The 57,671-nt window shown below is 60.4% G+C and carries 46 protein-coding genes (2 of these 46 cut by a window edge); 22 read left to right on the top strand and 24 right to left on the bottom strand.

Going from position 1 to position 57,671, the window contains the following annotated elements; genetic code table 11:
• Window positions 1–802, bottom strand: partial view of a CobW family GTP-binding protein gene (locus O3S81_RS10915; RefSeq protein ID WP_269343064.1) — the 5' portion only. Its footprint begins 305 nt before the window's first position; only the first 802 of its 1,107 coding nucleotides appear in the window; it begins with the start codon at window positions 800–802; its stop codon lies beyond the left edge, outside the window.
• A 340-nt stretch (window positions 803–1,142) separates the two neighbouring features.
• Here O3S81_RS10915 and ugpB point away from each other — a divergent pair, with 340 nt between their 5' ends.
• The 4 genes from ugpB to O3S81_RS10895 all read left to right on the top strand — a co-directional run bounded on the left by ugpB (window position 1,143) and on the right by O3S81_RS10895 (window position 5,322).
• On the top strand, window positions 1,143–2,453 hold the full coding sequence (gene ugpB / locus O3S81_RS10910; RefSeq protein ID WP_269343505.1) for a sn-glycerol-3-phosphate ABC transporter substrate-binding protein UgpB: 1,311 nt from the start codon (window positions 1,143–1,145) through the stop codon (window positions 2,451–2,453).
• A 68-nt stretch (window positions 2,454–2,521) separates the two neighbouring features.
• Window positions 2,522–3,403, top strand: a complete 882-nt coding sequence (ugpA, locus tag O3S81_RS10905; RefSeq protein ID WP_269343063.1) for a sn-glycerol-3-phosphate ABC transporter permease UgpA — start codon at window positions 2,522–2,524, stop codon at window positions 3,401–3,403.
• Window positions 3,404–3,412: 9 nt separating this feature from the next.
• Entirely contained in the window at window positions 3,413–4,261 is an 849-nt protein-coding gene (gene ugpE, locus O3S81_RS10900) for a sn-glycerol-3-phosphate ABC transporter permease UgpE (RefSeq protein WP_269343062.1), read from the top strand.
• On the top strand, window positions 4,261–5,322 hold the full coding sequence (locus O3S81_RS10895) for a sn-glycerol-3-phosphate import ATP-binding protein UgpC (protein ID WP_269343060.1): 1,062 nt from the start codon (window positions 4,261–4,263) through the stop codon (window positions 5,320–5,322). Before ugpE ends, O3S81_RS10895 begins: the two co-directional genes overlap by 1 nt.
• Window positions 5,323–5,385: 63 nt before the next feature.
• On the opposite strand, the gene O3S81_RS10890 is transcribed toward O3S81_RS10895, so the two are convergent.
• The 8 genes from O3S81_RS10890 to odc2 form a co-directional block, all read right to left on the bottom strand.
• Window positions 5,386–6,492, bottom strand: a complete 1,107-nt coding sequence (locus O3S81_RS10890) for an acyltransferase family protein (RefSeq protein ID WP_269343058.1) — start codon at window positions 6,490–6,492, stop codon at window positions 5,386–5,388.
• A 201-nt stretch (window positions 6,493–6,693) separates the two neighbouring features.
• On the bottom strand, window positions 6,694–7,137 hold the full coding sequence (locus O3S81_RS10885; RefSeq protein ID WP_269343056.1) for a glyoxalase superfamily protein: 444 nt from the start codon (window positions 7,135–7,137) through the stop codon (window positions 6,694–6,696).
• 208 nt (window positions 7,138–7,345) lie between these two features.
• Window positions 7,346–8,032, bottom strand: coding sequence for an OmpW/AlkL family protein (locus tag O3S81_RS10880; protein WP_269343054.1), 687 nt, complete (start codon window positions 8,030–8,032; stop codon window positions 7,346–7,348).
• A 273-nt stretch (window positions 8,033–8,305) separates the two neighbouring features.
• Window positions 8,306–9,601: an MFS transporter gene (locus O3S81_RS10875; protein WP_269343052.1), complete on the bottom strand. Its 1,296-nt coding sequence runs from the start codon at window positions 9,599–9,601 to the stop codon at window positions 8,306–8,308.
• A gap of 89 nt (window positions 9,602–9,690) precedes the next feature.
• Entirely contained in the window at window positions 9,691–10,092 is a 402-nt protein-coding gene (locus O3S81_RS10870) for a MarR family winged helix-turn-helix transcriptional regulator (protein WP_269343050.1), read from the bottom strand.
• A gap of 173 nt (window positions 10,093–10,265) precedes the next feature.
• Complete coding sequence (locus O3S81_RS10865) at window positions 10,266–10,484, bottom strand: DUF6500 family protein (protein WP_269343048.1); 219 nt, start codon at window positions 10,482–10,484, stop codon at window positions 10,266–10,268.
• Window positions 10,485–10,641: 157 nt separating this feature from the next.
• Window positions 10,642–11,211: a GNAT family N-acetyltransferase gene (locus O3S81_RS10860; protein ID WP_269343046.1), complete on the bottom strand. Its 570-nt coding sequence runs from the start codon at window positions 11,209–11,211 to the stop codon at window positions 10,642–10,644.
• A gap of 193 nt (window positions 11,212–11,404) precedes the next feature.
• Window positions 11,405–12,538: an ornithine/lysine decarboxylase gene (gene odc2, locus O3S81_RS10855; protein ID WP_269343044.1), complete on the bottom strand. Its 1,134-nt coding sequence runs from the start codon at window positions 12,536–12,538 to the stop codon at window positions 11,405–11,407.
• Between the two features lie 537 nt (window positions 12,539–13,075).
• Here odc2 and O3S81_RS10850 point away from each other — a divergent pair.
• Entirely contained in the window at window positions 13,076–13,969 is an 894-nt protein-coding gene (locus O3S81_RS10850) for a LysR family transcriptional regulator (protein ID WP_269343042.1), read from the top strand.
• A 176-nt stretch (window positions 13,970–14,145) separates the two neighbouring features.
• On the opposite strand, the gene O3S81_RS10845 is transcribed toward O3S81_RS10850, so the two are convergent.
• The 9 genes from O3S81_RS10845 to O3S81_RS10805 form a co-directional block, all read right to left on the bottom strand.
• Complete coding sequence (locus O3S81_RS10845) at window positions 14,146–15,099, bottom strand: substrate-binding domain-containing protein (RefSeq protein WP_269343041.1); 954 nt, start codon at window positions 15,097–15,099, stop codon at window positions 14,146–14,148.
• Between the two features lie 86 nt (window positions 15,100–15,185).
• Window positions 15,186–16,187, bottom strand: coding sequence for an ABC transporter permease (locus O3S81_RS10840; RefSeq protein ID WP_269343040.1), 1,002 nt, complete (start codon window positions 16,185–16,187; stop codon window positions 15,186–15,188).
• Window positions 16,188–16,238: 51 nt separating this feature from the next.
• Window positions 16,239–17,762: a sugar ABC transporter ATP-binding protein gene (locus tag O3S81_RS10835; protein ID WP_269343039.1), complete on the bottom strand. Its 1,524-nt coding sequence runs from the start codon at window positions 17,760–17,762 to the stop codon at window positions 16,239–16,241.
• Window positions 17,763–17,955: 193 nt separating this feature from the next.
• A complete protein-coding gene (locus O3S81_RS10830; RefSeq protein WP_269343038.1) occupies window positions 17,956–18,579 on the bottom strand; it encodes a TetR family transcriptional regulator in 624 nt (207 codons plus the stop codon).
• Between the two features lie 116 nt (window positions 18,580–18,695).
• Window positions 18,696–21,830 (bottom strand): efflux RND transporter permease subunit, encoded by a 3,135-nt coding sequence (locus tag O3S81_RS10825; protein WP_269343037.1) that lies wholly within the window; start codon window positions 21,828–21,830, stop codon window positions 18,696–18,698.
• Window positions 21,831–21,842: 12 nt separating this feature from the next.
• Entirely contained in the window at window positions 21,843–23,033 is a 1,191-nt protein-coding gene (locus tag O3S81_RS10820; protein ID WP_442864904.1) for an efflux RND transporter periplasmic adaptor subunit, read from the bottom strand.
• Between the two features lie 452 nt (window positions 23,034–23,485).
• A complete protein-coding gene (locus O3S81_RS10815; RefSeq protein WP_269343032.1) occupies window positions 23,486–24,991 on the bottom strand; it encodes a sensor domain-containing diguanylate cyclase in 1,506 nt (501 codons plus the stop codon).
• Between the two features lie 167 nt (window positions 24,992–25,158).
• Window positions 25,159–25,983 (bottom strand): bifunctional allantoicase/(S)-ureidoglycine aminohydrolase, encoded by an 825-nt coding sequence (locus tag O3S81_RS10810; RefSeq protein ID WP_269343031.1) that lies wholly within the window; start codon window positions 25,981–25,983, stop codon window positions 25,159–25,161.
• Between the two features lie 312 nt (window positions 25,984–26,295).
• On the bottom strand, window positions 26,296–27,363 hold the full coding sequence (locus O3S81_RS10805) for a class I SAM-dependent methyltransferase (protein ID WP_442864903.1): 1,068 nt from the start codon (window positions 27,361–27,363) through the stop codon (window positions 26,296–26,298).
• Between the two features lie 294 nt (window positions 27,364–27,657).
• Between O3S81_RS10805 and O3S81_RS10800 the strand changes: the two genes are divergently transcribed.
• Window positions 27,658–29,652, top strand: a complete 1,995-nt coding sequence (locus O3S81_RS10800) for a putative bifunctional diguanylate cyclase/phosphodiesterase (protein WP_269343029.1) — start codon at window positions 27,658–27,660, stop codon at window positions 29,650–29,652.
• Window positions 29,653–29,682: 30 nt separating this feature from the next.
• Here the strand turns inward: O3S81_RS10800 and O3S81_RS10795 are convergent, their stop codons facing one another.
• A complete protein-coding gene (locus O3S81_RS10795; protein WP_269343028.1) occupies window positions 29,683–30,759 on the bottom strand; it encodes an Ldh family oxidoreductase in 1,077 nt (358 codons plus the stop codon).
• A gap of 322 nt (window positions 30,760–31,081) precedes the next feature.
• Window positions 31,082–33,790 (bottom strand): DNA translocase FtsK, encoded by a 2,709-nt coding sequence (locus O3S81_RS10790; RefSeq protein ID WP_269343027.1) that lies wholly within the window; start codon window positions 33,788–33,790, stop codon window positions 31,082–31,084.
• A 516-nt stretch (window positions 33,791–34,306) separates the two neighbouring features.
• Here O3S81_RS10790 and O3S81_RS10785 point away from each other — a divergent pair.
• From O3S81_RS10785 to O3S81_RS10745, 9 genes are all read left to right on the top strand, one after another.
• Window positions 34,307–35,917, top strand: coding sequence for an ABC transporter substrate-binding protein (locus O3S81_RS10785; protein ID WP_269343026.1), 1,611 nt, complete (start codon window positions 34,307–34,309; stop codon window positions 35,915–35,917).
• Between the two features lie 9 nt (window positions 35,918–35,926).
• Entirely contained in the window at window positions 35,927–36,916 is a 990-nt protein-coding gene (locus tag O3S81_RS10780) for an ABC transporter permease (RefSeq protein ID WP_269343024.1), read from the top strand.
• Window positions 36,913–37,743 (top strand): ABC transporter permease, encoded by an 831-nt coding sequence (locus tag O3S81_RS10775; RefSeq protein ID WP_269343022.1) that lies wholly within the window; start codon window positions 36,913–36,915, stop codon window positions 37,741–37,743. Before O3S81_RS10780 ends, O3S81_RS10775 begins: the two co-directional genes overlap by 4 nt.
• Window positions 37,740–38,543 (top strand): ABC transporter ATP-binding protein, encoded by an 804-nt coding sequence (locus O3S81_RS10770; RefSeq protein ID WP_269343021.1) that lies wholly within the window; start codon window positions 37,740–37,742, stop codon window positions 38,541–38,543. Before O3S81_RS10775 ends, O3S81_RS10770 begins: the two co-directional genes overlap by 4 nt.
• On the top strand, window positions 38,540–39,325 hold the full coding sequence (locus O3S81_RS10765; protein WP_269343019.1) for an ABC transporter ATP-binding protein: 786 nt from the start codon (window positions 38,540–38,542) through the stop codon (window positions 39,323–39,325). The genes O3S81_RS10770 and O3S81_RS10765 overlap by 4 nt, the downstream gene beginning before the upstream one ends.
• A 3-nt stretch (window positions 39,326–39,328) precedes the next feature.
• Window positions 39,329–40,447 (top strand): pyridoxal-phosphate-dependent aminotransferase family protein, encoded by a 1,119-nt coding sequence (locus O3S81_RS10760; protein WP_269343017.1) that lies wholly within the window; start codon window positions 39,329–39,331, stop codon window positions 40,445–40,447.
• A 164-nt stretch (window positions 40,448–40,611) separates the two neighbouring features.
• Entirely contained in the window at window positions 40,612–40,800 is a 189-nt protein-coding gene (locus tag O3S81_RS10755; RefSeq protein ID WP_269343015.1) for a hypothetical protein, read from the top strand.
• Window positions 40,801–40,894: 94 nt separating this feature from the next.
• Window positions 40,895–41,401 carry a helix-turn-helix domain-containing protein gene (locus O3S81_RS10750; protein WP_269343012.1) on the top strand — a complete coding sequence of 169 codons (507 nt, stop codon included), beginning with the start codon at window positions 40,895–40,897 and terminating at the stop codon, window positions 41,399–41,401.
• Window positions 41,398–41,802 carry a VOC family protein gene (locus O3S81_RS10745; RefSeq protein WP_269343011.1) on the top strand — a complete coding sequence of 135 codons (405 nt, stop codon included), beginning with the start codon at window positions 41,398–41,400 and terminating at the stop codon, window positions 41,800–41,802. Before O3S81_RS10750 ends, O3S81_RS10745 begins: the two co-directional genes overlap by 4 nt.
• 383 nt (window positions 41,803–42,185) lie before the next feature.
• Here the strand turns inward: O3S81_RS10745 and O3S81_RS10735 are convergent, their stop codons facing one another.
• Entirely contained in the window at window positions 42,186–43,997 is a 1,812-nt protein-coding gene (locus tag O3S81_RS10735; protein ID WP_269343009.1) for an IlvD/Edd family dehydratase, read from the bottom strand.
• Window positions 43,998–44,521: 524 nt separating this feature from the next.
• Here O3S81_RS10735 and ytfQ point away from each other — a divergent pair.
• From ytfQ to O3S81_RS10710, 5 genes are all read left to right on the top strand, one after another.
• On the top strand, window positions 44,522–45,481 hold the full coding sequence (gene ytfQ / locus O3S81_RS10730) for a galactofuranose ABC transporter, galactofuranose-binding protein YtfQ (RefSeq protein WP_269343007.1): 960 nt from the start codon (window positions 44,522–44,524) through the stop codon (window positions 45,479–45,481).
• 178 nt (window positions 45,482–45,659) lie between these two features.
• Window positions 45,660–47,183, top strand: coding sequence for a sugar ABC transporter ATP-binding protein (locus O3S81_RS10725; RefSeq protein WP_269343005.1), 1,524 nt, complete (start codon window positions 45,660–45,662; stop codon window positions 47,181–47,183).
• Window positions 47,183–48,226: an ABC transporter permease gene (locus O3S81_RS10720; protein WP_269343003.1), complete on the top strand. Its 1,044-nt coding sequence runs from the start codon at window positions 47,183–47,185 to the stop codon at window positions 48,224–48,226. The genes O3S81_RS10725 and O3S81_RS10720 overlap by 1 nt, the downstream gene beginning before the upstream one ends.
• A complete protein-coding gene (gene yjfF / locus O3S81_RS10715; protein ID WP_269343002.1) occupies window positions 48,223–49,203 on the top strand; it encodes a galactofuranose ABC transporter, permease protein YjfF in 981 nt (326 codons plus the stop codon). The genes O3S81_RS10720 and yjfF overlap by 4 nt, the downstream gene beginning before the upstream one ends.
• 18 nt (window positions 49,204–49,221) lie before the next feature.
• Window positions 49,222–49,956 carry a FadR/GntR family transcriptional regulator gene (locus O3S81_RS10710; protein WP_269343001.1) on the top strand — a complete coding sequence of 245 codons (735 nt, stop codon included), beginning with the start codon at window positions 49,222–49,224 and terminating at the stop codon, window positions 49,954–49,956.
• Between the two features lie 202 nt (window positions 49,957–50,158).
• Here O3S81_RS10710 and O3S81_RS10705 read toward each other — a convergent pair whose 3' ends face one another.
• A complete protein-coding gene (locus tag O3S81_RS10705; protein ID WP_269342999.1) occupies window positions 50,159–51,376 on the bottom strand; it encodes an MFS transporter in 1,218 nt (405 codons plus the stop codon).
• A gap of 186 nt (window positions 51,377–51,562) precedes the next feature.
• Between O3S81_RS10705 and O3S81_RS10700 the strand changes: the two genes are divergently transcribed.
• Window positions 51,563–52,501, top strand: a complete 939-nt coding sequence (locus tag O3S81_RS10700) for an AraC family transcriptional regulator (protein ID WP_269342997.1) — start codon at window positions 51,563–51,565, stop codon at window positions 52,499–52,501.
• Between the two features lie 83 nt (window positions 52,502–52,584).
• Window positions 52,585–53,226: a class I SAM-dependent methyltransferase gene (locus tag O3S81_RS10695; RefSeq protein WP_269342995.1), complete on the top strand. Its 642-nt coding sequence runs from the start codon at window positions 52,585–52,587 to the stop codon at window positions 53,224–53,226.
• A 69-nt stretch (window positions 53,227–53,295) separates the two neighbouring features.
• Here the strand turns inward: O3S81_RS10695 and O3S81_RS10690 are convergent, their stop codons facing one another.
• On the bottom strand, window positions 53,296–56,574 hold the full coding sequence (locus O3S81_RS10690; RefSeq protein ID WP_269342994.1) for an error-prone DNA polymerase: 3,279 nt from the start codon (window positions 56,572–56,574) through the stop codon (window positions 53,296–53,298).
• Window positions 56,571–57,671, bottom strand: the 3' portion of a protein-coding gene (locus O3S81_RS10685) for a Y-family DNA polymerase (protein WP_269342992.1). Its footprint extends 417 nt past the window's final position; the window shows 1,101 of its 1,518 coding nt (coding positions 418–1,518); its start codon lies beyond the right edge, outside the window; its stop codon occupies window positions 56,571–56,573. The genes O3S81_RS10690 and O3S81_RS10685 overlap by 4 nt, the downstream gene beginning before the upstream one ends.

The following is a 57,671-nucleotide window of genomic DNA, read 5'->3' as shown; positions in this document are numbered from 1 at the left end:
CAAAGGCCTCCACCCCCGCGCCATGGCGGTTGATATCATGGTCATGGGCGGCATGGAGGTTCAGTCTGTCAGCCGCGAGCCAGCCCGGCACATCCTCCGCCTTGCCACGCAGCGAATAATTCTTCGCTGCAAATAACGACATAAGATCAAAATCGGCCGCATTGCCGTCATGCAGGCAGGCGGCGGGATTGAGATCGGCGAGGCTCTCATGGTCGATTGCCGTCGCATCGACGAGATCGGTTTTGGTGAGGACAATGTGATCGGCAAAGGCCAGCTGTTTCCATCCCTCGATGAAACTGTCGAGCATCGCCCGGCCAGAAGTGACGTCGAACGCCGTGACAACGCCCGAAAGATAAAAGTGCCGTGCAACGATATGATCGCGCAGGCCAAGCGCCGGCGTACCGCCGGCAATCAGGCTGTTGATGATCGGGGCGGGATCGGCAAGTCCCGTGGTCTCGATCACGACACGCGATATTTCCGGCATCACTCCTTCGAGAAAGGCCTGATGCAACTCGTACAGCGAAGTGCGGATATCGCTCGTGGCCGTGCAGCAGATGCAGCCCGTCGTGGTCTGGAAATAGCGCTCCGAACCGGTTCGGACCAGACCATGATCGATGGGCACCGAGCCAAATTCATTGACGATGACGGCCGCGTCCCCCATGGCCGGTTCGGCCAGAAGCTCGTTCAGCAGCGTGGTCTTGCCGGCGCCAAGAAAGCCGGTGAGCAAGGTGACCGGCACGGTGTGGGCGAGTGGCGCGACATCAGGATCAGCGTTGCGGTCAACTGCCTTTTTTCGCTTCATTCCGAACACGTCTGCACCTTGCGATTCATAAAATTCGCAGCATCATAGTATGTTATGTAATAACATATCAATAGCATTTAGACATTCCGCACATATCGGCGCTTGTCCGCAGCCCCAACCTCGCACCAACGAACACACGAAAAAACCGGGATGCCCTCAAAATGGAATAATAAAATCATTCCCTTCACTTTCGTTTTAATCGTTCCACGTTCTCTTGCATTTTCGTTAGAGTTCGCTTTTAATCAGCAATGCTAATACAGAAAAGATCGCCCGCAGCCGGATCGAGGAGGATAGGCTGCAATAAGGGCATGTATCTTTTACTGTTTTTAAAACGGGAGGAATCACCTTGAAAAAACTCAGCTACCGCCTTGCCGCGGCATCCGCGCTTTCGTTTTTTGTCACATCGAACGCATACGCCGTAACGGAAATCCAGTGGTGGCACGCCATGACCGGTGCCAACAACGAAGTCGTGGATTCACTCGCGAAGGAATTCAACGACAGCCAGAAAGACTACAAGGTCATGCCCGTCTTCAAGGGCACCTATCCCGAAACGCTGAATGCCGGCATTGCCGCTTTCCGCGCCAAGCAGGCACCGGCCATCATTCAGGTCTTCGATGCCGGCTCGGGTGTGATGATGGGTGCGGCCGGCGCCATCAAGCCGGTGGCGGACGTGCTGAAGGAAGGTGGCTACACCTTCAACAAGGATGAATATCTGGCCGGTATCGTCGCTTATTATTCCAAGCCCGACGGCACCATGCTGTCTTTCCCCTATAATTCGTCCTCGCCGATCCTTTATTACAACAAGGATGTCTTCCAGAAGGCCGGGCTTGACGCCGCAAACCCGCCGAAGACCTGGCCGGAAGTTTTCGAAGCTGCGAAGAAGATCAAGACCAGCGGTGCCGCACAATGCGGTTTCACCTCCACCTGGCTCACCTGGATCCAGACCGAAAACTTCGCCGCCTGGAACAACGTCTCCTACGGCAGCAATGAAAACGGGCTTGGTGGCACGGATGTGAAGCTTGCGGTCAATGCGCCGCTCTTCGTCGAACATTTCCAGGCGATTGCCGATCTCGCCAAGGACGGCACCTTCCGTTATGGCGGCCGTACCTCGGAAGCCAAGCAGCTCTTCATGTCCGGTGAATGCGGCATCTTGACCGAATCCTCCGGCGGCCTTGGCGATATCGTCAAGACCGGTATGAATTACGGCATCGGCCAGCTTCCCTATTATGAAGGCCACGGCCCGCAGAACACCATTCCCGGCGGCGCCAGCCTCTGGGTATTCGGCGGCAAGAGCGACGCCGAATATAAGGGCGTGGCGGAATTCTTCCATTTCCTCTCGCAGACCAAGATCCAGTCTCGTCTGCATCAGGTCTCCGGCTATATGCCGGTGACGATCGCGGCCTATGAGGAAACCAAGAAATCCGGTTTCTACGACAAGAACCCTGCCCGCGAAACGCCGCTTTTGCAGATGATGGGCAAGCCGCCGACAGAAAACTCCAAGGGCGTTCGTCTCGTGAACCTGCCGCAGGTGCGCGACATCATGAACGAGGAATTCGAGGCAATGCTGGCCGGCAAGCAGGATGCCAAGACGGCTCTGGACAAGATCGTCCAGCGCGGTGATGCGGCCATCAAGCAGGCTGCCGGCAACTAAGCGATCCCCTGCCCCGCCCGCATCCCTTTCAGGTGCGGGCGGCATTCCCATGTCATCAGGAGATCGCCGTGCAAAGCGTCGTATTCCCCAACAAGATCCTGCCCTATCTGCTGGTCGCGCCGCAGATCATCCTCACGGTGATCTTCTTTTTCTGGCCAGCAAGCCAGGCGCTTTACCAGTCGACCATGCGCGAGGATGCCTTCGGGCTGAACAGCAATTTTGTCGGGCTGGCCAATTTTTCCGCCGTTCTGTCGGATGAGAGTTATCTCAACTCGCTGCAGGTCACGGTCATCTTCAGCATTCTCACCGCGCTCGTCTCCATGGGGCTGGCGCTGCTTCTGGCGACCGCGGCCGACCGTGTGGTGCGCGGCAAGGGTTTTTACCGCACCATGATGATCATGCCCTATGCCGTCGCGCCCGCCGTGGCCGGCATGTTGTGGCTGTTCATGTTCAACCCGGCCATGGGCACCTTCTCCTACATCCTGCGCCGCAACGGCATCATGTGGGATCCGCTGCTTAACGGCAATCAGGCCATGCTGCTCGTCGTCGCAGCCGCCGCATGGAAGCAGATCAGTTACAATTTCCTGTTTTTTGTCGCAGGCTTGCAGGCAATTCCGAAATCACTGCTGGAAGCGGCCTCCATTGACGGCGCACGCGGTTCGCGGCGCTTCTGGACCATCGTTTTCCCGCTGCTTGCACCGACCACCTTCTTCCTCCTGGTCGTCAACACGGTCTATGCCTTCTTCGACACCTTCGGCATCATCCATGCCGTCACCGGCGGCGGCCCCGCCAAGGCCACCGAAACGCTGGTCTACAAGGTCTATAATGATGGCTTCGTGAACCTCAATCTCGGCTCTTCCGCCGCGCAATCCGTGATCCTGATGGTGATCGTCATCGCGCTCACCGCCTTCCAGTTCCGCTTCGTCGAGAAGCGCGTGCATTACGGCTGAGGATTTCCCATGATTGAAAACCGCCCCGTCGCACGCGTGGTTGCCCATCTGATGCTGGTGCTTGGCATCATCATCGTGGCCTTCCCGATCTATTATACCTTCATCGCGTCTTCCATGACGTCGAACGACATCATCCGCCCGCCCATGTCGCTTTTGCCCGGCGGCCATCTCGGCGAAAACTATAGCGAGGCCATGGCCGGCGGTGTCGAAAGGGTCGTGGGCGTCAGCCTCGAACGGCTGCTGTTCAACAGCTTCGTTGTCGCGCTCGCCATCGCCATCGGCAAAATCGTCATTTCGTTCCTGTCGGCCTTCGCCATCGTCTTTTTCCGCTTTCCCTTCCGCATGGGCTTCTTCTGGATGATCTTCATCACGCTCATGCTGCCGGTGGAAGTGCGTATCCTGCCGACCTACAAGGTCATCGTCGATCTCGGACTGATCGACACCTATGCGGGGCTCACGCTGCCGCTGATGGCATCTGCGACCGCGACCTTCCTGTTTCGGCAGTTCTTCCTGACCATTCCCGGTGAGTTGGTCGAGGCGGCGCGCATCGACAATGCCGGGCCGTTCCGCTTCATGCGGGATATCCTGCTGCCGCTGTCGAGAACAAATATCGCCGCTCTGTTCGTGATCCTGTTCATCTATGGCTGGACCCAGTATCTCTGGCCGCTGCTCGTCACCAACGATGCCAAGATGAACACTATCATCATCGGCCTGAAGCGCATGGTGGATTTCACCGATGCTTCGACGCCGTGGAATTATGTGATGGTGACGGCGATCCTCGCCATCATCCCCCCTGTTTTGGTTGTGGTGCTGATGCAGCGCTGGTTCGTCAAAGGTTTGGTGGAGACCGAGAAGTAATGGCAAAAATTGCGCTGAAAGACGTCCGCAAGGTTTATGGCGGCAATGTCGAAGCCATCAAGGGCGTATCGATGGACATCGCCGACGGCGAAATGATCGTGCTCGTTGGTCCCTCCGGCTGCGGAAAATCCACCCTGTTGCGCATGATCGCCGGGCTGGAAGGCATTTCGGGCGGCCAGATCGTCATTGGCGATCGTGTCGTCAACGATCTCGAACCCTCCGACCGTGACATCGCCATGGTGTTCCAGAACTATGCGCTTTATCCGCATATGACTGTGCGGCAGAACCTTGCCTATGGCCTGAAGAACCGCAACACGCCGAAGGAGGAGATCGAGCGGCGCATCACCGAGGCCGCCAAGGCGCTGGAGATCGAACAGTTCCTGGAGCGCAAGCCGCGCCAGCTTTCCGGCGGCCAGCGCCAGCGTGTGGCCATGGGCCGCGCCATCGTGCGCAAGCCGGCGGCCTTCCTCTTCGATGAACCGCTCTCCAACCTCGACGCCAAGCTGCGCGTGCAGATGCGCGTGGAAATCCGCCGCCTGCAACGCTCGCTCGCCACGACAAGCGTTTATGTAACCCATGACCAGATGGAGGCCATGACCTTGGCCGACCGGCTGGTGGTGCTGAATGCCGGCCGTATCGAGCAGATGGGCACGCCGATCGAGCTTTACGAAAAACCTGCCACCACCTTCGTTGCCACCTTCATCGGTTCGCCTTCGATGAACCTGCTGAACCACGGTGCGGCACCGGCTAATGGCTCGGCCGGCTGGTCGGTGCAGGGAACCACAGCCTTGCCGCAGGGCGTCGCCACGCTCGGCATCCGCCCGGAAGACATCACACTTGCCGATGAAGCCCCGGCCGACGCCGCATTCACCGGCACCGTGCAGGTGGATGCCGTGGAACTGGTGGGCGCGGAAAGTTATGTGCACGGCTCCTTCGCCGATGGCACCACCATCGTCTTCCGCGTTCACGGCCGCTCGCAGCTGCGCATCGGCGCGACGCTGAAGATCGCCGCGCAGGCAAAGGATTTCCACCTGTTCGATGCGGCGGGCAAACGGATTTAGGCGCTAGTAAGGGACCCATGACATCCCGGCACGGCCGCCTGTTGCGGTCGCGCCGGGCCAATTTCACGGAGATGACACGGCCGGAAAGGAAGACTGGCGGAAGGCGAGCTTTTTACCGAATGTTTGGAACGGCAGTTCGATGAAACGGTAGCTCAGATAGGCCATGATCACCGTCAGGACGCAGGTCAACACGATGGTGACATGGATGGGATAAGGAGCGAGTTGCCGGTAGGGCAGAATATATTCCACGATCGGTTGGGCCACCGGGCCAAGCAGATAGACAGAATAGCTTATCGCGCCCAACCAGACAAAACCCGGATGCGTGATACGGAAGCTGGTCGTGAACAGCGCAAAAAGCGCCATTCCCGCATAATAGGCAATCGTATAGCGATACCAGGTCTCACCGAAACCCATATCCACATTATAACTTAGAAGACTTATGACTGGCACGGTGACGACCACGAGAAGGGATGTGGCGAGGATAAGCTTTCGCAGCTTCGCCCCGGCCTGGTCGCTGGCCCCGTGACGCCACAACAGCCCCCAGAACATGACAGTCAGCCCAAGCGGTATCGCGACGGGCAATTTGATGCCCACGGCGTAGCGGGTTGCAGCCATCCCAACTGCGCACAACAGGAAAAACACCACGGCCCCCGCCGCTCCCTCCGGTTTATGCAGAAGCCTGACATAAAACAGCACGCCACTGATGACATAGAAGACGATCTCTATCTGCAGCGTCCAGTAAACGCCGAGAATATTCTGCTGCCCCAGAAATTGCTGCAGCATCGTCACATTGGCGATGATCTGCTTCAGCGTGAACACATCCCCCCGCACCAGCGGAATAATCGCCAGAGCCAGCATCATCGACACCCAATAAGCAGGATAGAGCCTGAAAAACCGTGAAATTGCGAAACCACGCAAGGGCGCATTGCCCGCTTTCAGTAAGGAGAATGGAATGACAAAGCCGGAAACCGCAAAGAACATGACGACGGCGATCTTTCCGAGGTCGACATATTCGGTGAAGACGTAAAACAGATAATACTCTGCCGAATTCGAGATAAATCTGCCTTTATACGCTACTTCCGCGATGTGAAAATAGATCACCGCCAAAGCCGCCATACCTCGAATGGAATCGACGTAAATCCAACGCCCGGGATTGCGATCCGCGCTCATCAATGCCTCATCCAAAATTATTTATAAAAATGTAATATTAGTACTTCTCAACGAACTATAATGTCGCCGGGGCGCAAATTGCAACCTGATACACCATTTTGTATTCCCAAATAGAAAACTGCATCCCGGAGCGAGGCCGGAATGCAGTGCGGTGGTTGCAACGGGATCTTAAAGCCCACAGTGAGGCGCGATCGCAGGTTTCTACCAGATCAGTTCCACCTGCGGCCGGCCATTGGAGGTTTTCTCCACCGTGCGTCCGGACGTGTCGACATTGCAGTGAACACGCTGGCGGAAGGCGGAGAAGCTTTCGAAAGTCACGACATCGACGGGATCATCGAGATGAAGCGTCAGCCGGTAGCGTTCTGGATCGCCGCCGAGTGCCTGAACGCCGAGCACGGAGGCCACGAAGGGCTGGCCGAGATAAAAACCTTCCACCCTTGAGCCCAAGAGATAGGGATTGAAGGCGGGTCGGTTGCCGGCAGCCGCGTGGAGGGTGTTCCAATCACGGAAGCCATATTGCGCGGCGATGAGTTCCAGCGCTTTCGAGTGGGTGATTGCCTGCCCCTGCTCCTCAAGAGCGGCGCGCAGCCGTTTTGCCTGTTCTTTCAGTCCCTCAAGCGCGGGAAGCGGTTTGGACACGTTCATAACGGTTCTCCAACATGCGCATGCCGAATTTTCCGAAGGGGGTCCGCGTTGCCATCGACGACATGCAAAACATGGGGATGACCGTTATTCAGGAAAGAGCTTCACCAGGGGCGATAACGCCTGCGGACGGCCGGGGCTCTTCTGCCCGTGACCGTCCTATAGTCCAGAAAGCGCCGCCAGTCAAAGGCGGCGCGTCACCAGGCCCTGATCAGAAGCGGTAGGTGATACCGGCGCCGATCAGCCACGGATCGAGCTTGGCCTTGCCGCTGATCGGCGTGCCGCCCAGTTCGGCGGTCCAGTCCGTCTTCAGGAAGATCTTCTTCACGTCGAAGTTCACGCCCCAATGCTCATCCAGCATATAGTCGAAACCGACCTGCACAGCCGCACCGAGCTTGTTCTTGACGTCCAGATTGCTGAAACCGGGCTTTTCCGACTGGTTGTAGAACAGCGAATAGTTCACGCCCGCGCCGATATAGGGCTTGAAGGCGCCGAAATCGGTGAAGTGATATTGCAGCGTCAGCGTCGGCGGCAGCAGCCAGGTCTTGCCCACCGGTGTGCCGGCCAGCACGCCCTCGCCATTGATCCTGGCATAGGTGGTACCGAGGATGAGTTCGGCGGCGAAGTTTTCGGTGAAGAAATAGCTGATGTCGAGTTCGGGGATCACGGTATCCGAATAGGACAGGCCAGCACCCGGCACGCCGTCGACGCTGCCGCTGTCATGGGTGATGACGCCGAGGCCGCGCACGCGCAGCATCCACGGGCTTGCCGCGGCAATCGCCTCTTCGGCGGTGGGCGCCGGTGCTGCCGGGGCCAGATCGGCGGCCAGCGTACCGCTCGCCATCATCATTGCCGCAACGCCAGCCAGCAGGGCGGTCTTCTTGTTCATCTTCGTCATTCCATCTCTCCTATAGCGCAGCGCGGCCGGGAGGCCCGGAACCGGCTGATGACGGCGGACCGGCGACTCTTCGCCTGCCAAACCGGATCGCAGCCACTATGGCGATGGACGGGGTGGGCCGATTGAGATGGATCAAATGGGAATGACGATCGCCTTTCAGACCGGCGAAGCAGGCGGCATAGTGACAATTGCGCCACAGACGCTGTCCCGCGAGGCCGCTTTCACACAGCCGAAAAGCAAAAAGGGCGCCGGTCTGGCGCCCTCCCTCTGTCCTCAGGCCGCCTGCGGCGTCAGGGTGGCGGAACCCGGCTTCCTCAGAAGCAATACCGAGACAGCGGCGAGCATGCACATCAGGCCGGCGATCTGCAGCGCGGGCATATAGGTATCAAAATCGCTCTTGAAGAAACCGGCGCCGAAGGCGGCGGTGGCCGCCCCGAGCTGATGGCCGGCGAAGACCCAGCCGAAAACGAGACCCGCCTTTTCGCGGCCGAAATTCTCGGCAGCCAGCTTCACCGTCGGCGGCACGGTCGCCACCCAGTCCAGCCCGTAGAACACGGCGAAGACCGAAAGCTCGACGAAACTGAACCCGGAGAAGGAGAGATAAAGCAGGGAGAGGCCGCGCAGACCGTAGAACCAGAACAGCAGGAAGCGGTTGTCGAAACGGTCCGAAAGCCAGCCGGCGAAGATCGTGCCGAAGAAATCGAAGATACCGATCACTGCCAGCGTGCCGGCCGCCGTGACCGCGGCCATGCCGAAATCACCGCAGATCGAAATCCAGTGAGTCTGGATAAGACCGTTGGTCGAAAGGCCGCAGACGAAAAATGTGCCGAACAGGACCCAGAAGACCGGGTTTCCAGACACGCTTTTGAGCGTCACCAGCGGTGAAACCAACGTGGCGAGAAGATTGTGGTCCTGCTTCGGCGGCTTTATCACCGCCGTCTCGCCATAGGCCGGCAGGCCGACATCGGCAGGGTGGTCGCGCATCAGAAGAAGCACGAGGATCATGGCGGTCGCAATCACCGCAACGGAGAGCGTCAGGGCTGTTCGCCAGCCATAGGCTTCGGTCAATGCCGCCAATAGCGGCAGAAACACCAGCTGACCGGTGGCGTTGCTGGCCGTCATCAGGCCGATCACGAGGCCCCGGCGTTTGGAAAACCAGCGTGCCGCCACCGTCGCACCCAACACCAGCGCCGTCATGCCGGTGCCAACACCGATCACCACGCCCCATAGAAGCAGTAATTGCCACACCTCAGTCATGAAAAAGGAAGCCACGATGCCGCCCATGATGAGGGCAAGCGCCGTCGACACCACCTGCCGGATGCCGAAATGGTTCATAAAGGCGGCGGCGAAAGGCCCGAGGAGGCCAAAAAGCACCAGACGCACCGCCATTGCGGAGGAAATATCGGCGATGTCCCAGCCGAATTCCTGATGCAGCGGCTGGATCATCACCCCCGCCGATCCCATCGCGCCGGCGGTGGCCAGCATGGTCAGAAAAGTGGTGGCGGCAACAAGCCAACCGTAATGCAGGTTTCTGCCGGCCATCCAGCTGGCAAGGCGTGTGGAGAGCATGTTCAAAATCCCTTTCCCATGGCCTTTGGCCGAGTCCTGCGGGTATATACCCGATTTTGCGGGCAGATACCCGCTTTATGATCAAAAAATTACAGGGCTGCGAGCAGTTCCTGCAATTGCGCGGTCTTTTCCGGACCCAGCCGGGCTTCGATTTCGTCCTGTACCCCATCCCAGAGCGGCGCGCCCGTTTTCAGGATCGCCTGCCCCTCCTCCGTCACCGTCAGCACCGCCTCCCGCTGGTCCTCGCCGTGGCCGATGGCTACCAGCCCCATACGGGCCAGCACCTTGGCATTACGGCCAACGGTGGAGCGATCCAGCTCCACCCGCGCGGCAAGGTCGGTCAGCGAAACAGGGGCCGTCCGGTTGATGTTCCGCAGCAGGCTGAACTGGCCGATATTGACGCCAAGCGGCGCCAGCGCCTCGTCATAATAGGACGAGACCTTGCGGGATGCTTTGCGCAACAGGATGCAGTGGCAGCTATCGTTTGGCATTTGTCTCGGGTATATACCCGCAAATTGCCGAAGGCAAGAAGCGTTCGGAAAATTCTCGACGGAAAGGCCATGGGCGTCACCCTAGACCGTAAACTCATAAGCCCGGGGCCAACGCCGCACTGGGGAGAGCGGAGCCAGAGTGAGGAAGTTTGCGGTCTATGAGGTCATAGCGCCTACTGCCCAGATCTAATCATCTCACGAATTTTAGTCGCCTTCTCGAAATGATCGAGTGCATGGGTTTTGATCCACCACTCGGCGGCTTCCATAAGAAGGTCGGGATCGTCGTTCCTGTTTGCAAAGAACGCATAGAATGACAGGCCAACGCCCTCACCCTTTTTTACGATTTTGTCGTCGCAGACTGAGATGGCCTTCGCCCTTAGGGTCGGTCTCATGGTGTGCCCTATGCTTCGCAAGTCGCCTTCGGGCGACCATACATTTCTCGCTACAGAAATGCTGATCTGCGAACAGATCGAACATGATAGCAATATCTGCTTTCGCGGAGGAGCAACCCCGGCCATTCAGCCGGGGCATGACATCAACGGATATCGCTCAGGCCGAAAGCCTGCGGCCATTCGCGACCAGAAGACCGGCGGCACCTTCCAGCCAGCCGGCTTTCAGTTCCAGCGCCAGGAAACGGCTGCGCTCGAACGGGCCGGGCATGATCAGGTGCTGGGCCTTGTCAGCGAAAAAGCCGAAGCGCTCGTAATAAAGCGCGTCACCCACCAGAAGAACGGCGCCATGGCCGCGCTTGGTCGCTTCGGCAATCGCCGCGCGCATCAGCGCCGAGCCGATGCCCTTGCCTTCATGGGCGGCGTCAACGGCGAGCGGGCCAAGCAGCAGCGCGTCAACCGCGCGGCCTTCGCGCGAAATGCCGGCTTCGACATTCCACAGGCGCACCGTGCCGATGACATGGCCGTCCTCATCGCGGGCGACGAGCGCCAGGCCTTCGGCCGGAACGCGGCCGACGCGCAGCTTTTCGGAAGACTTGCGGCGACGGCCGGCGCCCATGGCGCGGTCCAGCAGGTTCTCACGGGCGACAACATCGCCCGGATTTTCCTGATCGATATGAAATGTCTGCGGTGTGAAAAATGCACGTACCGAATTCAGAAGAGCGGCCATCTCTCGGCCCTCCGTCACACAACCGCCCACACGCGGCCCTTGATGAAAAATGGTGAAACCGTTCCGGCCCGCCGACACGCTTTCCTCGGCTGGAAGAGGTGCAGCAAGCAGGGATTTGCGCAACAGCACAATCGGCAGGGCCGGAACGGAAGCTTGGTCGAGACGCCGCCCTGTTCAGCGGGCGGCGTTCGAATCAGATGACGTAGGCCTTCAGCGGTTCGAAGCCATTGAAGGCAACTGCCGAATAGGTCGTCGTATAGGCGCCCGTGCCTTCGATCAGAACTTCGTCGCCGATGGTCAGAGAGACCGGCAGCGGATACATGTTCTTTTCATACAGCACGTCGGCGCTGTCGCAGGTCGGACCGGCCAGAACGCAGGGCTCCATCTCGTCCTGATCGCGCTCGGTGCGGATCGGGTAACGGATCGCCTCATCCATCGTCTCGGCGAGACCGCCGAACTTGCCGATGTCGAGGAACACCCAGCGGTGGTTGTCATTGTCGGACTTGCGCGAGACAAGAACGACTTCCGCCTTGATGACGCCTGCATTGCCGACCATGCCGCGGCCCGGCTCGATGATCGTCTTCGGAATCTGGTTGCCGAAGTGCTTGCGCAGCGCCGCGTCGATCGCCTGGCCGTATTCTTCGGCAGCCGGAACGTCGCGCAGGTACTTGGTCGGGAAACCGCCACCCATATTGACCATCTGCAGGTGGATGCCCTGCTTGGCAAGCGATGCGAAGACGCGCTTGGCATCGGCCAGCGCCGCATCCCATGCGTCGAGGTTCATCATCTGCGAACCGACGTGGAAGGACACACCGTAGGACTCAAGACCGAGCTGATGCGCATAGACCAGAACGTCGACGGCCATCTGCGGCACGCAACCGAACTTGCGCGACAGCGGCCATTCCGCACCTTCGCCATCCGTCAGCACGCGGCAGAAGACGCGCGCGCCGGGAGCAGCACGGGCAACCTTCTCGACTTCCTCATGGCTGTCCACGGCGAAGAGATCGATGCCGAGCGCATAAGCGCGTGCAACATCGCGTTCCTTCTTGATGGTGTTGCCGAAGGAGATACGGTCAGCCGTTGCACCTGCATCGAGCGCCATCTGGATTTCAGCCACGGAGGCGCAATCGAAGTTGGAGCCAAGAGAAGCGAGCAGCTTCAGGATTTCGGGAGCCGGGTTTGCCTTCACGGCGTAGTAGATCGCGCTGTTCGGCAGGGAATGCCGGAACGCGTTGAAATTGTCGCGCACGACGTCGAGATCAACCACGAGGCAAGGGCCTTCGGGACGTCGGGTCTTGATGAAGTCGAGAATGCGTGCAGTCGTCATCGATATATTCCCTATAAAACCGGCTCCGGAAAAATCCGGAGGACAAAGGACGCTCGAGATATGCATTCGAATCAGCCGGTGGAGGCGCAGAATCGATAGCATACGCTCAAGGCGCGAATATGAACGACGCCCTGCCAGAGCATCATTCGGCTTTGTCTGCCATCGATTGGAGGGATTGACCCGACCGCACTTCAGGCAATGATGGTGTGCCTCTTCAGTACCCCGGCTGATGGAAAGCCGGCAGAGAACCAGAAAGGCCCGCACCGTCGTTGCTTCATATGTCCTCGCATTTCCCGGTTGGCCGGAATAGCGACTGGAGGGGTTAGTTCCAGGTACCTTACCTAAATCCTCACCACATCGAGGACTCGGCGGACACACATGGGCACGTGCGACTTTGGGCAGCCCGTGAGATAAGAATATTCGCAGTCATAATCAAGAGGATTTTTTCATCAAATAGCGGATTTTTTCGGCAGCGAATTTAGGGTTGAACAGTCGCTCCCCGGCGTTCAATTATATGGAACGAACCGGAGGATTTTCATGGACACGCTCACCCGCATCCGCGCCTTTATCGATGTCGTCGAGGCGGAGGGTTTTTCCGCAGCCGCGCGCAAGACGGGGCGTTCCAAGGCGCTTTTGTCCAAATATGTGCGGGAACTGGAAGATGATCTCGGTGCATTGCTCCTCAATCGCACCACCCGGCAATTTTCGCTGACAGAGGCCGGACATACCTATTACCGTACCGCTTCCGATATTTTGAAGGAGATCGACAACCTCGCCGATCTGGTGCGCGAGAAGAATGCCGACCTCAAGGGCAAGCTCCGGATTTCGGTTCCCCGCACCTTCATCGATGCCGATGTCGGCCAGAGCCTGATCGATTTCGCCAAGGAAAATCCGGAACTGTCGCTCGAAATCGTCGCCGAGGATCGATTCGTCGACCTGATCGAAGAAGGTTTCGACCTCGCGGTTCGAATCACCCGGCTCGAAGATTCGGGCCTCATCGCCCGCAAGCTTTCCGATTTCCGGGTCTATGCCGTGGCGACGGCGGATTTCGTGGCGCAGCACGGGCCGCTCGACGGGCCGCAGGATTTCGGCCGGGTTCCCTTCATCATCGACACCAATACGCGCTTCCATAATTCCGTGCGCTATTTCGAACCGGATGGCGGTTCGAATTCGGTCGCCATCAGCGGCCCGATCGAGGTCAACAGCCCGCAGGCGACGCTACGCGCCGCGCGTGCCGGGCTTGGCATCGCCATGGTGCCGGATTTCATCGCCCGGCCCTATATCCAGTCCGGCGAGCTGGTGACGCTGTTTGACGATTATATTTCCAAGGACAGGGGCATCTACGCGGTCTACCCGCACCGCCGTTACCTGCCCGCCAAGGTGCGCAGCTTCGTGGACTATCTCTCGGCGTGGTTTCGCAAGAACGGCTGAGAGCATCTCCGCCGTCATGCCCGGGCCTGTCCCGAGCATCTGCAACCTCTCTATTTTATGAAACATTGGCAGATCCTCGGGACAAGCCCGAGGATGACGTCGCTTGTGGGCAAACCTCCGTCACACCCCGTAACGCCCGCCTTCCGGCGGACGTTACGTTGCGTGAACTCACCGTGTCAGAACGGCGAATCCGGGAAGTGGAACTGCTTGGCATTGTCCTTGGTGATGAGCGTCGCGTCGAGAATATACTCGCCGGCAACCGGCACCTGATCGTAGAAATGACCGGCCGTCAGCTGCATGGCAGTCGCCACCATCGCCGGCGGATAAAGCACATCGACCGGCACCAGCTTGTCGCCGTCCATGACCTTCTTGATCATGTCCTTGGAACCGGCACCCGCGACGATATACTTGATATCGGTGCGTTTCGCCTGTTGGATCGCTTCCAGCACGCCGATCGCCATGTCGTCGTCCTGACACCAGACCACGTCGATCTTCTTGTATTTGGTCAGATAGTCCTGCATCACGCGGAAGGCGTCGTCGCGGTTCCAGTTGCCGTACTGGCGGTCGAGAACCTTGACGCCGGAGCCGGCAATACCCTTGTCGAAACCATCCTGGCGCTGCTGGTCGATCGGGATCGGTAGGCCGCGAATGACCACCACTTCCGCGTCAGGCGTGGTCTTCTTGATATATTCGCCCGCCACCTGCCCGAGTGCCGGGTTGTTACCCGCGACATAGAGATCGCGAATGGAATTGTCGTTGACGCTCGGCGCGCGGTCGACGAGCGCGACGAAGGTGCCCTTGTCCTTGATTTCCTTGATGGCGTTGACGAGCGGATCGGGGTCGGACGGCAACACGACCAGTGCGTCCAGCCCCTGCACCGCAAGATCCTGAAGCGCGTTTGCCTGGTTGGCGGCATCCGGCGAGGTCTTCACGATCACATTGAGGCCCGGATGCTCCTTCATCAGGAGCTTGGCCACACGCTCGGCGTGATAAACGACGCCCGCCGTCCAGCCATGGTCGGCCGCCGGAATGGACACGCCGATCGTAACCTTCTTGTCCTGCGCATGAGCAGAACCCGCAAGGACGGCAGCCAGCGCGACAAATGCCACGCCGATGAATTTTCTACGCATAGTCTCTTTCCTCCCAAGACCGGGGCGTTCCTCCTCTTACAACCGCGCCTGCCCCACATGGCGCGGCCAAACTCCCCATCCTCCCGCTATCTGCGGCTCAAAGAGCGCTGCACCAGCATGGCGATGATGATGATCGCACCCTGAATGGCGCCGATCAGATATTCGCTGACGAAGTTCGACAGGATCATGATGTTGCCGACGATCTCCAGAATGAAGGCGCCGCAGATCGTGCCCCAGATGCGCCCCACCCCGCCCCTCAGCGCCGTGCCGCCGACGACGACGGCGGTGATGGCCTGCAATTCCCACAACATGCCTGTCGTGGCGGATGTGGAGGCAAGGCGCGGCACGTAAAGCAGCACGGCAACGGCGACACAGAGCCCCTGCACCACATAAGCGATGGTGCGGACCCGGGCGACCGAAATGCCGGAATAACGCGCCACATCCTCGCTGGAGCCGACGGCTGTCAGATGCCGGCCGTAACGCGTGCGGTAAAGCACGAAGGCGGCGATGGCGGCCGTCACGAAGATGACGATGACCGGCACCGGCACGCCGAGGACATTGCCGAAATAGACCGGGCGATAAAGCGTCTGGATTTCCGGGTTACGCAGCGTGATCGCTCCGCCCTGCGACAGCCAGGTGGTCAGGCCGCGATAAATGCCCATGGTGCCGAGCGTGGCGATGAAAGGCTCGATACGGCCGATGGTGGTGATGAGGCCGTTCGCCAGTCCGCAGGCCGCGCCAATGGCGAGCGCCAGCGCCATGGCGGTGAGCAGCATCAGAAGCGGGCTGGCGATGGCGCCGCTGTTCATGAACAGGATCATCAGGCTGGCGACGAAAGCGACCATGGCGCCGACGGAAAGATCGAGCCCGCCCGACGTGATGACATAGGTTGCGCCAAGCGCGATGATGGCAATAAAGGCGCTGCGGGTCACGACATTCAAAAGATTGTCGATGCCGATGAAATTCGGATTGGCAATGGTGCCGAGCACCAGCAGCAGGGCCAGCGCCACAAAGGGCGCAACGGCGCGCAGGTCCCAGTCCTTCGAGGTCTTCGGCGTTTTGCCGTTATCAAGTGCGGCCTCAGTCATGTTTTCCCTCAATTGTCTTTTCTTCAGGCCATATTTAAAGGACACGGAACCTCAGGCGACTTCCTGCGTATGAACGCCCGTCGCCAGCGCCACGATGTCGTTTTCGGTCATGCGCTCGCCCGTCACCTCTCCGACGATCCTGCCCGAACGCATCACCAGAATACGGTCGCAAATGCCGATCAGTTCCGGCATTTCCGAGGAGACGACGATGATCGACCGGCCCTCCTCCGCAAGCCTCGCGATGAAGCGGTAGATCTGCTCCTTGGTGCCGATATCGATGCCACGCGTCGGTTCATCGATGATGACGATGGACGGATCGAGCAGCATCATCTTGGCCAGCAGCAGCTTCTGCTGGTTTCCGCCCGAAAGCTGGCCAGCAAGCAGATCCTTGCGACCGGTGCGGATGTCGAAATCATGGATCGCATCGTCGAGCGCCGCCGTCTCCCGGCGGGTGTCGATCTGGAGCAGCCGACTGAATTTTTTAAGCGAGGCAAGCGTCAGATTGACCCGCAAGTCCTTGGAGAGCAGCAGGCCCTTGCCCTTGCGGTCTTCGCTCAGATAAACGATGCCAGCCTTCAGGCTGTCTTCCGCCTTTGCGAAGTGCACCTGATGACCCAGATGACGGATCGTTCCGCGCCCGGCCCGCAGGCCGAGTATCCCTTCCATAAGCTCGGTTCTGCCCGCCCCGACCAGGCCGGCGAAACCGAGAATTTCGCCCTTGCGCAGGCTGAAACCGGCATCCTGGGCATAACCGGGAACGGTGAAATGCTCCACCTGGAGAACCGGTTCGCGCTCGCCGCCGGCGTGCCGGTCCGGATAGAGCTTGGCGACATCGCGCCCCACCATCAGCCGGGCCATATCCGCCGGCTCCAGCGCCGATGCCGGATGGGATGCGACCAGTCTGCCATCGCGCAAAACCGTCACCCGGTCGGCAATCTCCTTCACTTCCGGCAGACGGTGAGAAATATAAAGGACGGCGACGCCCTTTGCCCTGATGTCGCGGATGACGTTCAAAAGCGCGTCGGTTTCGATGGGCGTGAGGCTCGCGGTCGGCTCGTCGAAAATCACGACGCGATGCGGCACCAGCAGAACGCGAGCGATCTGCACCAATTGCCGCTGGGCAATCGACAGGTTGCCGACGATGGCGTCGGGATCGATCATGCCGCCAAGTTCGCTGACCGCCTTGCGCGCGCCGTCGCGCATGGCGCGGTCATCCACCATCGGGCCTTTGCGCAATTCGCGGCCGAGATAGATGTTCTGCGCTACCGTCAGATCAGGCGCCAGCAATATTTCCTGATGCACGAGAACGATGCCACGATGTTCCGCATCCACCGGGCCGCTCAACGCAGCCGCCGTGCCGTCAATCAGGATTTCGCCGCCAGATGGTTTTTCATTGCCCGCAAGCAGCTTCATCAGCGTCGACTTGCCGGCGCCGTTCTCGCCGATGATCGCGTGGACCTCGCCGGCCCGCACCGCAATCTCGATATCCTTCAGAACCTGTACCGGACCGAAAGACTTCGACAGCCCGACCGTCCGGATCAGGGCCGGGTCTGGAGTTTCTTCAGCAAAAGCCATCTGTCGTCACCGGTATCCGGCACGAACGAACGGCGCTTGCCCCTTGATTTTACCTGAAATGACCATCCGCGAACTCCTCCCAAAGCTCGAGAAAGAAGCTAGCGTCCGTTTTGAGGTACGTAAAGCAATTTTCGCTGGTCTTTTAGAATACACTCAAATTTGACCGGCGCGGCAGGATGATGCAGCGCTCCGGTCACGGTGCTGGAGGATGCTGGAACCCCTTCATGAGGCGATGCATGGCCTCGGCCCCTTCCTTGACCAGATCGAAACGTTGACCGAACAGCAACCAGTCGTAGACTATGCCTTTCAGCATCCAGTAAAGCGCACCGAGCGCCGACTCGGCCGTCCAATTATCGTTAAAGACACCCTCTGACTGTACACGCTGAAAAGCGGCCTCCAGCACATCCTTGTGGTGACGGTCCAGCTCTTCCTGCGCATGCAGGACCGGGGCGAACTCGTCGGAATAATTGGTGCGTAGGCTGATCGTCATGATGCGCTGGCGTTGTTCGTCTTCTGCCAGGAGCGCAAGCCACTTGCACGTCGCCTCCTCGATCTTGGCCAGCAGTGCCGTTCCCTTGAGGTCGGGATCGCCAAAATCCAGCAGATCCGATTCCGGCAACGCCACGGATTCGTAAAGGCCGATAAAAAGGTCGGTCTTGCTGGAAAAATGCCAGTATATCGCGCCACGCGTGACGCCGGCCGCGGCCGCCACCTCATCAAGAGAGCTGTTGGCCACACCCTTTTTGAAGAACACCCGCTCGGCGGCGGCAAGGATCGCCTGACGCGTCTCTTCTGCCTCGGCCTTGGTTCGGCGCATGCTGATGTCTCCTTCCAATCACGGCACGGTGCTTTCGCACCGTGCCTCTTTGCGGTGCCGGGCTGTCAATCAGATGAATGCTCTCATCGGATATCAACCCGGCCTTCCCATTCGTTTTATTCGGCTGGCGACACGGCGTCAGCAGCAATCTCGCTGCCCTTCTTCCGATCCCCGAAAATCTTCATGACAAAAACGAAGAAGACGGGAACGAAGAAGATCGCGAGGATCGTCGCCGAGATCATGCCGCCGAGAACGCCGGTGCCGATGGCGTTCTGGCTCGCCGCGCTGGCGCCCGATGCAATTGCCATCGGCAACACGCCGAGCGAGAAGGCGAGCGAGGTCATCAGGATCGGCCGGAAGCGCAAATGCGCCGCCTCCACCGTCGCATCATAGGTGGATTTTCCCTCCGCCCGCAAATCCTTGGCGAATTCGATGATCAGGATCGCATTCTTGGCAGAAAGACCGATGATGGCGACGAGACCCACCAGGAAGTAGACGTCGTTCGGCATGCCGCGCAACATCACCGCCGCCACCGAGCCAATGACGCCGAGCGGCACCACCAGCATGACCGAGAGCGGGATGGACCAGCTTTCATAAAGTGCTGCGAGCAGCAGGAAGACGAAGAGTACGCTGAGGCCGATAAGCGCCGGCGCCTGCGAGCCGGACTGGATTTCCTGCAACGACTGGCCGGTCCATTCGAAACCGAAACCGCTCGGCAATTCGCGCGCCAGACGTTCCATCTCGGCAATCGCATCGCCGGACGAATAGCCCGGTGCGGACTGGCCGCCGATACGGATCGCCGGATAGCCGTTATAACCGACCACCTGCGAGGGGCCGCGCACCCATTCCACGGTAGCGAATGAGCTGACCGGCACCATGCCGCCATTGGCGTTGCGGACGTTGAGGTTCAAAAGATCCTCGGTCTTCATGCGCTGGCCCTGTTCCGCCTGCACGGTCACGCGCTGCATGCGGCCGGCATTGGGGAAGTCGTTGACGTAGGACGATCCCATATTGGCCGAGATGGTGGCGTTGATGTCGCTGAAGGTCACACCGAAGGTATTGGCCTTTTCACGGTCGATGATGAGATTGACCTGCGGCGAATCCGGCATGCCTTCGACACGCAGGCCGGCGAGAACAGGGCTTTGCTGCGCGGCCGCCATCAGTTGTGCCCCGGCGGCGCTCAGGGCCGCCTGCCCCGCACCCGCGCGGTCCTGCAGGCGGAAGGTGAAGCCGCTGGAATTGCCGAGACCCTGAATGGGCGGCGGCGACAGCGTGAAGGACATGGAACCCGGCAGGCCCCATAGCTTGCCGTTGATGCGCTGAGCAATGGCTTCGGCGGAATCCTCCGGCCCGCGCTCGCTCCAGTCCTTCAGCGTCGCGAAGGCAAGACCGGCATTCTGACCGGAACCGGAGAAGGAAAAGCCCGAGACCGCAATCACGCGATCGACCGCCGGCTCCGCGAGAAAGATCTTTTCGATCTGCTGGATGGATTGCAGCGTGCGTTCGCTGCTGGCTTCCGCCGGCGCCTGGATGTCGACGATCAGGTAACCCTGGTCCTCGTTGGGCAGGAAGGAGCTCGGCAATTGCATATAGGCCCAGCCGAGACCGGCAAGCAGCGCCGCATAGATGATCATGAAACGGCCGGAACGCTTGATGATGCTGCCGACCGAAGACGAGTATTTATGCGATGCCTTGTCGAAGCCGCGGTTGAACCAGCCGAAGAAGCCCTTCTTCTCATGGTGGCCGGCCTTGATGGGCTTCAGGAACGTCGCGCAGAGCGCCGGCGTGAGCGACAGCGCGAGGAAGCCCGAGAACAGGATGGAAACCACCATGGTCAGGCTGAACTGCTGGTAGATGATGCCGACGGCGCCGGGGAAGAAGGCCATGGGCACGAACACCGCCGTCAGAACCAGCGTGATGCCGATGATGGCGCCGGAAATCTGGCCCATCGCCTTGCGGGTCGCCTCCTTCGGCGACAGATGCTCTTCCGCCATGATGCGCTCGACATTTTCCACCACGACGATCGCGTCATCGACGAGAATGCCGATGGCGAGAACCATGGCGAACATGGTGAGAACGTTTATCGAGAACCCCGAGACATACATGATGGCGCAGGTGCCAAGCAGCGCCACGGGCACCACCAGTGTCGGGATGATGGTGTAGCGAATGTTCTGGAGGAAGACGAACATTACCACGAAGACGAGGATGATCGCCTCCACCAGCGTGTTGATCACCTTCTGGATCGAGATTTTCACGAAGGGGCTGGTGTCGTAGGGAATTTCATATTCCAGACCTGCCGGGAAATACCGCGACAGCTCCTCCATGGTGGCGCGCACGCCCTCGGAGGTCTGCAGCGCATTGCCGGTGGGCGACAGCTGCACGCCGATGGCCGCACTGGGTTTGCCGTTCAGGCGGCTGGAAAAGGCGTAGCTTTCGCCGCCCACTTCCACCCGCGCCACATCCCGCAGCCGCACGGACGAACCATCCGGATTGGCGCGCAGCACGATGGAGCCGAATTCCTCCGGCGTCGTCAGCTGGCCCTGCACGTTGACGGTGGCCGAAATCTGCTGGCCGATCGGGTTTGGCGACGCGCCGATACGGCCCGCCGCAACCTGCGAGTTCTGCGCCTGAATGGCGCCGATCACGTCGGACGAGGTGAGGCTGAGGCCGAGCATCTTGTCCGGGTCCATCCAGATGCGCATGGAGCGCTGCGTGGCGAACAGCTGCGCGCTGCCGACGCCCGGCACACGGCGCAATTCACCGACCACGTTACGGCTGAGATAATCACCGAGGCCGATGGCGTCCGTATTGCCGTCGACGGAGGTAAGCGCCACCATCATCAGGAACGATGTGCCGGCCTGTTCAACGCGCAGGCCCTGCTGGGTGACCGCCTGCGGCAGGCGCGGCTGAACGCGGGCGATGCGGTTCTGCACCTCCACCTGCGCTTCACCAATATTGGTGCCTGGCGCGAAGGTGACGTTGATGGAAATGCTGCCAGAGGATTCGGAAGTCGATTCAAAATAGAGAAGACCTGGAACCCCGTTAAGCTCCTCCTCGATGGGACGCGTAACGCTCTGATAAATGTCTTCGGGCGCAGCACCCGGATAGTTGGTGCCGATCGAAATCTGCGGCGGGGCCACATTCGGATATTGCGCAATCGGCAGCATGGGAATGGCGAGCAGGCCCGCCAGCATGATGAAGATGGCAACGACCCAGGCAAAAATGGGCCGATCGATGAAAAAACGTGCCATTGAAATCGGTCCTTATTGCTTTGCGGCGGCCGGGGCAGCACCCTCGCTGCCGGCGGCGGCGACATCGGGCTCCGCCGACCACGGCTCAGGCTTCACCTTGGCGCCCGGCGCGGTCTTCTGAAAACCTTCGGCGACGACACGGTCGCCATCCTTAAGGCCTTCGGAAATCACCCAGCGGTCACCGATGGAGCGGCCGACGCTGACGCGCCGCTGCTCGACCGTGTCTTCGGCATTAACGACGAGAACGCTTGCCTGCCCGCCGGCATCGCGCTGCACCGCCTGCTGCGGCACGGCAAAGGCCGCCTTCTCAATGCCCTGCTGGATCTGAACGCGGACATACATGCCCGGCAGCAGATCGCCATTGGGGTTGGGGAATTCACCGCGCAGCGTCACCTGGCCGGTGGTTTCATCCACCGCCGCTTCGGAGAACAGCAGGCGACCGGGAACCGGATAACGGCTGCCGTCATCAAACAAAAGGTTGACTTCGGCCTCGTTCTTGCCGGTCATCAGTTGGCCGTCCTGCAGCGCCTTGCGCAGGCGGATGAGATCGGCGGCCGGCTGGGTGAAGTCGGCATAGATCGGATCAAGCTGCTGGATCGTCGCCAGGCTTTCCGAACCGGTGGCGCTGACCAGCGCGCCTTCGGTGATGCGCGCCCGGCCGATGACACCGCTGATCGGCGCCTTCACATCGGCATATTGCAGGTTGAGCTTGGCTTCCGCGACACCGGCTTCGGCAACGGCCACCTCGGCATCGGCCTGCGCCAGCTGGGCAACGGCATTGTCGAATTCCTGCTGCGAACCAACATTGGACCGGCGCAGCTGCTGTTGACGGTCGGCCGTCTGCCGCGCCTGCAGTTGCGCCGCCTGCGCCCGGCGCAGCGTGCCTTCGGCGCTATCGACGCGCACCTGGAACGGCGCGGGATCGATCCGGTAGAGCACGTCGCCCTCCTTCACCAGCGAGCCCTGCTCGAACACCCGCTCAACGATGATGCCGGAAACGCGTGGGCGTACTTCGGCAAGCCGCGTCGGCGCGATGCGTCCCGGCAATTCGTTGGTAATTGGCAGCTCTTCCGGCTTCACGGCCACGACCTTGACCGCGCCGGGCGGCGGTGCGCCGGGCGCGGACGCCTGCTCGTCGCTACATCCGACCAGAACGATGCCCGTCAACAACACCGCTACGATCTGCCCAAATCTCTTCGCCATACTGCGCTCCGAATCCACAAAATAGGTCACATTTACATACATACTAAGACGTATGTAAAAACTTGGCAATGGAATTGTTGCAGCGCAAAAGCGCACTCACGCGCTTGTGAAGGGGTGTGCGACGGGGTGGAAACGACGTTGTGACCGGGAAAAGAAATCAGGAAGCGAACGCCGCAGCCAGGCGTTCTTCGCCGCCCCTTCGCTCGCAAAGGCGCTTAACGACCATTTCAATGATGCTCGTCGCGATCTATTCGAAAGGGGATGAAATAGATAATTGCCGGCCGAAACCGATATTGCTGCCGTTGCCGACATGCTGGCGACCTGCAGCACAGCTTGCGCAACGCGCGCGCATCAGACGGGCGGAGCTCGAGCTTATCGCACGCAACAGCATTGCACTGGTTCTCAAGGCGGCGGGTGCCAGCCCAACATCCTGGCTGCCTTCACCTGCCGGTTCAGGACAGGCGTTTCATCGAAGTGGCTTCCGGTTGCGGGTCGCTCTTCGTCGTATCGCTATTGTCGGCTGACCTGTTGCGGAGAGCCGCATAATAGGCGTTCTTCTGCTCGTACATGTTCATGTCGGCCCGGCGCACCAGCGATTCCATCGTCTCGCCGGCCTCGCTGGTCGCCACGCCCAGCGACAGGCTGAGCGGCGCGCTGGAATAGAACTGGTTGTTGATCTTCAGCAGTTCATAAACCGTATCGACCATGGCGGCGGCCACCTGCCTGTCGGCGCCGGGAAGAAGGATGGCGAATTCATCGCCGCCGATGCGCGCGGCATGGTTCGGCGCGGTCACCACGCCGTTCAGCACCTCGCCCACCCGCCGCAGCAACGCGTCGCCGGCATCGTGGCCGAGCCTGTCATTGGCGTCCTTCAGGCCATTGAGATCGATGACGATGGCCGAAACCGGGCGAAGCGCGCTACGCTCCAGCCGGTTCAGCTCGTCCGAATAGAAGGCGCGGTTATGCAGCTTGGTCAGCACATCGTGCTTGCCGAGATATTCGAGATAGGCCTCGGCCTTCTTGCGCGCGGTAATATCGGTCAGCGCCACCTGCACCAGCGACCAATCCCGCTCATGGCCGGGGAAGACGGAAAAATGCAGGAGAAGGTGCCGTTCCGAACCGTCGAGCGCATAATTCACCACCTCGCGGTGGTGGGTGAGATTGCCGTTCCAAAGCTCGATCAGCTGTTCCCGGAACGGCTTTTCCATCTCACCACGGAAGATATCACCAAGTCGCTGCAAGAGCACCTGCCGATCCGGCGCGCAGAACAGGTCGAGCGTCGCCCGGTTGACGTCGATCACGCGGATTTCGCTCATGCATTGCCGCACGAATTCCGGATGCACATCCATGAACACCCGAAAATCGACGATGCCGCGATCCCTCACCTCCTCGATCAGCCGCCGCACCCGGCTGAAGTCTTCCACCCAGAGGGAGACCGGCGAATGTTTGAACATGCCCTCGGCATAACGGCGGTTGAGAAGCTCCTTGCGGCGGGCCTCTTCGCGCTCCGTCACATCCTCGGTGGTCAAAAGCAGCCGGCCGAGCGTGTCTTCATAGCCGGGTATGACCGCACCGCGCAGCTGGATATCGAGCCGCCTGCCGCCGAGCGAATAATTCACCGCGTTGCTTGTGAATTCCGTCCTGCCCGCCCAGAGTTCGGAAAGCTCGTTCACATGGCTTTCCAGCATGTCGTCGCGGAAAATCCGGTGCAGATTGTCGACAAGATGCGCCTGGTCGCGCGCTTCGAACAGTTCCAGAGTCTTGGCATTGACCTGGATGACGCGGATTTTCTGCGAACAGGCCGCCACCCGCGACAGATCCTCCAGAAGAAAGGCCCTGATATCCTCGACACCCTCAGCCCGCCAGATATCGAACTGGTTTTTCACATCGCTGAAATCCTCGATCCACATCGCCACGGGTGCAAGATTGAAGACATTGGTGTCGATCGTCTCATTCATACGGGCATTCTTTTCGGGGTAGCTGCAGGCGGATGCCGGAATGGTACGGAACGGCGACAGCCGTCCGCATAACCGGATTTATTAGGGATATTCGATTTAACGCAAGCATTTATCGCGCAAACCCCCGGATTGCGCGATAATTCACGGGTTTGAAGCGTGGAGGCCTCTTACCAGAGCTTCACGTGCCGGTTCACATCCTTGTAGAGCAGGTAACGGAACCGGCCGGGCCCGCCCGCATAACAGGCCTGCGGGCAATAGGCGCGCAGCCACATGAAATCGCCCGCCTGCACTTCCACCCAGTCTTCGTTGAGCCGGTAGACGGCCTTGCCTTCCAGCACATAAAGACCGTGTTCCATCACATGGGTTTCCATGAAGGGAATGGTCGCGCCGGGCTCGAAGGTAACTATGTTGAGATGCATGTCGTAACGCACGTCTTCCGGATCGATGAACCGGGTCGTCGCCCATTTGCCATCCGTATCCGGCATGGGTGACAGGGTGTTCTCGTCCTCATGCGTGAAGATTGCCGGCGGCGGCTCCAGACCATCGACTGCCTGAAACACCTTGCGAACCCAATGGAACTTGACGGGCGCCTTGCCGGAATTCCTGACCTGCCAGCGCGCGCCGGCCGGCAGGAAGGCAAAGGACCCTTCCCGCAGGGCATGCTGCGCGCCTTCGAATATCACCGTCATCTCGCCTTCCACGACGAAGATCGCCGCTTGCGCCCTTTCGTCCGGCTCCGGCCGCTCACTGCCGCCGCCCGGCTGCACTTCAACGATATATTGCGCGAAGGTCTCGGAAAAACCGGTCATCGGCCGGGCGATGATCCAGGCCCGCGTGCCGGTCCAGTGCGGCAGCACGCTCGTCACGATATCGGACATGACGGTCTTGGGGATGACCGCATAGGCGGTCTTGAACACCGCCTTGCTCGACAGCAGTTCCGTCTGTCCCGGCAGACCGCCCATATCCGAATAATATCTCTTCATCTCAGCCATTCCATTCTGCAACGCATTCGGCGCGGATTCTTAAGGCTGAGGCGGGGTTTAATCAAATGGTTATTGGGGAGAGGCAGACGCGTTCTGATGGGAAGTCGCGACGACAACGACATCGGGCGCGACATCCCAGCGTATTTCTTCTTCCCGCCGGAGAAAAGGTGGCCCGAAGGGTCGGATGAGGGGGACTACGGCAGAGGTATGCGGGGAGCGAGCCCCCTCATCCCGCTGCCGCGACCCTCTCCCCGGCGGGGAGAAGGCGAAAGAGGCACCCACTCGCTCCCTGTGAACGAATATCAGGCGAAACTTTCTGTCTCAGCCCTTTTTCCGCATCGTCGCGTAGACGATATTGTGGTTCTCGCCGAAAAACACTTCCGCCTCGATGCTGGAAGGATCGGCGCTGGCATTGACGATCCGCCACATGTCCGCCTTGGAGCGCAGGAGCAGCGCCCAGTTCATGAAGGTTTCCATGTAGCCGTCGACGACGATATCTTCGGAGAAATTGGCGAAGAGGAACATGCCGCCGGGTTTCAGCATCTCCATGCAGCGCCGCGTCAGCTTGATCGCCACGCGGTCGTTCAGATAATCATAGAGGCCCGCCGCATAGATGAGATCGAAGGTGCCGAGCTCCTGTGTGCGCAGGACGATATCGCGCACGGACCCATCGATCGCCTCGACGCCGCTGCCGGCGAAATCCCGGGCAACGGAACCGACGCTGAGCGGATCCTGATCGAGCGCCACCCAGCGCTTGATCCTGCCCTCTTTCAGCGCCACGGACGCATCCGCCTCGCGCAAATGGCCGGAGGCGATGGTGAGGATTTCCGTCTCCTCGCCATGCCGGACCGCAGCCTCGTCAACGAAGCGCGTCAGCAGATCCCGCCGCTCGCGCACCGCGACCGACGAACTAGCATCCTTCGTATAATCGTAAAGGGCCGCACCAAGCGGCGTGGCCCTGTTCACCAGCTCGGCGACGCTGTTGTGGCCGTAGATGAAGTCGAGCAGTTGCGCGTCGCCGGAATAACCGCGTGGCTTTTCGAAGGACCAGCGCGTGAACGGATCCTCCAGAAAATAGTGCGACACGGAGTGATTCTGCACCAGGGGGATCAGTTCAGCCCACACGCTGGAGTGGAGCTTTTCGCGCAGAGCATGCAGCGCGCCCGCCGTTCTGTGTATTACATCATGTGCTGAAACACCATTGTCGAACTGCTGCTGTGCCAATTCGAGAATGAGCGCGATTTCTGCTTTCGCAACCGCGAACTGCTCATCGAATGTTTCCGTTCTGCGTGCAAAAATCTCTTTTGCGACAGTATCCGGGGTGATCAAACTTGCGCCGTCCAGAATTCTCTTCTTTACCCGCCTCACTTCAGCCTCCAGTATTAACATATTGTTAACTATACGTTTCTGGGAGGCGGATGGCCACTCGCTTTCGATTTTTCAGCGGTGTAGGGATACATTAGTGAATTAGCGTATTTTTTTGGTCACACTCGTGGGCAGAGGAAAAGCGGCTACGCGATTTAGTGAAACTTAATGTTGCGAACGTATGATGCGTTCTTCCTCTCTGTGCTTTCCGCTCGCAATGGAAGAGGTCGACAGGAACCCGCGCCGGGTGCGAGAGCACACGGAAAAGTGGAATAAGCAGTTACTTGATTAAGTATACGCAACACTATGGGAAAGTGCATGAAGCACACATTGGGAGAGGTGAGTGGACAGCAAGACTATCGGCAGCCGGATTCCCGGTTTTCTGATGAACTTCTTGCCCTTTACCAGCAGGAAGGTGAGCGCAGCCGCCGTGGTTCAATCCGGCGGGGCCTGTGGACCGCTGTTGTCATCTATCTGCTGTTTGCCGCGACCGACATCATTCTGATACCCGACGTCGCTTTTTATACCATTCTCGCACGCTTCTCGGTCGTCCTGTCATCGCTGCTGACACTGGAAATCCAGCTGCGCAGGGGCGCCAGCACCGCAGCGCTCGATCTTACCTGCGCGACCGCTCTCGTCATGGGATATATCGGCTGGCTTTTGCCTTCGCTGCTGACCGACAATATCGAAAACATGTCCTATTACATGGTTTTCGGGGCGATCTTCATGATGGGCGCCAACCTGTTCTTCACGTTCCGCTTCCATCTGTCGCTGGTGTCTTCGGGCATCATTCTCGTCACCTATTTTCTGGCGGCGACGCAGTTTCCCGAGGATGCCTTCTATAAGTTCGCTTTCGGCACCTTCTACATATCCTGTTTCGTCTTCACGTCTTACGTGAACTGGAACCTGAACCGCGAACGCTACCACGTCTTCGTCAACGGGCTGGAGGCCAAGGCCCAGCAGAAGGCGGCGGATGAGCGGGGCCAGGCGCTGCTGCGGCTTTCCAACACCGATTCCCTGACCGGCCTGCAGAACCGCCGCGCGATTGACCATCATCTGCGCCTCCTGTGGGACAACTGGAGCAGGAAGGAAGAGGGTTTCGCCGTCTTTCTGATCGACGTCGATTTCTTCAAGAAATACAACGACCGCTACGGCCATCAGGAAGGCGACAAATGCCTGGTCACGGTGGGCAACGCCCTGCAGGATGCGATCACCGACCACGGTGCCTCCATCGGCCGTTATGGCGGTGAGGAATTCATCGTGCTGGCGCCGTTCAAGTCCAAGCAGCAGGTGGGCGAGCTTGCCGAAACGATCCGCCGCACCGTCGAAGACCTGTCGCTCGCCCATGACCAGCGCCGGGACGGCACCTTCATCGTCACCGTCAGCATCGGCGCCTCCTTCACCCGCCCCAATCCGGACGGCAAGCTGGAGAAGATCATCAACGAAGCCGACCGGGCGCTCTATATCGCCAAGGGCAACGGCCGCAATTGCATGAAGCTGTTCGACCCCGACGACCCGCAGACCAGCGACGAGACGGAGAACATTGCCGCGCTGCTGAAGATCGCCATTGCGGAAAACCTCGTTTCCCTCGTCTATCAGCCGATCCTCAACATCTCGACCAACGAGACGGCGGGTGTTGAAGCGCTGATGCGGCTTCGCCTGCTGGACGGCAGCCCTGTTTCACCCGGCATCTTCATTCCGATTGCCGAGCGCACCGGCACAATCATGGAACTGGGCCTGTGGACCATCAAGACCGTCTGCAAGCAGCTGCTGGCCGATGACCGGGTGGCTGTCGTCAGCGTCAACGTCTCGCCCATGCAGCTGAAAAACCCCGGTTTCTCCACCTCGGTGGCCGCCATCCTCGTGGAGGCAGGCATTGCCGGCAACCGGCTCGCCTTCGAAATCACCGAAGGCGTCGACATGGAAATGCATTCCGACGTGCTGCGTTGCCTGAACGACCTGAAGACGCTCGGCATCAATATCTGGCTGGATGATTTCGGAACCGGTTTCGCCGGCCTTTCCTGGCTGCGCATGACGGATTTCGATACCGTCAAGATCGACCGCTCCTTCCTGCAGGACAGCAACACGCCGCGCGGCCGGGCAATGCTGCAGGACATGATCCGCCTCATCCGCAATCGCGGCCACAAGATCCTCATCGAAGGCGTGGAGACGGAGGAGCAATTGAGGCTCGTGCGCCAGATGGAGATCGATTACGCACAGGGCTATTATATCGGCCGTCCCGTCGTCGCCGAAAGGCTGGGCGCGGCGGCAACGCCCTATCCGCGCCCCAACATGCTGCTGCGCCCCGCCTGATCTTGCGATGGCGGCCAGCCGCCGGCCGCCTTAATGATAGGCGGGTGGCGTGATCGAGAATCTTGCCGCAAGCTCCGAGAAGGCGGCCCGTGTAACGGGATCGACAGGCGCACCTTCCCTCTCCCGCTTTGCCGCCACGGCCCATTCCCGGTCGCCCGGCGCCATGACCTTGCAATCGTCCCGGGCCGGCGATCCCCGCAGCACTTCGAGATAACGTTTCATCCCTTCATCAAACACGTCGCGTTCCAGGAAGGCCTCCGGCTTCAGCGCCAGGACGAAGGCTCCGAGCCCGCGCGGCGTCGAAAAATCAGGCCCGCCCATGGGGGCGAGATCGAAGCTGAGCTTCATGCCGGAGAGAACCGCGCTGAAAATCTCGACCACGCCCGCCAGCGCCGCCCCCTTGAAACCAAATTCGCCACCGACCGGGGCAAGCATCTCGACGGCATTGGGATCGCGCGTATCCACGCCATCGCCATTCGAGGCAACACCCTGCGGCAGTTGCTGGCCAAGGCTCCGGTAAAGCAGGACGCGATTATAGGGCACGGCGCTGGTGGCCATATCGAGAAGCCAGGGCATGTCGTCCACCGCCGGCACACCGACCGCGATGGGGTTGGTGCCATGGAACCGCATGGCACCATCATGCAAACGCACGAAACTGTCCGAATTGCAGAAGGCGAGGCCGATATAGCCCTGCCTGGCCGCTTCCAGCGCATAGGCCCCGGCGGGGCCGAAGTGCGAGGAGTTGCGGATCGCCACCGCGCCGATACCGAATTTCCCGGCAAGCGCCATGGCATTCTCCATGGCCGCATAGGTGGCGCGGGCGCCATGGGCGTGGTCGGCATCGAGCGTTTCCACCGCGCCGAAGCCGGATACGCGGTTGATCTGCGGCCGCCGATTGAGGCGCCCGCCTTCAAGTGCGGTGACATAATGCGCGAGCAGGCGAACGCCGTGGCTGTCTACACCGAGCCTTGTGCCATGCATCATCGCCCGGGTCGCCGCCTCGGCTGTTTCCTCATCGGTACCGACGGCCAGGAAAACGGCGTGGCAAAACCGCTCCAGCTCAGAAAGCCTTGCCAGAACGGTGATGTTTTCATTGCTGTGTGACATGAGGGGGAAATCCTCCCAATTCCAGAATCCGTGTGGCACAGGCTAGTCACGGGGCGCGTTTTTGCAATGGAGTATCGTGCGAAAAAACCGGATAAACGCAACGGGATACGGTACACGCTTACATCCGTCATTCCGGGCTTGGGGGAAGATTTCCGAGATGCGGGGCGTTCTTGCGAACACGTCAACACCGTCAGCCGATCGCAGATCCCCGGGGTAAGCCCGAGGATCACGGAGGCGTATTTGGCAAATGTCGCCATTCATCTGGCGGCGCCCCTATGTTCGAAGCTTAGTTACTCCGAACATCCTTAAGCCAATGCGACGATCAATCGTCCGCAGCCATGGTGTCGTATGCACCACGCTCGCCGGCGATGATGGCGCGCTTGCCGACATGGTTGGCCGGACCGACGATGCCTTCCTGCTCCATGCGCTCGACCAGCGAGGCAGCGCGGTTATAACCAACGGACAGGCGGCGCTGGATATAGGAGGTGGAGCACTTCTTGTCGCGCATCACCACCTTGACGGCCTTTTCATAAAGATCGTCACTGTCATCCTCGCCCATGGCGGTCTTGTCGAAGACGGCGGCTTCCTCTTCCGCCTCTTCTTCGCCCTCGTCGGCGTCTTCCGTCACGGTGCCGAGATATTCCGGACGACCCTGCGTCTTCAGATGCGCCACAACCTTTTCCACTTCCTCATCGGAAACGAAGGGGCCGTGGACACGGGCGATGCGGCCGCCGCCCATCATGTGCAGCATGTCGCCCTGGCCGAGCAGATGCTCTGCGCCCTGTTCGCCGAGGATGGTACGGCTGTCGATCTTCGAGGTCACCTGGAAGGAGATGCGGGTCGGGAAATTCGCCTTGATCGTGCCGGTGATGACATCGACCGAGGGACGCTGGGTAGCCATGATGAGGTGGATGCCGGCGGCGCGCGCCATCTGCGCCAGACGCTGGATCGCCCCTTCGATCTCCTTGCCGGCGACCATCATCAGGTCGGCCATCTCGTCGACGATGACGACGATGTAAGGCATCGCCGTGAGGTCCATTTCCTCCTGCTCGTAGACCGCTTCGCCAGTGGCGCGATCAAAGCCGGTCTGCACGTTGCAGAATACGGTCTCGCCCTTGGCGCGGGCTGCTGCCGCCCTTGCATTATAACCGTCGATATTGCGCACGCCGAGACGCGACATCTTGCGATAACGGTCTTCCATTTCGCGCACGGCCCATTTCAGCGCCATGACCGCCTTTTTCGGATCGGTGACCACAGGCGTCAGAAGATGCGGGATGCCGTCATAGACCGAAAGCTCGAGCATCTTCGGATCGACCATGATGAGGCGGCACTCTTCCGGCTTCAGACGATAGAGCAGCGACAGGATCATGGTATTGATGGCGACCGACTTACCGGAACCGGTGGTGCCGGCGACGAGCAGATGCGGCATCTTTGCCAGTTCGGCGATAACCGGTTCGCCGCCGATGGTCTTGCCGAGGCAGAGCGCGAGTTTCTGGCGGGTTTCGCTGTAATCCGTCGCTTCGATCAGTTCGCGCAGATAGACCGTTTCGCGCACCGGGTTCGGCAGCTCGATGCCGATGACATTGCGGCCGGGCACGACAGCGACACGCGCCGACAGCGCCGACATGGAGCGAGCGATATCATCCGAAAGACCAATGACGCGCGAAGACTTCACACCGGGGGCAGGTTCGAATTCGTAAAGCGTCACCACCGGACCGGGACGGACATCGATGATTTCGCCCTTGATGCCGAAATCTTCCAGCACGCTTTCGAGAAGCCCGGCACTCTGTTCCAGCGCTTCGGGCGTCATGGTCGTGGTCTGCTGGACACGGGCTTCCTGCAGAAGATCAATGGAGGGATACTCATATTCCCCGTCCGCAAAGACGGGCGCTTCGCGGAACATCGGCTGCGAGGCCTGAATGGGGGCGCGGGCGGTGAAACGCGGCTCGGCCGCAATTCTCTCCACCGGTTGAACCTGTTCCACAGGTTGCTGCAGTTCGGCAACCACAGGCGTTTCCGCCACGGGCTGCGGCACGACTTCCTGTTCGGGAACCGTCATGGCGGCAGGAAGAACGGCATGACGCACACCGATCTCACGATAAAGCCTGATCGCGGAACCGCCCGGCACGGTGACGACCGGCGGCTCGGCCGAAAGCACGATGGCAGGGGCTGCGAGCTGTGCGGGAGCAACCGGCGCGACAGCCACAGGCGCGGTAACGACGGAATTTGCAAGCACGGCGCGCGCGGACTCCGACACGCCTTCGCCAGCGCTTTCAGGCAGATCGAGCGTCATCACTTCCCAGAACAGCTCATCCGGCAGATGGGCGGCGAAAGCGGGAATGGTCGCCTGCGGTATGACGGCCTGAACCGCATCGACAAGCGGCACGATGGTTTGCGGTTGAACCGGCGAATACACCTGATGGGGAACTGCCTCCACGGCAATCGCAGTTTCCGCCCGCGCCGGCATTTGTGCCGCGGCGGCGGCCTCTTCCGCCTGCTTGCGGGCAAGCTCCAGCCGCAATTTATAGGTCAGTGCCCGTGCACCCCGCGCATCCGGCGGCTGCGGCAGAAATGGCATGCGCGGCGGCGCTACGCGCTGCTCCGCCAGCTTCACCGCTGGCTGGGAGGCGGAAACGGCTTCCTGCGGCACGGTCTGCTGCTGCACCATTGCCTCCGGCTCCGCCGTTTCGGGCAGAGCGACCGTGGTGATGTCCTCTTCCGGAATATGGGGCGTCTCAACCGGCATGCGGCGGGCAAAGGCGCTTTCCGGCGTGCGGGTGAAACGGACATTAGGACCGAGCACGAAAGCATTCTGCCAACCGGGCATCTCGGCGCGGCCTTCAATGGCGTCGGCTGCACTGATATCGGCATTCGGCCGGGGTGCGACACCCGCCTTCATCGCCGCCGTCTGCTGGCCGGCAGCGGTGTGGCCGCCGGCATGACGAGCCTTCTCGCTCCCCTCCCCTACGCTATTGGACGAATTCTGGAATCTGGATCGGGAGAAGCTCATGGCAGCGTGCACACTCATCATAAACGTACATATTTCGGTCCCTTTGAAATAGAAAATAAAGGTTAATTACCCCTTTCCAAACCGTGGCGCCGGGGCATATTTTCCTGCGACCGAACGGCGCGATATCAAATCAAGCAATTGTTTTATTTTATTAATTCCATTTTTCGAGACGGAATATTTACCGGTGCGCCGAAAGAAAGCGGTCCAACCGATCGCGAGCCTGAGGACAACGCCCGAAAACCTTCCTCCGTCATGCTCGAGCCTGTCCAGAGCATCTGCAACGTATTGATTTTACGATACATGATTGGCTCTCCCCGGGACAGGCAGAGGATGGTGCCACGTGCCGTGGATGGCTGTCGGCAATCTGCGAGGTGATTGTGCGTAAAGCATACTGTTTCTCCAAACAGCCCCGCAACGTAAAAACATTGCTGTAAAGCCAGTGATTTAACGTGGACACTGCCGAGGTTGCAGTCTTAAGATCGGGCAGGCCGCGGCCCCGCGGAAAGGCCCGCCCACCCTCGTTTCCGGAGTGAATTCATGTCGCCTGTCCACTTGTCTCGCCGTTCGCTTCTCAAGACCACGCTCGCTCTTGCCGCAACCACGGGACTGGCGGGCATCGCGGCCGCCCAGCAGGCGGCATCGGGCGGACGGCTGATCGTCGCAGCCGATTCGGAACCGAAGAACCTCAACCCGGCCATCGTCGCCTCCAACGGCGTGTTTTACATCGCGAGCAAGATCATCGAGCCGCTGGCGGAAGCCTCCTTCAATGGCAAGGACGGGCTGGAGCCACGGCTTGCCACCGAATGGCAGGGATCGGATGACGGCTTGAGCGCCACGTTCAAACTGCGCGAAGGCGTGACCTGGCATGACGGCAAGCCATTCACTTCGGCGGATGTGGCCTTTTCGGCGCTTTCCGTCTGGAAACCGCTGCAAAATCTCGGCCGGCTGGTCTTCGCCAATCTCGAAAAGGTGGAAACGCCTGATGACCACACGGCCATCTTCCGCTTTTCCAAGCCCACGCCGTTCCAGCTCATCCGCAATGCGCTGCCGGTCGTCACCAGCGTCGTGCCGAAACATCTTTATGAAGGCACCGATATCGCCACCAATCCGGCCAATACCAAACCGGTCGGCACCGGGCCTTTCGTCTTTGCCGAATATAAGCCCGGTGAATATTATCGCCTGACCCGCTATGCGAATTACTGGAAGAAGGATGAGCCGCAGCTCGAAGAGATCATCTATCGTGTATTGCCGGACCGGGCGGGCGCGGCCTCCGCGCTCGAAGCGGAGGAAATCCAGCTGGCCGCCTTTTCCGCCGTGCCGCTGGCCGATCTTGACCGTATCTCCAAGGTTCCGGGCATCAAGGTGATTGCCGATGGTTACGAGGCGCTGACCTATCAGCTCGTCGTGGAAATCAACCATCGCCGCAAGGAACTGGCCGATCTCAAGGTGAGAAAAGCCATCGCCCACGCCATCGACAAAAAATTCGTCATCGACAAGGTTTTCCTCGGTTATGCCACGGCATCCACCGGTCCGGTGCCGAAGAACGCGCCGGAATTTTACACCGACGATGTCGAGACCTATGATTTCGATGTGGCCAAGGCCAACGCCCTGCTGGACGAGGCGGGTTATCCGCGCGGCGCGAACGCAACGCGTTTTTCGCTGAAGCTTCTGCCGGCGCCCTATTTCAACGAAACCAAGCAGTTCGGTTCCTATCTTCGTCAGGCGCTTCAGCAGATCGGCATCGAAGCCGAGCTGGTCAATAATGACTCCGCCGCGCACCAGAAGGCCGTTTATACCGATCATGCCTTCGATCTTGCCATCGCGCCGCCGGTCTTCCGCGGCGATCCGGCGATTTCCACCACCATTCTCGTGCGTTCCGGTATTCCGGCCGGTGTCGGCTTCTCCAATCAGGGCGGTTACGAAAACAAGGCGCTGGACGACTTGATCGACAAGGCGGCAGTGACGGTGGACACGGCGGCGCGCACGGCGCTCTACAGGGATTTCCAGAAACAGGTCGCCGCCGATCTGCCGCTGATCAATGTCGCCGAATGGGGCTTCATCACGGTGGCGCGCGATACGGTCAAACATGTCGCCAGCAATCCCCGCTGGGCCGTTTCCAACTGGGCGGATACGGCGGTCGACACCTGAGGACACGTCGTGAAACGCGCAGCGACATTGCTGAAGCGAAGGGCAGTCAGCGCCATTCCGGTGCTGCTGATCGTTCTCATCTTCACCTTCGTGCTGCTTGAAAATGCATCTGGAGACGCCGTGGATGCCTATCTGGTCTCCATCGGCGGCGGCGATGCCGGGCTCAGGGATGTGTTGCGCGAGCAATATGGCCTGAACGGTTCGATGTTTGCCCGTTTCTGGCTCTATGCCAGCTCGGTGCTACGGCTCGATCTTGGCTGGTCACTCGCCTTCGACCGGCCGGTGCTGGGGCTGATCCTCGAGCGGCTGCCGAACACGCTTCTCCTGATGGGCAGCGCCACGGCGCTCGCCTTCATCCTCGGCACCGCGCTCGGCATCATCGCCGGCGCGCGCCCCGGCGGGCTGACGGACCGTGTGCTCTCCACGCTGTCGCTCACGCTTTATGCTACGCCGGGCTTCTGGCTCGGCCTCGTTCTCGCCATCGTCTTTGCCGTACAACTGAAGTGGCTGCCCACCTCCGGCATCGAAACCATAGCATCGGGCAAGCAGGGATTTGCAAGGGCGCTGGATGTTGCCCGCCATCTCGTGCTGCCCGTCGCCAGTCTCGGGCTGATCTATATGGCGCTTTTCCTGCGCGTCATGCGCACCGCTATGGCGGCGATCTGGCCGCTGGATTTCGTGCTTTTCGCCAAGGCCAAGGGGCTTTCGAAACGACGGATCGTGCTGCGCCATGTCGCCCGCAATGCCGCGCTGCCGCTCGTCACCGTGCTCGGCCTGCAGGCCGCAACCATGCTGGGCGGCAGCGTGGTGATTGAAAGTGTCTTTGCCATTCCCGGTTTCGGCCGGCTGGCGCAGGAGGCCGTCAGCGGCCGCGACACACCGCTTTTGATGGGCATCATCCTGACCAGCGCCGTCTTCGTCATCCTCGTCAATCTCGCCGTCGACATCCTCTATGCCGTGCTCGATCCGCGCATCGGCAGCGGGGAGCAAGAGGCATGAGTTTCGTTTTCCGGCTCCTGCGCAGTTTCGAAGGTGCTGCGGGCGTCATCATTCTGGCGCTGCTTGCAGCAACGGCGTTTGCCGCTCCCCTTGTTTTTCCGGGCGACCCGCTCGCCATCGTCGGCGAACCATTGATTGCACCCTTTACGAATGCGGCCCTGCCGCTCGGCACTGACCGGCTGGGCCGCGACGTGCTGGCAGAACTTGCCCATGGCGCGCAGGCATCCCTGCTCGTCGGCATGGGTGCCGCCGCCGCCGCGCTGATGATCGGCACCGTCATCGGCACGATTGCTGGATTTGCCGGTGGCCTCGTGGACGAGGCGCTGATGCGCGTCACCGACGCCTTCCAGATCGTGCCGAATTTCCTGCTCGCGCTCGCCTTCGTCAGCACCATCGGCCCCTCCATGCCCATCGTCATCCTCGCCATTGCGCTTGGCGCATGGGCGGATCCGGCGCGGCTGATGCGGGCGCAGGTCTTGAGCATTCGCGAGCGCGACTATGTGCAATCCGCCCGCGCCATCGGCATGCATCCGCTGGAAATCGCGTTCCGGCAAATATTGCCCAATGCGCTGCCGCCTGTTCTGGCGCTCGCCGCCATCATCGTCGCCGCCGCCATCCTCACCGAAGCCGCATTGTCCTTCCTCGGGCTTGGTGATCCGAATATCGTCACCTGGGGTTCGATGATCGCGGAAGGACGCAATGTCCTGCGTTCTGCGGCGTTTTTATCCGTCATTCCCGGCATCGGCCTGCTGGTCACGGTTCTCGGCGTCTATCTTCTCGGCGAAGGCGTCAATCGGGCGATGGCAACGAGGAGGCAAACGCAATGAGCGGCAAGGCCCTTTGCCGGATCGACGATCTCCACGTTCGCTATGCGGCAAGCGCAGCACCGGCGCTGCGGGATATTTCGCTGACGATCAGGCAGGGGCAGAGACTGGCGATCATCGGTGAAAGCGGCTCGGGAAAATCCACGCTCGGCAAGGCAATCGCCGGGCTTCTTCCCGGAAGCGCGCGGGTTTCAGGCGATATCTCCTGGAGCCGCGACAGCGGCCTCTTCGCCGGCAGGCCAATGCCGGGGCGCGATATCGGCACGATCTTTCAGGACACCGGCGCGACACTGAACCCGGTTCTGACGATCGGCGAACAGGTGGCGGAAGGTGCCGTACAGCATCTCGGCCTTTCCTGGAGGCAGGCGCGCGATCTTGCCCGCGACCTTCTGGAACGGGTGCGGCTGCCGCATCCTTCCCATCTGCTTGCCGTCTATCCGCATCAGCTTTCCGGCGGGCAAAGGCAGCGCGTGGCGATTGCCGCCGCCATTGCCGCCAACCCCACGATCCTGATCGCCGACGAGGCGACGAGCGCGCTGGACACGGTGACCCAGGCAGCCATCGCCGCGCTGCTGGATAACCTGGTGCGCGAGGGAAACAGAACGCTGGTCTTCATTACCCATGATATCGGCCTTGCCTCCAGCCTTGCCGACGAGATCGCGGTTCTGCGCGCTGGACAGCTGGTGGAGCACGGACCGACGCGGAGTGTGCTTTCCGCGCCCGCCCATGAGTATACGCGCGCGCTGCTTGCCGATTATCTCGATCTCTCCACGCCACCGCTCATCAGCGAGGCCGCGTCATGAACGAAGCCCTTCTGAACGTTGACGGACTGTCGAAGACCTATCGCACCGGCGCAAGAACGGTTTCGGCGCTTTCCGAAATCTCCTTTTCGCTTCAGCCCGGCGAAACGCTGGGCCTTGCTGGCCCCTCCGGCTGCGGGAAATCGACGCTGGCGCGCGTTCTGATGCGGCTGATCCCAGCCGATGCGGGAACCGTCCATTTCGATGGCCGCGACTGGCTGGCGCTTGACGGCACTGAGTTGCGCGCGGCACGGCGGCAGATGCAGATGGTGTTTCAGGATACGCATGGCGCGTTCAATCCGCGTGCCAGTGTCGAGGACGCCATAAGCGAGCCGCTGCGCATCCATCGCATTGTCGAAAGACGCGAATGCGCAGCGGAAATCCGCCGCCTTCTCGACCGCGTCGGCCTGCCCGCCGCCTATGCCGGCCGTTCGGTCTTCGAGCTTTCCGGCGGCCAGAGGCAACGTGTCGCGATCGCACGCGCCATCGCGCTCAAACCGTCGCTTCTCATTCTGGATGAAGCCGTATCGGCGCTCGATGTTTCGGTACGCCGGCAAATCCTCGAACTGCTGGTGGAAATACAGCGAGAAACGGCGGTTTCCTGTATTTTCGTTTCCCATGATCTCGCGGTCATCCGCGCCGTCTGCCACCGCGTCGCCATCATGGAGGCGGGGCGGATCGTCGAAATCGGCAGGACCGCAAATATCGTTGCCGCACCACAATCCTCGACCGCCAGAACCCTGATCGAGGCCGCGCCGCGGCTGACCGTCACCACGCAAGGATAAGACATGCCCACCCCGGATTACGCATTGCTGCTCGACCCGCCCGCTTTTCCTGCAGAGCGCTACGCCGTGCTGGCCGACCGGCTGGCCGCACTGATGGGCACGGAGAACGACGTGCTGCTGATACAGGCGGAAGCCGTGCTGGCACTTGAGGCGGCGGCCACCAGCCTTGCGCGGTCGGGCCTAAAAGCGCTCAACATCGTCACCAGCCCCTATGGCGCATGGTTCGGCGGCTGGCTGGAACGGGGCGGCGCGACGGTGCGCAACCTGACCGCCAGCCCGGCAAAACCCATCACGCTTCAGGAAGTCGAGCGAGCACTGGACGAGGGTCCGGACTTCGATCTTCTCGCCATCGTCCATGCGGAATCGGCAAGTGGCATTCTCAACCCCCTGCCCACCATTGCAGCGCTCGCCCGGGAAAGGGGTGTCGTCACCCTCGTCGATGCCGTCGCCTCCATCGGCGGCCATGCCTTCGAGGTCGACCGGCTGGGCGTCGATATCGCCGTCATCGGGCCCCAAAAGGCGCTGGCCGGCCCGGCCGGAATCTCCGCCATTTCCGTCAGCGAGAGGGCATGGGCACTTCTTTCGCATCGTCAGGCCCCGGAAAACTCCATGCTCTCGCTTATGGACCAGAAGAAGCTCTGGCTCGATGCCGGTCGTGGCGCGCTGCCCGGAACGCCGGCACCGCTGGAATTCTACGCGCTGGAAGCGGCGCTCGACCGGATAGAGGCGGAAGGTCTCACATCCGCAAACGAACGCCACGAACGGGCGGCGGCCGCCACCCGCAATGCCATCAGGGCGCTTGGCATCCCGACATGGGTGGAGGAGGCACATGCTTCAGCGCTGGTTTCCACGGCGATCCTGCCGGATATGGTCGAAGCCGGGGCGTTTCTCGCCGCTGCTTCCAGGCAGCAAGGCGCGGATATTTCCGGCGGGGTCGGCCCCGGCGCGGAGCGGCTGATAAGGCTCAATCACACTGGCCGCCGTGCAAACCCGCATGCGGTGAGAGCCAATATCACCGCCCTCTCAAGCGCCCTGAAAAGCCTCGGCCATGCCGCAGATACCGATTCCGCGCTGGAAGCCGCCGAAAAAACCTATTCCGACACCGCTGCGAACGGCGCTTGATGGTGCCGATAAACGTTCATTGCGCGAAATTCGTCAGCGGTGGAATATCAGTCACAACATTGTTGTTAAAAATAGTAGACAAATTCCCCGGCCAATCTTGACGAAATCATGGCAAGGCGCGAAACTTAACGCACTGTTAACTCGCGTGAAGAAGGGAAACGGCCATGGTAGCAGGGTTCAACATGCTCTCCTTTGACCTCTTTGGCATCGGCCGAAGAATGCCCGTCATAAACGAGCGGGTGGAGACCGATTTTCAGGACAAGACTCCGCGCAGACCGGATGACGAGTCGAACGATGACGACCGCGATCAGGAATATGAACTGTTCTTCTGGTCGCTTTATCCGGTGATCTGAGTTTCCGGCGCGGGTCGGTGACGGGTCGGACTGCGGTTTTTGGCACCGGCGCTGAGCCTTGCCAGGAACGTCCGGTTCATTCAATGATTGGCGCATGCGCCGGTCCGGAAACGAAAAAAACTCTGCAAACAGAGACCTGAAACTGCTGCGACGCCTTCTGCGCGCCAAGGACCATATGGACTCGGCACCGCATGAGGCGTGGCCTGTTTCACGCCTTGCGAGCGTCAGCGGCGCCTCGCAGGCCCATTTCGCAAGATCGTTTCGCGATGCCTTCGGCATACCCCCACACCGTTATCTGCTGACCCGCCGGGTCGAGCGCGCCGTAGCGCTGTTGCGTGACACGGATCTTCCTATCATCGACATCGCCTTGCAGACCGGCTGGAACAGCATCGGCACATTTGGCCGCGTTTTCCGCGATGTGACCGGGGAAAATCCGAGTGAATTGCGGCGGCGAATGCGGGTTTCACCGGGTGATCTTGAACATGTTCCCCATTGCTTCGTCAGCGCCGCCCATCGCCCCCATCTCAAAATGGCAGTTTCGGAGAAGCGCCGGGAGACGAAAAGCGGTAGGCACGACGAGCAAAAGGGAGATAGCTCATGAAAAATGGTGTTCAAGTCGTCGGGCTTTATGTTCATGATCAGGACGAGGCGCTGCAATTCTATGTCGAGAAAGTTGGCTTTCGTGTGCATACGGACGCACGCAATGGCGATTATCGCTGGTTGACCGTCCAGCACCCGGACCAGCCGGACTTCCAGCTGGGCCTGTTTCGGCCGCAGGCCCCGACCGTTGACGAGGTGACGGCGCAAAATCTGAACGAAGCCGTGGCCAAGGGCGCCATGCCGCCGCTGGTTCTCGTAGTCGAGGATTGCCAGAAAGCCTTTGACGCCATGCACAGGCGCGGCGTCGAATTCACCCAGGAACCCATCACCCGCTACGGCTCGGTGGATGCGAGCTTCCGCGACCCTTCCGGCAATGGCTGGAAGCTCGTTCAGGCCCGTTGAAGCGCCGATGTGTCACATTCCATCATGGATGCTTTTTCTTGGGGGCAACTTTGATCTCGCGAAACTGGATAAGGCAGGGCCATCGATGGCTGGGCATTCTGCTGACCGTCACCATTCTGGCGAATTTCGCTTCGATGGCCTTCGGCCCGACGCAACCGGTGATCATTTATGCCCCGCTGATGCCGTTGACTTTGCTTGTTTTCAGCGGGCTGTACATGTTCTTCCTGCCATATCCGGGAAAGCCGCAGGCCCCTTCGAGAAAGTAAGCAGATAAGCGACGGGCTGGCTCCCGCGGTTGCGGAAAACGTTACTCAAAATGTTTCAGCCCCGGGGTTGAGCCCGGGGCTGATTGAAAAAAGCGATCCGCCGAAACGGCCCTGCCTTTAGTGGTTGTCGCGCGGCAGGCCCTTGGTCTGGGCAATGCGCTGGTACTTGACGGCCGGTTCCAGAACCGCGCCGGTTTCCATCTGACTGACGATGCCGCGCTGGATTTCCTGCCATGGCGTCTGGTGGTCGGGGAACTTGTAACCGCCCTGAGCCGTCAGCGCTTCGTAACGCTTGGCCAGTTCCTCGCCGGAAATCAGGATATCCGCCTTGCCGCGACCCACATCGATACGGACGCGGTCACCCGTCTGCAACACGGCCAGACCGCCGCCAGCCGCTGCTTCCGGCGAGGCATTGAGGATGGATGGGCTGCCCGACGTGCCGGACTGGCGGCCATCACCGATGCAGGGCAGCGAACTGACGCCTTGCTTCAAAAGATAATCCGGCGCGCGCATGTTCACCACTTCCGCCGCACCCGGGTAACCGATCGGACCGGCGCCGCGCATGAACAGAATGGTGTTGGCGTCGATATTCAGCGACGGATCGTCGATGCGGTGGTGGTAATCCTCCGGACCGTCGAACACCACGGCGCGGCCTTCGAAGGCTTCCGGATCGTTCGGGTTGGAGAGGTAACGGCCACGGAATTCTTCCGAGATCACGCTTGTCTTCATGATGGCCGAAGAGAACAGGTTGCCGCGCAGAACGCGGAAGCCGGCACGCTCCTTGAGCGGCTGCTCATAGGGGCGAATGACCTTCTCGTCCTCGATGATCGCGCCGCGGCAATTGTCGCCGATGGTCTTGCCGTTGACGGTCATGGCGTCTTCCATGATCAGTCCCTGGCTCATCAGCTGGTTGACGACAGCGGGTACGCCGCCGGCATGGTAATAATCCTCGCCGAGATATTCGCCGGCCGGCTGCAGGTTGACGAGCAGCGGTACGTCTTCGCCATAGGTCTGCCAGTCATCCACCGTCAGCTCGACGCCGACATGGCGGGCAAGGCCATTGAGATGGATCGGCGCATTGGTGGAGCCGCCGATGGCCGAATTGACGCGGATGGCGTTGATGAAGGCATCCTTGGTCATGATGTCGGAAGGCTTCAGGTCTTCCTTGACCATTTCGACGATACGCAGGCCGGTGAGGTAGGAGACTTCCTGACGGTCACGGTATGGCGCCGGAATGGCGGCGGAGCCGGGAAGCTGCATGCCGAGCGCTTCGGCGAGCGAGTTCATGGTCGTTGCCGTGCCCATGGTGTTGCAATAGCCGGTGGACGGGGCCGAAGACGCAACGAGCTTAACGAAGCCCTGGTAATCGATCTCACCCTTCGCCAGCAATTCGCGGGCCTTCCAGACGATGGTGCCGGAGCCGGTGCGTTCACCACGGAACCAGCCGTTCAACATGGGGCCGACGGAGAGCGCAATGGCCGGAATGTTGACGGTGGCCGCCGCCATAAGACAGGCAGGCGTGGTCTTGTCGCAGCCGATGGTCAGAACGACGCCATCGAGCGGATAACCGTAAAGCACTTCCACGAGGCCGAGGTAAGCAAGGTTGCGGTCGAGACCCGCCGTCGGGCGCTTGCCGGTTTCCTGGATCGGGTGGACCGGAAATTCGATCGCAATGCCGCCCGCTTCACGAATACCTTCACGCAGGCGGTTCGCCAGCTCCAGGTGGTGGCGGTTGCAGGGCGAAAGGTCCGAACCCGTCTGCGCGATACCGATGATCGGGCGGTCGGACTGAAGCTCGGCCTGGCTGAGACCGAAGTTCATGTAACGCTCGAGATAAAGCGCGGTCATGTCCGCATTGGCGGGGTTGTCGAACCAGGCGCGCGAGCGCAGCTTGCCCTGAGTTGCAGGAAGATTATCGGATGTCGTCATGATGCGGGTCTCCAGCCGGAAGTGGCCAACGGTAAAATATTACGAATTGCGACAAGCTTATGTTGTGCGCAAGAAAAATGGAATCAGCGTCTGGGAGATCACGCATAACCGACAGTGCAGGCCCAGACGAGTGGCATTAGGCTGCTCTTCGGCTTTAACCGAATATTTTTCGGCATTTACGGCCATCGCGGGACTGCGCAACGGAATCTCCCTCCCTATTTTGCCGGCTCAATCATGGTCCTGCGACCTATAAATCCCGACAAAAAACATCTTCTTATTTGTATTACTATTAGACGTTGCCGCACCCTGTCAAGCGATATGGCATTTAACGAAGCGGCAATGCCGGTTGTTCAAACCAGAAAACATGAAATGCTTATAATATTGATTTTTATTGATTTATTTCAGAATCTCGCGCTCTGAATGTCACTTTAAAATTGAAATATGCGAAAATGCCCCTTTTCAAGAGTATTACTATATGCTCATAGTGTGGCCGTCACGCTGACATCATCTCTGGGAGGAATAAGATGAGAAAAGCTCTCGCGACAGCCACTGTCGCCGTTTCGCTGTGCCTTGCATCCAGTGTTTCCGCAAAATCGCTCACCGTCGGCTTCTCGCAGATCGGTTCGGAATCCGGCTGGCGCGCGGCTGAAACCACCGTCACGAAACAGCAGGCCGAAAAACGCGGCGTCACGCTGAAATTCGCCGATGCGCAGCAGAAGCAGGAAAACCAGATCAAGGCCGTTCGCGGTTTCATCGCGCAGGGCGTGGATGCGATCCTGATCGCACCCGTCGTCGCAACCGGCTGGGATGCCGTGCTGAAGGAAGCCAAGGAAGAAAAAATCCCTGTCATCCTGCTCGACCGCCAGATCGAGGCTTCGGACGATCTTTACCTGACCGCTGTCACCTCGGACCAGGTCCACGAAGGCAAGGTTGCCGGCGACTGGCTGGTCAAGGATGTCGGCTCGAAGGACTGCAAGGTCGTCGAACTTCAGGGCACGACCGGCTCTTCCCCTGCCATCAACCGCAAGAAGGGCTTCGAAGAAGCCATTGCTTCGCACAAGAACATCAAGATCGCGCGTTCGCAGACCGGCGACTTTACCCGCACCAAGGGTAAGGAAGTGATGGAAAGCTTCATCAAGGCCGAAGGCGGCGGCAAGGATATCTGTGCCGTCTATGCCCATAATGACGATATGGCCGTCGGCGCTATCCAGGCCATCAAGGAAGCAGGTCTGAAGCCCGGAACCGACATCAAGGTCGTCTCCATCGATGCCGTTCCTGATATCTTCAAGGCCATGGCCGCCGGTGAAGCCAATGCAACGGTGGAACTGACGCCCAACATGGCAGGCCCCGCCTTTGACGCGCTCGAAGCCTATCTGAAAGACAAGAAGGCACCGCCAAAGTGGATTCAGACCGAATCCAAGCTCTACACGGCGTCCGACGACCCGATGAAGGTCTACGAGGCGAAGAAAGGCCTGGGCTACTGAGCCATTTCTTCGGAGGAACGGCGCAAGGTTTGCGCCGTTTCTTTCGGCTGTTTGGGGAAAGGGAAAACTTTCCGGCTCAGCATGCAGAGTGATTGCGTATGGAGCGGGCCGGTGCCGCTTCACGCGATCACCAAGCGCCCTTATGGCGAGACCTATATTTCGATACGGAACCTGCTCAATGTCCGAAACGGCACCACTTCTGGAAGCACGCGCCATCGGCAAATCCTTTCTCGGGATCACGGCGCTCGATAATGTCGATTTTTCGCTCGGGCACGGTGAAATCCATGCGCTTCTCGGCGAAAACGGCGCGGGCAAATCGACGCTGATCAAGATTCTGACCGGGGTTTACCACCGCGACAGCGGTTCGGTGTTTCTGGAGGGCGGCGAAATTTCGCCCGCCAATGTCGGCGAAGCGCAGGCGCTCGGCATCGGCACCGTCTATCAGGAAGTAAACCTTCTCGAAAACCTGACGGTTGCCGAAAACCTGTTTCTCGGCCGCCAGCCGCGCCGCTTCGGGCTGATCGACCGCGGCACGATGCAGAAAAAATCGCAGGCGCTGCTTGCCCAATATGGGCTTTCCATCGACGTCAACGTCCTGCTTTCCAGCTATTCCGTCGCCATCCGGCAGATCATCGCCATTGCCCGCGCCGTCGATCTTTCCGGCAAGGTTCTGGTGCTGGACGAACCCACCGCCAGCCTCGACGCTCATGAGGTCGAGATGCTGTTTGGCGTTTTGAAGAACCTGCGCGCCCGTGGCATCGGCATCGTCATCATCACCCACTTCCTCAATCAGGTCTATGATATCGCCGACCGCGTGACGGTGCTGCGCAACGGTCGCCTTGTCGGTACGCGTGAGATCGGCAGCCTGCCGAGATCCGAACTCATTTCCATGATGCTGGGCCGCGAGCTTCAGCACATTACCCATGAGCACCAGGCGACCGACGATACCGTCGCCGAGGGCGAACCGCCGATCCGGTTCGAAGGTTACGGCAAACGCGGCAGCATCGCCCCCTTCGATCTCGGCATCCGGCCAGGAGAGATCGTCGGCGTCGCCGGCCTTCTGGGTTCCGGCCGGACGGAAACGGCCTTCCTGCTGTTCGGCATAGACCGGCCCGATACCGGCACGGCAACGATCGACGGCAAGGCGGTGACGATTTCGTCTCCCGAGGCGGCGATTGCGGAGGGCTTCGGCTTCTGCCCGGAGGAACGCAAGGCGGACGGCATCATTGGCGACTTTTCCGTCACCGACAATATTGCCCTGGCGTTGCAGGCCCGGCAGGGCTGGGCGCGACCGCTGTCTCGCCGGCAGAAGGCGGAACTGGCCGAAAGCTTCATCAAATCTCTCGATATTCGCCCCGCCGATCCCGACCGGCCGATAAAATTCCTGTCCGGCGGCAACCAGCAGAAGGCCATTCTGGCCCGCTGGCTCGCCACCCATCCCCGGCTTCTGATCCTCGACGAGCCGACACGCGGCATCGATATCGGCGCGCATGCGGAAATTCTGAAAATGATTGAAAAACTCTGTAGCGAAGGCATGTCGCTCATCGTCATTTCCTCCGAACTGGAAGAGCTCACCGCCGTTGCCCATCGCGTCGTCGTGCTGTCCGACCGCCGCCATGTCAGCGAATTGAAGGGTGGCGAGGTGACGGCCGACAACATCATGCGGACGATTGCGGATGCGGCCAGAACGGAGGCGGCGTGATGGTGGCTGTAACCCGACGGCTGAAAAGGCTTGCACCCCAGCTCGCCGCCCTCTTTATCATTCTGGCAGCGATTACAATCATTTCGCCGGGCTTTCTTCATGTTTCATTCCAGAACGGCCGGCTCTATGGCAGTCTGGTGGATATTCTCGTGCGCGCCGCCCCCGTGGCGCTTTTGACCATCGGCATGACGCTGGTCATCGCCACCAAGGGTATCGACCTGTCCATCGGCGCGGTGATCGCTATCTGCGGCGCAGTCGCCGCCACGCTCATCAGCAACGGCCATTCCATCCCTTCCGTCATCGCCATCTCGCTTGCGGTGGGCATTGCCTGCGGTCTGTGGAACGGCGTGCTGGTCGCCCTTCTCGACATACAGCCGATCATCGCCACGCTGATCCTGATGGTGGCGGGACGCGGCATCGCCCAGCTCATCACCGAAGGCGTCATCCTCACCTTCAACAATGACAGCTTCTCCGCCATCGGCTCCGGCGCATTTGCGGGCATTCCGCTGCCCGTCATCATCTGGCTGGCGGCGGCGCTCATCATCGGCCTTCTGGTCCGCAAGAGCGCGCTCGGTTTCCTGATCGAGGCGACCGGCATCAATCGCCGTGCGGCAGCGCTTGCCGGGGTCAGGGCGCGCTTCCTTCTGTTTTTCGTCTATGCTGTCTCCGGTCTCTGCGCGGCCGTCGCCGGCATGATCGTGACCGCCGATATTCGCGGCGCGGATGCCAACAATGCCGGCCTGTGGCTGGAACTGGACGCGATCCTTGCGGTGGTGATCGGCGGAACCTCGCTGAACGGCGGCCGCTTCTCCATCACCGCTTCGCTGATCGGCGCGCTCATCATCCAGACCATCAATACCGGCATTCTCGTCTCGGGCTTCCCGCCGGAATTCAACCTCATTATCAAGGCGGGCATCATCATGGTGGTTCTGACGCTGCAATCGCCGGCGATCATGGCCGTCCTCGGTTTCGTGAAAGCGCCGAAGCCGCACGCCAAACCGGCCGCCGCCAACGGCATGACCAAGGAAGGAACCGCGCGATGATCCACAGCCGCAACCTGCCCTTCCTCACCACGCTGACGATCTTCGTCATCGCCTATCTGCTGTGCGTGCTGCAATATCCGGCGATCTTCTCGACCCGGGTGATCGGCAATCTTCTGACCGACAATGCCTTTCTCGGCATTGCGGCCGTCGGCATGACCTTCGTCATCCTGTCGGGCGGCATCGATCTGTCCATCGGCTCGGTCATCGCCTTCACCAGTGTCTTCGTAGCGGTGATGGTCGGCACCTATAATATCCATCCGCTTCTGGCCTTCGCCATCGTGCTGGCAATTTCCACGCTGTTCGGCTGCCTGATGGGGGCGATGATCCGCTTCCTGTCGATCCCGCCCTTCGTGGTGACGCTGGCGGGCATGTTTCTGGCGCGCGGCGCGGCCTATCTTATATCCACGCAATCGGTGCCGATCTCGCATCCCTTCATCGACGCGATACAGGGCTTCTATTACCGTTTTCCCGGCGGTGGTAGGTTGACGGCGCTCGCCATGCTGATGCTTCTCGTCTTTGCCGCCGGCATGCTGATTGCCAGCCGCACCCGCTTCGGCGCCAATGTCTATGCGCTGGGCGGCAACCCGCAATCGGCCGAGCTGATGGGCGTACCGATCAGCGCAACGACCATCGGCATCTATGCGCTCTCCGGTTTCCTGTCGGGGCTCGCCGGCATCGTCTATACGCTCTACACCTCTTCCGGTTATTCGCTGGCGACGGTCGGCGTTGAACTCGACGCCATCGCCGCCGTCGTCATCGGTGGCACGCTTTTAACCGGTGGCACGGGGCTGGTGGCGGGCACCTTCATCGGCCTTCTGATCCAGGGGCTGATCCAGACCTACATTGTTTTTGACGGGACGCTTTCCTCCTGGTGGACGAAAATCGTCATCGGTGTGCTGCTTTTCGTCTTCATCGTGTTGCAGCGCGCAATCATCTGGTATTCAAACAGGAGACTGGCCGGACCGCATCCGGCATAACGGCAAACGGAGGCTTGCTTGGGGCTGCTCGAAACGACGATTAGCGGGCGAAAACGCCGGAACAGCCACGCCCATGTGGTCTCCGAACTCGGCAGCGCCATCGTCTCGGGCAGGATCGCGGAGGGCTCGCTGCTGCCCAATGATGCGGAGCTCTCCATGCGTTTCGGCGTCTCGCGCACCGTGCTGCGCGAAACCATGAAGACGCTGGCGGCCAAACGGCTGGTGGAACCCAAGGCCAAGGTCGGCACCCGCGTTCTCGACCGTTCGAGCTGGAACTTCTTCGATCCTGACGTGCTGGGCTGGCGCTGCGAGGCCGGCATTGACCAGGAATTCGTCAAGCATCTGGCGGAAATCCGCCTGGCGCTGGAACCGGCGGCGGCAGCGGCGGCGGCCCTGCAGGCCTCCAATGACGATATTGTTTCCCTCTACGTGATCGCCGCCAAATTCGACAATCCGAACCATACGCCGGAAAGCATTGCCAAGGTCGACCTCGAATTCCACCTTGCCGTGGCGCATATGTCCGGCAATCCCTTCATGCGTTCGGCAAGCGGGCTGATCGAAGCCGCACTTGCGATTTCCTTCCAGCTTTCGTCACCGGCCGCTTCGCCCGGCACCATTGCCGAGATCGCGTCCAACCATCTACGCATCGTGCACGCAATTGCCGCGCGTGACGCGGATGCGGCGGTGAAGGCCATGCGGCACGTGATCGAGGTGGGAAAAGACCGGACGCAGAAGGCGATCAAGACGGTTTGAGGAGCAGATCAAGGTTTTCGCGTCGTCACCCCGGACTTTACCCAGGGTCCAGCGCGATCAAGTCCTTGATCGCAAAAAACTCTTTTCACGGCGCAGACGCGCCGTGACTGGATGCCGGATCAAGTCCGGCATGACGAAGGAAAGGTTTTCATCACGAAATAGGACCCGCACGGATGTAGGTCCTTTTTCTTCGACCAGCATCTTACCCCTGCGAGGCCTCGACCTGCGGCACCGCGCCCCGGCGTGATGCCATCAGCGATGCGCCGAGAAGGGCGGAGATCGCCACGAAGACGAAGACCATGGTCGCGCCATGAAGATCGATCAGCAGACCACCCAGAACCGCACCGCTGGAAATGGCGATCTGGAAGGTGGTGAGCAGCAGCGCGCCGGCACTTTCCGCCTCATCGGAAGCAGCGCGGGTGATGAAGCTCTGCACGCTGACCGGCACCGCACCGAAGGCAAAACCCCAGGAGGCGATGGCAAGGCCGGCGATCAGGGGCGAGGCACCCGCAATGACCAGAACGGAAGCCGATGCGGCAATCAGTGTCGCGGCAAAAGTTACCGCCCATGCTGTGTTTTTCTCGGCGAGGAAACCACCGAAGAGATTGCCGAAAAAGCCGCCGATACCATAAGCCAGAAGGACGAGCGAAATCGCCTCTACGCCAAATCCCGTCACATTTTCCAGGAAGGGGCGGACATAGGTGAAGCCGGCAAAGTGGGCCGCAACGATGAAGAGCGTCGTCAGAATACCGATGCGGACCTGTGGACGCTGCAACAGCCGGAACATGGTGGAAAGCCCGGGAGCGCCGGCCGGGGGCAGCGAGGGCACGGTCAGCAATTGCACGATGAGTGCGAGGACGCCGAGCGCACCCGAAACGACGAAGGCCGAACGCCAGCCGAGCGTCGCGCCGATCCATGCGCCGACCGGCGCGGCACAGACGGTGGCAACGGAAACCCCTGTCAGGATGATGGCCATGGCGCGCGGCATTTTATCGAGCGGCACGAGCCGGAGCGCCAGCGCCGCCGACATGGCCCAGAAGCCGCCAAGGCCGATGCCCAGCAGGACGCGCGAGGCAAACAGCATGACGAGACCATTGGCAAAGGCGGCCAGCGCGCTGGAAATGATCAGCAGTGTGGTGAGCCCAAGCAACGTCCAGCGGCGGTCGATACTGCGTGTGCCGATAACAACACCGGGGCCGGCAACCGCCGCAACCAGCGCCGTGACGGTGATGGACTGGCCGGCAATACCGGAGCTGACGGCAAGATCGGCCGAAAGCGGCGTCAGAAGGCTGACCGGCAGGAATTCCGCCGTCACCAGCCCGAAGACGCCGAGCGCCAGCGAAACCACCGCGGCCCACTTCGCATCCGGCTCCGCCTGACGCGGCACATATTCGAGTTCGTTTATGGTCCGGTTGTTCATCAAAATCTCCTGATGCGCATCGTTAAAAAATGCGCGCTGAAACGGAAACGCAAAGTGGTGAGGCCGATGGGGAGGCAGGTTCAGGGCCCGCAAATCGATGCACCCAAGCTACGCGTGACAGCCCGGCGTTTCCATGCTAGAAAATCCATATTCCTTAACCAATCGTCCGAATTTGCGAGAGCTGCCATGAATGATGCCCTGACGGAAATGCTGCGTGGCCTGAGGCTTGATGGCGTGGAATATGGCCGCTGCCGCATGGCCACACCCTGGGCGACGGCTTTTCCCGAGCAGGAGGCAGCGCGCTTTCATTTCATCGGCGTGGGCCAGGCGAAACTGCAAAAACCCTCCGGCGAATGGCTGACGCTGACATGCGGCGATGCCGTGCTTCTGCCGCGAGGACACGCCCATGTGCTCGCCAGCAGCGAGGAGGTGACGCCCTCCCCCTTTGACCGGTTCGGCAAGAAGGAAGTCTGCCAGGGCATTTTCGACATGGAATGCGCATGCGCCGGCGGGGATACCATTGCCTTCACCGCCTCCATGCGTTTCAACATGGACAATCTGCATCCGCTCCTGCAACTGATGCCGGATGTGATGCTGACCAGCGATCTGGCCAAAAGCGACCCGGCCATTCCACATCTTCTGGAGGCCATGGCGCGCGAGGTGGAATTGAACCGCGTCGGCGCGGGCGGCATTCTGGCGCGGCTTGCCGATGTGCTGACGGCGACCCTGATCCGCACATGGGTGGAATATGGCTGCGGCGATTCCAGCGGCTGGCTGGCCGCCGTGCGCAATCCCGAACTCGGCAGGGTGCTGGCCGCCATCCATCTCAACCCCGAAAAGGACTGGAACGTGGAAGAGCTTGCCTCCTTGATGGGCGCATCCCGCTCCAGTTTCGCGGAACGCTTCACCCGCGTGGTGGGCGAAAGCCCGGCGCGTTATGTGGTGCGCGTGCGCATGCATCAGGCGCGGCTGTGGCTGCGCGAAGGCATGCGCGTTACACTGGCGGCGGAAAAGCTCGGTTATGATTCCGAAGCCTCCTTCAGCCGCGCCTTCAAACGTGTGATCGGCGCGCCACCCAGCCAGTTCCGCAGGAAAGACACGGCCGGGCTGGAGGATGCCGCTTAAAAGCGTCGGACAAAACGGATAAGGATATTGCGTGAGGACAGATCCGTCTGAAGCGGAATGGTGCCGTCCGGGGAGCATCCACCATGAGCATTGCCGACGACGCCCGTTTCTGGAACCGAACCGCCCGGAAATATGCCAAGGGCAGGATTTCGGATGAAGCCGGATATGAGCGCACACTGGAGCGGACTCGCGCCCTGCTGAAACCAAATGACAGGGTATTGGAGCTCGGCTGCGGCACCGGCACAACGGCGATCCGGCTGGCGGGCGGTGTCAAAGACTATCTGGCGACGGATATTTCCGCCGGCATGATCACAATTGCCGAGGAGAGGAAACACGCCGCCGGCTCTTTCCCGAACCTCGTCTTCAGCACCGCGACCGCACAAACGCTTGAACCCGGCCCTCAGCCGTTTAACGCGGTTCTGGGTTTCAACTATCTTCATCTGGTTCGCGACCTGCCCGGCACAGTGAAGCACATTCATTCCCTGCTCACCGTGCACGGGCTCTTCATCACCAAGACACCCTGCGTCGGAGATATGAACCCACTCATCCGCCTTGTCTTGCCGGCCATGCGCGCGATCGGCAAAGCCCCCTATGCCGGCGTCTTCAGCGCAGCTGAGCTTTGCCGGCATATAGGCGTCGGCGGCTTCGACATTCTGGCTATGGAAATCCATGCCACACGGGGCAATGATAATCGCCCTTATATCGTGGCACAAAAGGTGAGCTGAACCGCCGCCTTAGAGCATTTTGGCGCATTTCCGGACGGAGAACCGGAATCCACCTTTCCTGAAAATGCTCTAGTGAAAATTACGGGAAATCACCTTTATCTGCTCCACCGCATCGTCATCATGGTCAGCAGGTGGCGGGCGTTTTTTGATATTGCGATGATCCTCCGGCGGAATTCCGTGGTGGAACTCATCGCCGCGCCCATGTGGCAGGGGAAAGGCGCGATTGCGCTCGCCCACGCTGGCCAGTGCCTCCGACAGATCGGTCAGCCGGTGGGCGACCAGATGCACCACCTCGCCTTCCCGCTGGATCTTGCCATAAATGCCGACCATGCCGGCGGACAGCACCACGCGCCGGTATTTTTCGAAGGTTTTGACCCACAACACCGCATTGGCAATGCCCGTCTCATCCTCCAGCGTCATGAAGATCACCCCCTTTGCCGAGCCGGGGCGCTGGCGCACCAGCACCAGACCGGCCGTTTCCAGCCATGCGCCGTCCCGGGCACGCACCGCCTCCGCGCAAGTCATGATGCGGCGTTGGGAAAGATCGCGGCGCAGGAAGGACATGGGATGCTCGCGCAGGGTGAGCCCCACATGGCCATAATCCTGCACCACCTCGCCGCCATCCGTCATGGGCCTGAGCGCGACGGAGGGTTCCTGAAGCTCGTCCACCACGGCGTTTTTCCGGCTGGCGGCAGCGGCAAAAAGCGGCAGCGGCTCATCCCGCAGGGCCTTGATGGCCCAGAGCGCCTCACGCCTGGAAAGCGAAAGCGACGGCAGAAAGGCATCGGCTTCGGCCAGACACACCAGTGCGGCAGCGGGAACGCCCGCCCTTCGCCAGAGATCGTCGACGGAGGCAAAGGCTCTATCCTGACGGGAAGCGACGATATCGGCAGCATGTTTGTTGGAAAGCCCCTTCACCATGCGCAGGCCGAGCCGCACGGCAAAACGCTCCTCCCCTTCCGCATCCTTCCTGCCCGTAGGTTCCAGCGAGCAATCAAAACGGCTGTTATTGATGCAGACGGGGCGCACCTCCACGCCGTGGTCGCGTGCATCGCGTACGATCTGCGCCGGAGCGTAAAACCCCATCGGCTGCGAGTTGAGAATGGCCGTACAGAAAATATCGGGGTGATGGCATTTCAGCCATGAGGAAGCATAGGCGATCAATGCGAAGGAGGCCGCATGGCTTTCGGGAAAACCATAGCTGCCGAACCCTTCAAGCTGCTTGAAGATGCGCTCGGCAAAGTCCTGCTCATAACCGCGCTCCACCATGCCCTTGACCAATTTTTCCCTGAATTTGGAAATGGTGCCGACATTCTTGAAAGTCGCCATGGCTCGACGCAACTGGTCGGCTTCATCCGGAGTAAAACCGGCGCAATCCATGGCGATCCGCATGGCCTGCTCCTGAAACAGCGGGACACCCATCGTCTTTCCCAAGACGCTCTCAAGCTCTTTTTTGGGAAAATGAACCGGCTCCTTTCCCTGCCGCCGGCGCAGATAGGGATGCACCATATCGCCCTGAATGGGTCCGGGGCGAACAATGGCGACCTGAATGACGAGATCGTAAAATTCCTTCGGCCTCAGGCGCGGCAACATCGACATCTGCGCCCGGCTTTCAATCTGGAACGTGCCGAGCGTATCGGCCTTCTGAATCATGGCATAGGTGGGCCCGTCATCCGGCGGCATGGCGGCAAGATCATATTTCTCTCCCGTGCGCGCCTCCAGCAGGTCAAAACCACGCTTCATGCAGGACAGCATGCCAAGCGCCAGGCAATCCATCTTCATGAATTTCACGACATCGATATCATCCTTGTCCCATTCAATGATCTGGCGATCGTCCATGGCGGCGGGTTCGATGGGTACCAGTTCGTCCAGCCTGTCATGGGTCAGAACAAAACCACCCGGATGCTGGCTGTGGTGGCGCGGTGTGCCGACAAGCTGATTAGCCAGTTCGAAAGCAAGCTTGAGGCGGCGGTCCTCCATATTGAGATTCAGTTCTTTAACCTGCTTTTCATCCACCCCTTCGCTCCAGCGCCAGACCTGCGAGGAAAGAAGTTTCGTCAGGTCTTCCGGCAGGCCCAGAACCTTGCCGACATCACGCAGCGCCCCGCGTCCCCGGTAACGGGTAACGACCGAACAGAGTGCTGCCTTGTCACGGCCATAGGTGTCATAGACCCACTGTATGACCTCCTCGCGCCGCTGATGTTCGAAATCCACGTCGATATCCGGCGGCTCTCCCCGGTTCTCGGAAATGAAACGTTCGAAGACGAGATTGCTAAAAAGGGCAGGATCGATGGCGGTAATGCCGAGTACAAAACAGATGACAGAATTGGCGGCCGAACCACGTCCCTGGCATAGAATATCTTTTGAGCGCGCATAATGGACGATGGTGTTTACCGTCAGAAAATAGGGTGCATATTGCAGTCTGCCGACAACCGCCAGCTCATGTCTGAGTGCCTTTTCCACCTTCTCCGGCAACCCATGCGGATAACGCACCGGCACCGCTTCCCATACGAGTTTTTCAAGTGCCTGCTGCGCCGTCAGCCCCGGCAAGGTGCGCTCTTCAGGGTATTGATAGACCAGCTCCTTCAGCGAAAATTTGCAGCGTTTCGCAATTTCGAGGCTGCGGGAAAGCGCTTCCGGGTAACGGGCAAACAGCCGGTGCATTTCCTCCGGCGGTTTCATGTAACGGTCGGCGTGGCGTTCGCGGCGGAAACCCGCTTCGTCGATGGTGCAATTATGCCTTATGCAGGTGACGACATCCTGCAGCATGCGCCGCTCCGGCACATGAAACAGCACGTCATTGGTCACCACAGTCGGCACGCCTGAGGCTTCCGCCATGCCCGACAGTTCGAAAAGCCGCATCTGGTCGTTGGGACGTCTTCTGAGACTGAGCGCCATATAGGCCCGGTCGGCAAAAGCAGCTTTGAGCCGGCGCAGGCGAAGCGCGCAAAGATCGTCGGCCAGATCGGCGAGCAGCACCACGATCAGGCCTTCGCCATAGGTGACGAGATCATCCCATGTCAGCCGGCACTTGCCCTTGCCGCCCCGTTTCTTGCCCACGGAAAGCAGCCGGCAAAGCCGCCCGTAAGCCGGGCGATCCATGGGATAGACAAGCACGGAAAGGTCGTCATCCAGATCGAGGCGACAGCCGATGACGAGACGGATGCCGAAATTGTTCGCCGCCTCGTAAGCGCGGGGAATGCCCGCAAGGCTGTTGCGGTCGGTGATGCCCAGCGCCTCTATGCCGAGGTTTTTGGCCTGTTCGAAAAGCTCCTCGCAGGAACTTGCCCCGCGCAGGAAGGAAAAATGCGTGGTCACCTGAAGTTCGGCATAACGGGGCGTGCTCATGCGAAAACCCCATGGATGAACCAGCCCTGCGAGCCCGTTTCGGCATGTTCGCCGTCACCGGAGCGAAAAATCCAGAAACGTTCGCCGCCTTCATTTTCCACCGTGAAATAATCGCGCACGGCGGCCTTTTCCCGGTCGCGTTTCCACCATTCACCAAACACCCGTTCCGGCCCATCGGCGCGCCGCACATTATGGCGCACGCCTTTCCAGAGGAAATAACGCGGCGGATGGTCCGGCAGCAGCGCCAGCGTCTCGATGGGTTCCGGCCTTGCAAAAAGCCTGACCGGACGCGGCCAGTGGCCGGGCCAGCCGAGCGTATCCTCAGGCGCAAGCGCCGCAACGGGGGCAATGGAGCGTTCCGGCACATCACTTGCCACCGCCGCATAACGATAGACCCTGTGGCCACGATTGAGGATGACATCGACCGTATCGGCGATTTCCGCACACCCCTCCTCCAGCAACGAAGAACGGGCCTGCGCGGCGACAAGCGGCTCGGCATGGGTGGCGGTCAGCACCATCATCTCGATGCCGAAACCGGGATCGATGGTGTCTATCCGGTCGGTCAGAAGCCGGACAAGCTGTTTGACATCGCGCACCGGTCTGGACGTGCCAGCCCGTATGGCTTGCAGGCCGCTATCCACACGATGCAGCACCAGATCGACCCGGTGGGCGCCGAGGCCGCGCTTTTCCAGCGCGGCGCAAAGCCCCGTTACCAGCTTCTGCGTATAACGGGCAATCGTCTCCGCCGCCGCAATCGGTTCGGGAAAGGCGCACCGCACCTCCACCAGTTCGGCCACCCGCACCGGTTCGATGGGTTCGCCGATCTCCCCGAAAGCCTGGGAAAGACGACGGACGAGTTCGGGGCCGAAACGCAGGGTCAGCGGTGCGCGCGGGGCTTCGGCAAGCTCGCCGATGCTGCGGAAACCGAGCACCTTCAGCCCGGAAACGATACGCTCCTCCAGCCTCAGCGCAGAAAGCGGCAAACCGCTGATCGCCGCTTTCTGGCCACCCGGCGGTACAATGCTGATCTCATCACGGCCGAAGCGCGCCAGCGCATGGGCCGCCCCCCAGCTATCGGCAATGGCGGCGCGGGCGCT

Source organism: Agrobacterium sp. SOY23 (assembly GCF_027212525.1).
GTDB lineage: Bacteria > Pseudomonadota > Alphaproteobacteria > Rhizobiales > Rhizobiaceae > Agrobacterium > Agrobacterium tumefaciens_I.
Note: the sequence above shows the minus strand (reverse complement) of the source record. Positions and strands in the feature narration are given on the sequence as shown.

Bases quoted from the DNA above. Each gene is read 5' to 3' on its own strand.
- O3S81_RS10875 (WP_269343052.1), bottom strand. From the start codon at position 9,601: ATGCTCTCCACACGCCTTGCCAGCTGGATGGCCGGCAGAAACCTGCAT.
- O3S81_RS10785 (WP_269343026.1), top strand. From the start codon at position 34,307: ATGTCGCCTGTCCACTTGTCTCGCCGTTCGCTTCTCAAGACCACGCTC.
- O3S81_RS10815 (WP_269343032.1), bottom strand. From the start codon at position 24,991: ATGAATGAGACGATCGACACCAATGTCTTCAATCTTGCACCCGTGGCG.
- O3S81_RS10825 (WP_269343037.1), bottom strand. From the start codon at position 21,830: ATGGCACGTTTTTTCATCGATCGGCCCATTTTTGCCTGGGTCGTTGCC.
- O3S81_RS10705 (WP_269342999.1), bottom strand. From the start codon at position 51,376: ATGAACAACCGGACCATAAACGAACTCGAATATGTGCCGCGTCAGGCG.
- O3S81_RS10840 (WP_269343040.1), bottom strand. From the start codon at position 16,187: ATGACTGAGGCCGCACTTGATAACGGCAAAACGCCGAAGACCTCGAAG.
- O3S81_RS10695 (WP_269342995.1), top strand. From the start codon at position 52,585: ATGAGCATTGCCGACGACGCCCGTTTCTGGAACCGAACCGCCCGGAAA.
- O3S81_RS10820 (WP_442864904.1), bottom strand. From the start codon at position 23,033: ATGGCGAAGAGATTTGGGCAGATCGTAGCGGTGTTGTTGACGGGCATC.
- O3S81_RS10790 (WP_269343027.1), bottom strand. From the start codon at position 33,790: ATGATGAGTGTGCACGCTGCCATGAGCTTCTCCCGATCCAGATTCCAG.
- O3S81_RS10750 (WP_269343012.1), top strand. From the start codon at position 40,895: ATGCGCCGGTCCGGAAACGAAAAAAACTCTGCAAACAGAGACCTGAAA.
- O3S81_RS10850 (WP_269343042.1), top strand. From the start codon at position 13,076: ATGGACACGCTCACCCGCATCCGCGCCTTTATCGATGTCGTCGAGGCG.
- O3S81_RS10810 (WP_269343031.1), bottom strand. From the start codon at position 25,983: ATGGCTGAGATGAAGAGATATTATTCGGATATGGGCGGTCTGCCGGGA.
- O3S81_RS10865 (WP_269343048.1), bottom strand. From the start codon at position 10,484: ATGAGACCGACCCTAAGGGCGAAGGCCATCTCAGTCTGCGACGACAAA.
- odc2 (WP_269343044.1), bottom strand. From the start codon at position 12,538: ATGACGACTGCACGCATTCTCGACTTCATCAAGACCCGACGTCCCGAA.
- O3S81_RS10860 (WP_269343046.1), bottom strand. From the start codon at position 11,211: ATGGCCGCTCTTCTGAATTCGGTACGTGCATTTTTCACACCGCAGACA.
- O3S81_RS10745 (WP_269343011.1), top strand. From the start codon at position 41,398: ATGAAAAATGGTGTTCAAGTCGTCGGGCTTTATGTTCATGATCAGGAC.
- yjfF (WP_269343002.1), top strand. From the start codon at position 48,223: ATGATCCACAGCCGCAACCTGCCCTTCCTCACCACGCTGACGATCTTC.
- O3S81_RS10765 (WP_269343019.1), top strand. From the start codon at position 38,540: ATGAACGAAGCCCTTCTGAACGTTGACGGACTGTCGAAGACCTATCGC.
- O3S81_RS10870 (WP_269343050.1), bottom strand. From the start codon at position 10,092: ATGCCAAACGATAGCTGCCACTGCATCCTGTTGCGCAAAGCATCCCGC.
- ytfQ (WP_269343007.1), top strand. From the start codon at position 44,522: ATGAGAAAAGCTCTCGCGACAGCCACTGTCGCCGTTTCGCTGTGCCTT.
- O3S81_RS10735 (WP_269343009.1), bottom strand. From the start codon at position 43,997: ATGACGACATCCGATAATCTTCCTGCAACTCAGGGCAAGCTGCGCTCG.
- O3S81_RS10885 (WP_269343056.1), bottom strand. From the start codon at position 7,137: ATGAACGTGTCCAAACCGCTTCCCGCGCTTGAGGGACTGAAAGAACAG.
- O3S81_RS10890 (WP_269343058.1), bottom strand. From the start codon at position 6,492: ATGAGCGCGGATCGCAATCCCGGGCGTTGGATTTACGTCGATTCCATT.
- ugpE (WP_269343062.1), top strand. From the start codon at position 3,413: ATGATTGAAAACCGCCCCGTCGCACGCGTGGTTGCCCATCTGATGCTG.
- O3S81_RS10880 (WP_269343054.1), bottom strand. From the start codon at position 8,032: ATGACGAAGATGAACAAGAAGACCGCCCTGCTGGCTGGCGTTGCGGCA.
- O3S81_RS10720 (WP_269343003.1), top strand. From the start codon at position 47,183: ATGGTGGCTGTAACCCGACGGCTGAAAAGGCTTGCACCCCAGCTCGCC.
- O3S81_RS10830 (WP_269343038.1), bottom strand. From the start codon at position 18,579: ATGCGCCGAACCAAGGCCGAGGCAGAAGAGACGCGTCAGGCGATCCTT.
- O3S81_RS10805 (WP_442864903.1), bottom strand. From the start codon at position 27,363: ATGTTAATACTGGAGGCTGAAGTGAGGCGGGTAAAGAAGAGAATTCTG.
- O3S81_RS10845 (WP_269343041.1), bottom strand. From the start codon at position 15,099: ATGCGTAGAAAATTCATCGGCGTGGCATTTGTCGCGCTGGCTGCCGTC.
- O3S81_RS10895 (WP_269343060.1), top strand. From the start codon at position 4,261: ATGGCAAAAATTGCGCTGAAAGACGTCCGCAAGGTTTATGGCGGCAAT.
- O3S81_RS10700 (WP_269342997.1), top strand. From the start codon at position 51,563: ATGAATGATGCCCTGACGGAAATGCTGCGTGGCCTGAGGCTTGATGGC.
- O3S81_RS10760 (WP_269343017.1), top strand. From the start codon at position 39,329: ATGCCCACCCCGGATTACGCATTGCTGCTCGACCCGCCCGCTTTTCCT.
- O3S81_RS10755 (WP_269343015.1), top strand. From the start codon at position 40,612: ATGGTAGCAGGGTTCAACATGCTCTCCTTTGACCTCTTTGGCATCGGC.
- O3S81_RS10800 (WP_269343029.1), top strand. From the start codon at position 27,658: ATGAAGCACACATTGGGAGAGGTGAGTGGACAGCAAGACTATCGGCAG.
- O3S81_RS10795 (WP_269343028.1), bottom strand. From the start codon at position 30,759: ATGTCACACAGCAATGAAAACATCACCGTTCTGGCAAGGCTTTCTGAG.
- O3S81_RS10770 (WP_269343021.1), top strand. From the start codon at position 37,740: ATGAGCGGCAAGGCCCTTTGCCGGATCGACGATCTCCACGTTCGCTAT.
- O3S81_RS10775 (WP_269343022.1), top strand. From the start codon at position 36,913: ATGAGTTTCGTTTTCCGGCTCCTGCGCAGTTTCGAAGGTGCTGCGGGC.
- O3S81_RS10690 (WP_269342994.1), bottom strand. From the start codon at position 56,574: ATGAGCACGCCCCGTTATGCCGAACTTCAGGTGACCACGCATTTTTCC.
- O3S81_RS10725 (WP_269343005.1), top strand. From the start codon at position 45,660: ATGTCCGAAACGGCACCACTTCTGGAAGCACGCGCCATCGGCAAATCC.
- O3S81_RS10835 (WP_269343039.1), bottom strand. From the start codon at position 17,762: ATGGCTTTTGCTGAAGAAACTCCAGACCCGGCCCTGATCCGGACGGTC.